Consider the following 57261-nt stretch of genomic DNA (forward strand, 5'->3'; position numbering starts at 1 on the left):
CGGCTGACAAAGTCGAAACTGGTCTCGCGATACTGCACGCAGTATTCCCACTCGCGATAGGTTTGGCTCAAGGCGTCTTCGAAATCGGAAAAGCCCAGGTCGCGGAATACCTGCTTGATGATCTGCGGGATGGTCAGGTTCTGGAAAATCCGGCAATCGGAAGTGCGGGTCAGCAGCCACAACCACGGCCGCAACGTCGCCTGGTAACTGGCGAACTGGCCCTGGTCGACGTTCTGGCTGCAACGGGCGACGATGCCATGGAAATAGCGCTCACCACCGCCATCGAGCTGCAGGCTGACGCACATGGGCTTGCCAAGCAGCTGGTTGAGATCGATGGCATTGTCCAGCGAATGCAGCTGCAACTCGTAGTTGAACAGCCGCCCCAATTCTTCACCGCCGCCCATGTCCTTGAGCAACAGCACCTCAGGTCCGAGGGGGCTGGTGACCTTGGCCAGGCGTGAGGCTTGGTTGAATAACATCGGTTATCTCATCGTTGTAATGGCTGCGGCGCTGATTGGAACAACTGTGGGAGCGAGCTTGCTCGCGATGGCGGTATGTCAGTCAACATGGATGTTGAATGTGACTGCGCTATCGCGAGCAAGCTCGCTCCCACAGGGTTTTGCAGTGTTCCTTACCGTCAGGCCGCGTCGCTGAAATCGTACTGCAATTCGTTATCCACGGCGCTGATCCGCACGCCGGCCAAGGCCTTGCCTTCGAGCATGCGGGTCAGGAACTCGCGGCTCATGTCCGGCAGCAGGCTGTTGGTCAGGATGGTGTCGATCATGCGCCCGCCGCTTTCGGTTTCGGTGCAGCGCGAGACGATCAAATCGATCACCGCGTCGTCGTAGTCGAAGGCGACTTTGTGGGTGCTCTCCACGCGCTTCTTGATGCGGTTGAGTTGCAGGCGGGTGATGGCCTTGAGCATTTCGTCGCTGAGCGGGTAGTACGGGATCGTCACCAGGCGGCCCAGCAAGGCTGGCGGGAAAATCTCCAGCAGCGGTTGGCGCAGGGCCTTGGCGATTTCTTCCGGCTCCGGCACGTTCTGCGGGTCTTTGCAGACGTCGGCAATCAGCTCGGTGCCGGCGTTGGTGGTCAGCAGGATCAAGGTGTTCTTGAAGTCGATCACCCGGCCTTCGCCGTCCTCCATCACGCCTTTGTCGAACACCTGGAAGAAGATTTCATGCACGTCGGGGTGGGCTTTTTCCACCTCGTCCAGCAGCACCACGCTGTACGGTTTGCGCCGCACGGCTTCGGTCAACACGCCGCCTTCGCCGTAGCCGATGTAACCCGGTGGCGCACCCTTGAGGGTGGACACGGTGTGGGCTTCCTGGAACTCGCTCATGTTGATGGTGATGACGTTCTGCTCGCCGCCATACATGGCTTCGGCCAGGGCCAGGGCGGTTTCGGTCTTGCCCACGCCGGAGGTGCCGGCGAGCATGAACACGCCAATCGGCTTGCTCGGGTTGTCGAGGCCGGCACGTGAGGTCTGGATGCGCTTGGCGATCATCTGCAGGGCATGGTCCTGGCCGATGATGCGTTTCTTCAGGTGCTGGTCGAGGTTGAGCACGGTTTCCAATTCGTTGCGGGCCATGCGGCCCACCGGGATACCGGTCCAGTCGGCGACCACCGAAGCCACGGCCTGGTAATCCACGGTCGGCAGGATCAGCGGGGTTTCGCCTTGCAGGGCGGTCAGGCGCTGTTGCAGGTCCACCAGTTTCTCGCGCAGGGCGTGGCTTTCGTTGTCGGCAGCTTCGCTGGCGTCTTCGCTGTCTACCACGCCGACGCGCTCGCGTAAGGTGGCGCGGGTGGCGAGCAGTTCGTCCACCAGGGTTTTCTCTTCGGCCCAGCGGCTTTCCAGCTCGGCCAGGCGTTCGCGCTCGGCGCTCAGCAGGCTTTCGGTCTGGGTCTGGCGAGTGCCGATGACCACGCCGATGGCGTGTTCACGGGCGATGATTTGCAGCTCGGTTTCCAGTGCTTCGATGCGCCGGCGGCTGTCGTCCACCTCGGCCGGCACGGCGTGCAGGCTGATGGCGACGCGGGCGCAAGCGGTGTCCAGCAGGCTCACGGATTTGTCCGGCAGCTGGCGCGCGGGAATGTAGCGGTGGGAGAGCTTGACCGAGGCTTCCAGGGCTTCGTCGAGAATCTGCACCTGGTGGTGTTTTTCCATGGTCGAGGCCACGCCGCGCATCATCAGCAGGGCCTTGTCTTCCGACGGCTCGGCCACTTGCACCACTTGGAAACGACGGGTCAGGGCCGGGTCTTTCTCGATGTGCTTCTTGTACTCGGCCCAGGTCGTGGCCGCCACGGTACGCAAGGTGCCACGGGCCAACGCCGGCTTGAGCAGGTTGGCTGCGTCGCCCGTGCCGGCGGCGCCACCGGCACCCACCAGGGTGTGGGCTTCGTCGATGAACAGGATGATCGGCTTGGGCGAGGCCTGGACGTCTTCGATGACCTGGCGCAGGCGCTGTTCGAATTCGCCTTTCATGCTCGCGCCGGCCTGCAACAGGCCGACGTCGAGGCTGCGCAGTTCCACGTCCTTGAGGGCCGGCGGTACGTCGCCGGCGACGATGCGCAGGGCAAAGCCTTCGACCACGGCGGTCTTGCCCACGCCGGCTTCACCGGTGAGGATCGGGTTGTTCTGCCGGCGGCGCATGAGGATGTCCACCAGTTGGCGGATCTCTTCGTCACGGCCGACGATCGGGTCGAGCTTGCCGCTGCGGGCCTGCTCGGTGAGGTCGACGGTGAAGCGCTTGAGGGCTTCCTGTTTGCCCATGGCGCTTGGGGCCATGGCGCCGCTGGCTTCGCCCGGCACGGCACCGGCATTGAAACCGTCGCTGGCGGTCAGGGCGTTTTCCGGCGAGTCGCCGACGTATTCGTCAAAGCGTTCGCTCAGGGCTTCGACCTTGACCTTGTCGAACTCCGACGACAAACCCAGCAGCGCGTGGCGCAGGCTCGGGGTCTTGAGGATGCCCAGCACCAGGTAACCGGTGCGCACCTGGCTTTCGCCGAACATCAGGCTGCCGTAGACCCAGCCGCGTTCCACGGCTTCTTCCACGTGGGACGACAGGTCGGTGATGGACGTCGACCCCCGTGGCAGACGGTCGAGGGCTTCGGTGAGGTCACGGGCCAGGCGCGCCGGCTCGATGTTGAACTGGCGGATGATGCGGTGCAGGTCCGAGTCCTGCAGTTGCAACAACTGGTGAAACCAGTGGGCCAATTCCACATAAGGGTTACCGCGCAACTTGCAGAACACGGTGGCGGCTTCGATGGCTTTGTAGGCCACGCTGTTGAGTTTGCCGAACAACGCGGCGCGACTGATTTCACCCATGCTCATGGCTCCTTGAGGTCTGTGAGGTGTTGGCCTGTTCGGCGTAATGCCGGGCCAGTATTAGATCGTTGGCATCGGTTTCGGGGCGACCCAGCCAGGTATTGAAGCCCAGGCGGAAGCGACCATTGAGTTGCAGTGCCGGGACTTCGGGTTGTGCCAGGACCAGGTTCAGGTCCCAGTCCAATTCATGCCCCAGGTATTCGGCGACCCAGGCCACCAGCTCGTTGAACGGTTGGCTGCCGGGCAGCATGCCCATGTAGTCAACGAGCTTGAGTGGCCCCAGGCGAATGCGGAATTTGTGTTGGCGATCCCACACGAAGCGGCCCAGGCAGAAGTCCACGCCCAATTGATGAGCGCTGACCCCGACGCGGCTGCGTTCGGGCAATTCCAGCCATTGGCCGACGTATTCTTCGATCTCCACCGGCAGGCCGAAGTACTCGCTGAGGATTGCCTTCAAGCCGTCCGGGTAGCGGGTTTGCGCCGACAGGTGGCCGCTGTAGTGCAGCTTCGCCGTGTCGGGGATCAGCCCTTGTTTGAGCAGGCTCGGCATGCCCCGACCGCTGAGGGCGGCCAGGCGCGCCGACCAGTAGTCATCGTCCGGGCGGTCGTGGCTGACGGTCGGCCGCGCTTCGGCCCAGGCCCGATAAAACAGGCTGAGCAGGCGATGGTGGAACACATCGAGAAAGCGCTTGCTGGTGCTGTCGCCATTGTTGCGCTGGCGTTCGCGCACGTATTCGGTGATGTGCAGCGGCATCGGGCCGTTGGGGCCGCCGAGGCCGAAGAAGAACTGCTCCAGGCGTGCCGGGGTGCCGTCGCTGCCCGGTTGCACCGAGGCCAGGGTCGCCGGGGCGAAGGTGCAGTCGGCCTGCTGGCCGAGGCGCAGCGGGTCATCGGCCAGGCGCAGAGAATGGCCCAGGCGCGGCAGCTCGGGGGATTCGCACTCGATGCGCCGTAGCGCCTGGAAGAAGTCGTATTCCCAGGGCTCCTGGTGCATCGCCTCCAGGGTACTCACAGGGTCGGACGACGTCCGGGCTTGGCTTTCCATCGCATGATCTCGCCGCGTTCGGTGGTACGGATCACCGTCTCGGTAAAACTGTTGATCGACACGTAGCGTGCCAGGAAGCGCTCGAACACGGCGCCGAGCAGGAACACCCCGGTGCCGCGAAACGCGTTTTCATCGAATTCCAGGGTGATCTCCAGGCCCCGACCAAACACGATCGGGCCGGGCATCGGCAAGCGCCGGGTGCAAGCCTTGCTGCTGACTTCGCGCAGGCCTTCGATCTGCAATTGCAGCGCCGCGTCGTTGCTGTCGCCGTACAGGCGCAGCAGTTCGCGCAGGGCGGCGGCGCCTTGACCTTGTTCGCTCAACGACAAGTAGTTCAGCGACAACTGGCTGATCAGCCGCCAGGCCTTGGCGTCGTGGGCATGGCTGGCGCGAGGACGGCTCGGCCCAGCGACGCAGCGCACGGCGCCAACCGGCGCACTGTCGGCGAGGGTGAAGTCGGTCTTGCCGTTGCCCACGCTCATGAACAGCGGCAGGTCGCGGTTGGTGCACAGCGCGGTCACGCCCAGTTGGCGCAGGTCGTGGCGATAAGGCGCTTGCTGGCTGTCCACCAGGCTGACGAAGGTTTCGCTGCCGATGTAGGTCGAGCGTGGGCCGTTGCGCCGCTGGTCGCTGGACAGCACACGGGGTTCGCGCCGCACCGTGTAATAGGCCTGGTCGCGGCCATAACGGGACGGATCGCGTACGGCGTAGAACGGCAGGAACGGCTGCTCCGGCCCGGTGCCGTGGCCAGTGAGGCCGCTGAGCGAATGCACTTCGAAATCCATCGGCCGGGTACGGTCGGCGATCACGTGGTGTTCGTTGACCCGATCCGACAAGTGAATGCGATCCAGGCGCTTGGGGAACAGGTTGATGGCCGGGGTGCAGAACGGCAGGAACTGCGAAGCGCCGACGCTGCCTTCCAGGCTCGGATCGTGCCGGTCGAACAGCACGATCAGCTCCAGTTCCTGGCCGTCGCAACGCTTGACCGCGCGGCTCAACTGGGTGAAGTCGACAAACAGGAAACGGTGGGGCAGGGCGAAGTATTCCTGCAACAGGCGATAGCCCTGGAAGGCTCGCGGCACCACCGGCAGCGCGGCGTCGGCATCGTCGAAACCGCGCGAGCGCAACGCATCCTGGGGCAGGCGTTCCACCCAGTCGCCGCCGGGCTTGCGGGCGAACACCGCGCAGGCATTGCCCAGCAGTTGTTCGTAGAGGCGGAAAGGCTGTTCGTCGGCACCGCTCAAGTACAGCGGCAGGTTGTCCAGGGCCAGGCTGTTGAACGGCAGTTCGGCGCCGGTGCGCAGTGTGAGGCGCAGGCCGGCCTTGGCTTTCGGCTCGCTGGCGGCCAGGCGTCCGAGCACGGCGGAGGGGTTGCCGAAGTACTCGGCCTGGCTGACCTGCAACGGCCACAACGTCACCGCGTGGGCGGTGCGGTACTCGCAGCAGGTCTGGGTTTCACGCCCCAGGGCGGCACGCAGGACCGTATCGCGCGGCAGCGGGAAGCCACTGCTCAGCGAGCCTTCGTCCGGGTCGGCCTGCAATTGCACCACGGTCATCGACGGTGTCGGCGCCAGGTAATGCGGGTAGGCGATTTCCAGCAGGTTGTGGGTGAAGGTCGGGTACTCGGCGTCGAGCTTGAGCTGCACCCGCGCCGTCAGGTAGGCGAAGCCTTCCAGCAGGCGCTCGACATAGGGGTCGGCGCAGTCCATGCCGGACAAGGTCAGCCGACTGGCGATCTTCGGGTATTCCTTGGCGAACTCCGCCGCGCTTTCGCGCACGTGGTGCAGTTCCTGGTTGTACAGCTCCAGCAGGCGTGGGTTCATGAGCGTCTCCGCTGGTCGGCGTTGACCACGCGCACATGGCCGGTTTCCAGGTCCAGGTCGGTTTGCAGCATCAGGCGCAGCGGCACCGGCTGGGCCCAGAGATCGCCTTCGATCTCAAAACTCAAGGCGTTGTGGTTCATCTCGGCCGTCGCCCGGGCGCGCACGCGCAGGGTGTGGCGCAGGATTCGCGGCTCGAACGTGGCGATGGCCTGGTGGATCAGCGTTTCCAGGGCCGAGACATCGACGTTCGACGCGCTGTTGCCGGCCAGTGCCGGCAGGCCGAAATTCACCACCGAGGTGCCCGCCGGGGTGTGCAACGTGGCATCGGCGCTGAGCAATGAGGTGGTGTTGAGCAGCCACGCCAGGTCACGCAGCACGGAGGCTTTCAATTGGGTCAGGGACAGCACGCGTTTGTCGGCGCTTTCCTTTGGATTGGTCGGATCGTCGTCGGTCAACCGGTCCAATAGGGACGGTTGGAGGCGATCGCGGGCGGCGATTTCGGTTACCAAGTGAAAAGGCCTGTGTAATTCTTCTGGTCACCTGTGCCGCCCATGCAGCTGGCGCGGCGAGCGATTATCGAGGGTTCGAGTTGCCCATTGACCAGGCGTATGGCGCGGTACTCGGAGTGACATTGCGGACTGTTCTGAGCCGCGGTCGAGAAATGAAGAACAATGACAATAGGCACCTTGCCAAAGGTCTCGACATGAGATTTGCCTTGTCTGTCTACCGTGAACTGGCAGGGCCATGGCAGGTCGAGTGGCATTAGCGTCTGGTCTGGTTTGCGTAGCGCGCAGCGTTGTTGGTCATCGACCAGCGTCAACTGTTGCCCGCCCATCACGACGACTTGATTCACCGCTGCGGTTGAAGTTGCCGATGAGGCTTGCTGCCCGGCACAGGCTGTCAGGCTCGAAAACAGGCAGCCAATCAATACAGCGCAACGAGCCTTGTTCATAAAAGCTCCCAGAACCAGATCGCCCTGGATCGATAGGCCGGATCGTCATACCCGAGGGTCAGGCCACGGTTCCAGAGGTCGATATGGTCGCCGGTGCGACCGTCCGAAGACTCTCCCAATTGCTGGAAGCAATCCTTGAAGAAAATCAGGCCGGTCTTGTCTTGCAGCTTGCGTCGGTCCGCGGCAGTTCCGCCGAGGATCAACGGGCGGCCCAGGTGATGTTTCCACAACCAGTTCGCCAGCGATTCGGCCCCCCTGGCGTGCTCATGTGCACACTTGGGTTCGGTGTAGGTGGACTTGTTGACCTTGATGGTCAGCTCTGTATTGAGCGTGATGCTCATGCGGATAGCGCACTGGTTTGCCCACGGACCATCACAGGGTTTCGCGTCGGGGTAGGTCACCAGCAGATCGGAATAGGCTTTCCACAGATTGATAAACGAAGGCTTGGCCATGACTCACACCGCGCTGTAAAGGATTGGATTCGAGCAAGCACCAAACACCCCCGGCGCGTGGCACCGGGGGCGTGTTCGATTACACCTTGACGTTCTGACGGATGTTCCAGCCGAACTTGACCGGACCGCCTTCCTTGGTGCCGTCGGCTTTCTGTGGCTGGTAGTCCACCAGCACCTTGGCGAAGTTCAGGGTGACGTTTTCGGTCAGGCGATCATCGCCGCCCGAACCGCCGGTGCTCAGGGACGTAACCAGCACTTCTTCCAGGTTGATGATCATGTACTCGACCTGGCTTTCACCGCCGGCCTTGCGCACGGTCAGCTTGACCTTGTCGATGTGCTTGCCGCTGGCGCAGTGCATCATCAGGTTCGGCGACGCCTTGTCGACGTATTTGGTCAGGGACAGGTCCTGGACGTTGACCTTGCCCGCACCACCGCCGCTGCCCACGTGCATGTTGCCGGACTGGGACATGCCCCAGCTCCAGTTCAGGACATCGATCTCGTCCTTGTGGGCCTTGTCCATGGACTCGCCCTTGATGTCGCCGATCTTGATGAAAATATCAACAGCCATGTTTTCTCCCTGTGTGGTTTCTAACCACATTGTTTGGTTGACGCTGACCTTGCGAAATCTGTGAACTCAATGAAGATCTCTTGTGGACCACTCTGTGGCGAGGGAGCTTGCTCCCGCTTGGGTGCGTAGCGCCCACAAGAAGGGGCCGCTACGCGACCCAGCGGGAGCAAGCTCCCTCGCCACAAAGGGCCTCCACAGGAAAGCCCATTTCAACGGTTGTTTATGCGCCCTTGGCCGACGGCAGTTTCGATACCAGGCGCAGCGACACGGTCAGCCCTTCGAGCTGGTAGTGCGGACGCAGGTAGAACTTGGAGTTGTAGTACCCCGGGTTGCCTTCGACTTCTTCGACGATCACTTCGGCGGCAGCCAACGGGTGCTGGGCCTTGGTGGTCTCGGTGGAGTGCGCCGGGTCACCGTCGACGTAGTTGAGGATCCAGTCCTGCAACCAGCGCTGCATCTCGTCCTTCTCTTTGAAGGAACCGATTTTGTCGCGCACGATGCACTTGAGGTAATGGGCGAAACGGCAAGTGGCGAACAGGTACGGCAGGCGCGCCGCCAGGTTGGCGTTGGCGGTGGCGTCCGGGTCGTCGTATTCGGCCGGTTTCTGCAACGACTGGGCGCCGATGAACGCGGCGAAGTCGGTGTTTTTCTTGTGCAGCAGCGGCATGAAACCGTTCTTCGCCAGCTCCGCTTCACGGCGGTCCGAGATGGCGATTTCGGTCGGGCACTTCATGTCCACGCCACCGTCGTCGGTCGGGAACGTGTGGGCTGGCAGGTTTTCCACTTCACCGCCGGACTCCACGCCACGGATGCGCGAGCACCAGCCGAAATGTTTGAACGAACGGTTGATGTTCACCGCCATCGCGTAAGCGGCGTTGGCCCAGGTGTACTTGGAGCTGTCGGCACCGTCGGTGTTTTCTTCGAAGGCGAAGGCTTCCACCGGGTCGGTCTTGGCGCCGTACGGCAGGCGTGCCAGGAAGCGTGGCATGGTCAGGCCGATGTAGCGCGAGTCTTCCGATTCACGCAGCGAGCGCCAGCCGGCGTATTCCGGGGTGGTGAAGATCTTGGTCAGGTCGCGTGGGTTCGACAGTTCCTGCCACGAGCCCATGCCCATCACGGTCGGCGATGCCGCAGCGATGAACGGCGAGTGCATGGCCGCGCAGACTTTCGACAGTTCGCCCAGCAGCTCGACATCCGGTGGCGACTGGTCGAAGTAGTAGTCGCCTACCAGGCAACCGTAAGGCTCGCCGCCGAACTGGCCGTATTCTTCTTCGTACATCTTCTTGAAGATCGGGCTCTGGTCCCACGCGGTGCCCTTGAATTTCTTCAGGGTCTTGTGCAGGTCGGTCTTGGAGATGTTGAGCACGCGGATCTTGAGCTGCTCATCGGTCTCGGTGTTGTTGACCAGGTAGTGCAGGCCACGCCAGGCGCTTTCCAGTTGCTGGAAGTCGGGATGGTGGATGACCTGGTTGACCTGGGCGGTGAGCTTGGCGTCGATGGCGGCGATGATCGATTCGATCGACTTGATGGCGTCGTTGGACACCAGGTCGGTCTGCGCCAGGGCCTGTTCGGCCAGGGTACGCACGGCGGTCTCGACGGCTTCGCGGGCGCGCTCGGTCTTGGGTTTGAATTCTTGCAGCAGCAGGGACGCGAACTCGCTGGTTTCTTCGGTTGCGCCCAGGTTTTGCACGCCTTCGCGGGCTGTATTGTCAGTCATGATCATTGGTCCTGTGCTGGCTTCGGCGCGCTCGCCAGGGCCTGCAACAGCGCTGGGTCCTTGATCGCCTTCATGATGATTTCTTCGGCGCCGGTCTTGCCGTCCATGTAGGTCAGCAGGTTGGCCAACTGGGTACGCGCTTCGAGCAATTTGTTCAGCGAATCGACCTTGCGGGCCACGGCCGCCGGGCTGAAGTCGTCCATGCTTTCGAACGTCAGGTCCAGGCTCAGGTTGCCTTCGCCGGTCAGTTCGTTAGGCACATGAAACGCCACGCGCGGCTGCATGGCCTTGAGGCGCGAGTCGAAATTGTCGACGTCGATCTCGAGGAACTTGCGATCAGCCACAGGGGCCAGAGGCTCGGCGGGCTTGCCGGCGAGGTCGGCCATTACCCCCATGACGAAGGGCAACTGGACCTTTTTCTCGGCGCCGTAGAGCTCGACGTCGTACTCGATCTGCACTCGAGGCGCGCGGTTGCGCGCGATGAATTTCTGAGAACTTTGCTTCGCCACGTTGCTGCTCCTGGTCGCTTGAGCGACGGTGTTGGCGTCATCGGGGGTGCCGGTGACGTGACTGCGTGATCCGCTCGCTTTTTATTCGCTGTCTGGGCCGCGCAGGTTTTCAAATTGACTCATGCCGTCGGGAATCAGGTTGCGCACGATGGCCGCGAAGTCGGCGTGCACCAGATTCTTGGCCCGGTTCAACAGCACCGGCAGCGGGCTGGAGGGCTCATGACGGGTGTAGTAAGCGAGAATCCGGTCCAGGCTGCGCAGCACGTCGTCGCGGTTGTTGATGTCGCCGCTGACGGTGCTGGTGCTGTTATTGGTGTTGCGCGGTGAGCTTGTGACATTTGCATGCTCAGTGGGCGCTGGGCTGTTGTCGCTGACGGAATCGGCCTGGGCGCTGTCGCCACTCTGCGGGGCGAACTGGCCGAGAATCTGCAGGGCCATCTTCAACGGTTGCTTCAACGGGCCGAGGTCCACACCTTGGGCGGAACCGACCTGGTCGCTGACCTGCTGTTCGATGGTTTCGGCGGCGCTGCGGGCTTCCTGCAGGGCGGCACGGATGATTTCCAACTGTTCGGGGTCGCTGTCGAGCAAGGCCCCGGCGAGCTGTTCGGCACCGAGGTTCTCATCCGGGAAACTTTGCAGGCCGCTGGCGTTGGCGGCGGCGCGCAGGCTGACGGCGCCGAAGGTCCGCGAGCGGACCAGGATGCTTTCGCGCAGCAAGCGAATGGTGACATCGGACGTCAGGCCGGCGAGGGCATTGATGCGCACAGTGGGGTCGTTGTCGTCATCGGCGTCCAGGCGCGGATGTAACTCGGCCCAGTATTGCTTGAGCAGTTCGCTGATCAGCGTCAGCACACGGGCCATGCCCGGCAGGCCTTCGAGGGCCAGGGAGCTTTGCAACAGGAAATGGGTGATGCGCAGGTCTTTGCTGCGTTGCAGCAAGTCCAGGCTCTGCTGCTGGATGCTGCGCCATTCAGGAGGCTCGGCAGGCAAGATCGAATCGCCCATGCTGCGCTCGGGCTGGCCCCGGGAGTCGCGTTCCAGGCGCAAGAAATCCGCGTCATATTCCAGATCTTCACCGCACGGCGAAGTCGCGGAAACGGCGGCGAGCAACAAAGGCACATCCACTTGGATCGATCTCCCTATCACCCGCTGAAGAAGTCGGGCAGTTCACACGCAAGTTTCGGATGAAACTCACATGTTCCTTGACGGTAATGGCCTTTTAAATCTTAGGTGATTTTAAAGTGCCATCATCTATATTCAAGAAGTTGTGCATTTTTGGTGTAGTACTTATCGCTTGTCAAGGTAAGCTATTTCACCAGTGTAGCCCCTCTGTAACAGTTGTGATGCGCTTAACAGCCTGCTCGACCCATCGGTCGAAGCGGCAACTGACGTGGGGTTTTTGTCACGCAAGCCGGTTATGATCAGCAATCATGCTGGCAAAAAGCCGTTTCGCGGTGGTTGGCAAGGTTGTTGGTGGGTAGTCGGGGCTTCAATCCTCACTTCACCCGCCCGCGCGCGAAGTATTCAGCAAGGAGGCAAGATGCCGCTGTGTTTGACTATCACTAGTTATCACAAGATTACCCCGGGCCAGTGTTCTGAAAAGTCCATGGATCAGGGGGTGATGGCAATTGGCCGTAATTCCGATAATGACTGGGTATTGCCGGACCCTGAGCGTCTGGTTTCCGGCAAACATTGCGTTATTCAATACAAAGATGGGCGTTATTACTTAACCGATAACAGCACTAATGGTGTGGAATTGGTCAAGGCCGGTGTTCGCCTGCGCAAGGGCAACAGCGAACCCCTGCAAGACGGCGAAGTGATCCGCATCGGTGATTATGAAATCCAGGCGCGCGTCGATTTCAGCCTGCCAGTCACCGACAGCAACCCGTTCGCCGAATCGCCCAGCACTTTCGAGGCCTTGATGGGGCGCCAGGGCGCCGCGGTGCATGCGCCATCGCCGATTCCAGTGGCTGCGCCTGCGCATTTCCAGGGCGGGTCGGCCATGGACACCCTGCCGGACCTGTTCGATTTCTTGAGCCCGAGCAGTGTCCCGCCGGCCACCCAGCCTGACCATGTGCCGGCCGAGCAGCACAACTTCCGCCCGCCGACGCCGATTCCCCGGCCGAGCCCGCCGCCCGTGGTGGCGCCGGTGATACCGCCGTCTGCCTCGATGATTCCGGATGACTGGGACCCCTTTAGCGACAAGCCGGTGGCGGTGGCCCCGCAGCCCGTGGCCCCGCCGCCTGTGCCGCTGCCGCCCGTGGTTGAGCCGGTCGCGACGCCTGCCCCGCAGGCTCCGCTCGCCGACATCTTTGCTGAAATCAGCGCACCGCCGCCGGCCCCCGTGCCTGAAGCGTCGGTCACCCGCGTCGAGCCCCCGGTCGCACCTCCGGTTGCTCCGGTTGCTCCGGCTGTCCCGGCCGAGGCCGCCCAACCCGACTTGCTGCAAGCCTTCCTGCGCGGTGCCGGGCTGGACCAGTTGCGCCTGGACAAGGCCAACGCCGAAGCCCAGATGGAAAGCATCGGGCGCAGTTATCGGTTGATGGTCGAAGGCCTGATCGATGTCTTGCGCGCCCGCAGCAGCCTCAAGGGTGAGTTCCGCATCCAGCAGACGATGATCCAGCCGGTGGAAAACAACCCGCTGAAATTCGCTCCCAACGTCGATGAGGCCCTGTTGTTGCTGTTGCGCCACGGCAATCAGGCGTTCATGGCCCCGGACGTGGCGGTGCGTGACAGTTTCGATGATTTGCGGGCCCACCAACTGGCGGTGATGGCCGGTGTGGAAGCGGCCATCAAGCATTTGCTGGGGCGCTTCGAGCCGGCGCAACTGGAAGAACGCATGGCCAAGCCCGGTGGGCTCTCGGGTATTTTCAGTGGCTCGCGACAGGCCCAGTACTGGCAGCAGTTCACCGAGCTCTACAGCAACATTTCCCGGGAAGCCCAGGAAGATTTCCAGGACCTGTTCGGTCGCGAGTTCAGCCGCGCCTACGAAGAACACAGTACGCGACAGCGACGCCGCTAAGCGGCTCCGTCCCATAACAAGATTGATCGGCACACAACGGATAGCTCAAACGTCATTGAGGACGCAGGATGATTCCCAGGTTTTTACTCGCAGTCGCCACCGTGCTTCTGCTGACGGCGTGCGCCAAGGATGCGGCCAACCCCCAGCCCGAAGAAGCTGAGGCCGACACCGCCGCCATCGAGCTGCACTTTCACGCCATTGCCGGCCTCAACCCCGGCGCCACCGGCCAGCCGGCCCCGGTCCGGGTGCGCATTTTCGAACTGAAAAATGCCGCGACCTTCGGTCGTGCCGATTATTTCGCCCTCGCCGAACGGGCCCAGGCAACGCTGGGCGCCGACCTGATCGACCAGGACGAGGTGCTGATCCAGCCCGGCCAGCAATTGAGCCTGCAACGCGACCTCGACCCGGCCACGCGGCATATCGGAATACTGGTGGGCTATCGCGAACTGGACCAGTCGCTGTGGCGCACGGTGATGAATGTCCCGGCGCGCGAATACACCGAATACCAGATCAGCCTCGATGTGCGCGCCGTGCGCAGCGCCGTCGTCGTCCCCCCATCCAGCCCTGCCCAATAAGCAATCGGAGCCCCCATGTCCTGGAACAATCGCGTGGTCTGGTCGGAAGGCATGTTCATTGGAACGCAGCACTTCCAACAGCATGACCGTTACCTGGAAAACCTCATCGACGCACGCAGCCGCCCGTTGTCGGCCGGCGCCTGGGGTTTTTCCGAATTGCTGATCGACCAGGGCCTGCTGGCCCAGGGCAAGCTGGCGATCATCTCGGCGCGCGGCCTGTTGCCGGACGGTACGCCCTTCAACATTCCCCAGGATGACCTGGCGCCCACCCCGCTGAACGTCGATGACAACCTGCGCGATGGCCTGGTGTACCTGGCCCTGCCGCTCAAGCGCGCCGGCGCCCGGGACACCGTGGACGAAGGCGAAGACCTCGGCGCTGCGCGTTATGTGAGCCAGGTGTGCGAAGTGCGCGACGACAACGCACCGTTCGAAAACCGCGCACCGGTGGCCCTTGGCTCGCGGGCGCTGCGGCTGCTGACCGAACAGGATGGCATCGGCGACTACGCCGCCATCGGTGTGGTGCGCATCAAGGAAAAACGCGCCGACCGTGCCCTGGTGCTCGACGACACCTACATCCCGCCACTGCTGGATGTCATCGCCTCCAAGCCGCTGGCGGCGTTTCGCAGTGAACTGCTGGGCCTGCTGCATCAACGCGGCGAAGCCCTGGCCGGGCGGGTGGTGGCGTCCGGCGCCGGTGGCGCCTCGGAAATTGCCGATTTCATGCTGTTGCAACTGGTCAACCGCGCCCAACCGCTGATCCAGCACCTGAGCCAGTTGAGCCCACTGCATCCCGAGCGTTTCTACAGCGAGCTGGTAAGCCTGGCCGGGGAGTTCTCCACGTTCACCGCGTCCGGGCGACGACCGCAGCCATACCCGCCATACCAGCACGATGACCTGGCGCTCAGCTACGCGCCGGTGATGCAGGCCCTGCGTGAAGCCCTGTCGATGCTGATCGACAGCAAGGCGACGCCGATTCCGATTGTCGAGAAAGCCTACGGCATCCACGTGGCGATGCTGGCCGACAAGACCCTGCTCGACAGTGCCAGCTTCATCCTGGTGGTGCGCGCCGACGTGCCGGCCGAGACCCTGCGCGGCCGCTTCGGCCAGCAGAGCAAGGTCGGTTCGGTGGAGCACATCCGCGATCTGGTCAACCTGCAACTGCCGGGCATCGGCCTGCTGCCGTTGCCGGTGGCGCCAAGGCAGCTGCCGTACCACGCCGGCTCCACTTACTACGAGCTCGACCGCGGCAGCGATCACTGGCAGCAGCTGAGCAACTCTGGCGGCTTCGCATTCCACATCGCCGGCCAGTTCCCAGGGCTGAACCTGGCCTTCTGGGCGATTCGAGGATAAATCGCGATGAGTAACGACGATCGTACCCAGTTCATGCCGACGCCCGGTGGCCGTGGTGGAGATCCCTTCCGCCCGGACGCTGGCCGGCCACAGCCGACGCCTGCGCCTGCACCGCTGTCGATGCCAGCCGCGCCGGTGCTCACCGGCAAGGCCGAGGGCCTCAACCCGTTGGAAAGCGCCGCCGGCCCGCTGTTGGCGCTGCTGACGCGCCTGCGCAACACCATTGCTCACCCGGCGCCGGCCAGTTTGCGCGCACAACTGCTGGCTTACCTGCGCCAGTTCGAAGAGCGCGCCGAGGCCGCCGGTGTGGTGCGCAACGATGTGTTGCTGGCCCGCTACGCCTTGTGCACCGCGCTGGACGAAGCGGTGTTGAGCACGCCGTGGGGCGGCACCAGCGATTGGGGCAAGCAAAGCCTGTTGATCACCGTGCACAACGAAGCCTGGGGCGGCGAGAAGGTGTTCCAGTTGCTGGAGCATTGCCTGCAAAGCCCGCGCGAGCGCCTGTATCTGCTGGAGCTTTTGTACCTGTGCATGTGCCTGGGTTTCGAAGGGCGCTACCGGGTGATGAACGACGGCCGCAGTCAACTGGAAGCGTTGCGTGAGCGCACCGCCGCCGTCATCCGCAGTGCCCGTGGCGATTACGAGCGCGAGCTGTCGCCGCACTGGCGCGGTGTCACCGTGGCCCGTGATCGACTGGCGCAATTCATGCCGCCATGGATCGCCGTGGCCATCGGCGCGGCCTTGCTGCTGGCGCTGCTGTTCGGCCTGCGGATGAAACTGGCCTCCGATGCCGAGCCGGTGTTCAAGAACATTCACTTCCTGGGCGAAATCCCGGTACAGACCATCGACCGCCCCGTGGTGCAGCCGAAAGTGGTCGAGCGCCCACGCCTGGCAGGCTTTTTGGCTGATGAAATCCGCGCCAACCGGATTGCCGTGGAAGACGCCGTTGACCGCTCGGTGGTGACCATCCGCGGCGATGAACTGTTCGCCTCGGGCAGCGCCAGCATCAAGGACGACTTCCAGCCGCTGATGCTGCGCATCGCCGATGCGGTGCGCAAGGTCAAGGGCCAGGTCCTGGTTACCGGGCACAGCGACAATCGGCCGATCGCCACCCTCCGGTTCCCGTCCAACTGGGCGTTGTCCGAAGCGCGGGCCCAATCGGTGCTGCAAATTCTTTCGGCCAAGACCGGCCAGCCCGAGCGCTTCAGCGCCGAAGGCCGCAGCGACACCGAGCCGTTGGCATCCAACGCCACCCCAGAGGGGCGTGCGCGCAACCGTCGGGTTGAAATCACAGTATTGGCGGAGGGGGTCGAGTGAAGGCGTTTTTCAGTTTTATGACCCGCTGGGTCATCCCATTGCTGGGGCTGATCGCCCTGAGCCTGATCATCTGGTTCGTTGGCCCGCTGCTCGATTGGCTGGTGCCCGAAGGCCGCCGCTGGGCCTTGATCGTCCTGGTGTTCGCGGTATGGATCGCCTACCGGGTGTTCCGCATCATCCAGGCGCGCCGTCAGGCCGCCGAAGTGATGCGCAGCCTGGCCGCGCAAACCCCACCGGACCCGACCAGCATCGCCACTGCCGAAGAGCTCGAAACCCTGCGCCAGCGCATGGACGAAGCCTTGGCCCTGCTCAAGAAAGCCAAGCTGGGCGGTGACGAGCGTCGTAATCTCTACGAGCTACCGTGGTACGTGATCATCGGCCCGCCGGGGTCGGGCAAGACCACCGCGCTGGTCAACTCCGGATTGCATTTCCCATTGGCCGCGCAACTGGGCGCCGGTGCCGTGCGCGGTGTTGGCGGCACGCGCAATTGCGATTGGTGGTTCACCGACCAGGCGGTCCTGCTCGACACCGCCGGGCGCTACACTACCCAGGACAGCGACGCGACCATCGACAAGGCTGCCTGGCTGGGCTTCCTGGGCCTGTTGAAAAAGCAACGAGCCCGACGCCCGATCGACGGGGCGTTCATCGCCATCAGCCTGTCCGACCTGCTGTTGGGCAGCGACGCCGAGCGCGCCGCCCATGCCGCCGCAATCCGCCTGCGGATCCAGGAGCTCTACACCCAACTGGGCGTGCGCTTCCCGATCTACCTGATGCTGACCAAGCTCGACCTCGTGCCCGGGTTCATGGAGTATTTCGACACCCTGAGCAAGGAAGAGCGCGCCCAGGTCTGGGGCATGACCTTCGCCCTGGACGATGGCAAGAGCAGCGACAGCCCACTGGCGCACCTGCAAAGCGAATTCACCGGCCTTGAGCAGCGCCTCAACGACCGCTTGGTGGAACGCCTGCAACAAGAGCGCGACCCGGCGCGGCGCGACCTGATCTACGGCTTCCCGCAGCAGTTCGGCGCCCTGAAGGATTGCCTGCAAAGCTTCCTCGAAGGCGTGTTCAAACCCAACGCCTTCGAAGAGCGCGTGTTGCTGCGTGGCGTGTATTTCACCAGCGGCACCCAGGAAGGCAGCCCGATCGATCGCCTGATCGGCTCCATGGCCCAGAGCATGAACCTGGACCGTCAGCACCTGGCGCGCCAGACCGGCACCGGGCGCAGTTACTTCATCGAAAAACTCTTCACCGCCGTGGCTTTCGCCGAGCGCGGGCTGGTGGGCGTCGACCCGAAAGTCGAGCGTCGGCGCAAGTGGATCGCCCGCGGTGTTCTGGCCTCCACCGTGGTGTTGGTGCTGGTGGTCAGCACGTTGTGGTGGGTCAGCTACCGCGCCAACCAGGCCTACATTGCCCAGGTCGATCAGAAGGTCGCGCCGTTGGGTCAGACCGTGCAGAACCTCAGCCCGGCGCAACGGGATGTGCTCGCGGTGTTGCCATTGCTCAACGCCGTGAAGCATCTGGCCGACGACGCCCCGAGCTGGGCCGAAGGCTTGGGCCTGTACCAGGGCGACATGCTCGAAGCCGAGTCCGGCAGCGTCTACCGCAAGCTGCTGATCGCGGTGTTCGCGCCACGTCTGCTGACGCGCATCGAAGAGCAGCTGCACAGCGGCGGCAATTCGGATTTCCTCTACGAAGGCTTGAAGGCCTACCTGATGCTCGCCGACACCGAGCATTACGACGCTGACTTCATCAAGGCCTGGATCGCCCTGGATTGGGACCGCAGCCTGCCGCGTGATTTGCCGGCCGAGCAGCGCCAGGCCCTGACCGCGCATTTGCAGGCACTGTTCGAACGGCGTCCGCCCCTCGCGCGCCTGGACCAGCGCCTGGTCGAAGACCTGCGTCGCCAGTTGCAGCAATTGCCGGTGGCCCAGCGGGTCTATGACCGGATCAAGCGCCAGAAACTGCCCGAAGGCATCCCGGACTTCCGCATCAACGAAGCCGCCGGGCGTGACGCCGCGCTGGTTTTTAGCCGCAAGAGTGGCAAGCCGTTGGGCGAGCCACTGAGCGGGTTCTTCACCGTCAAGGGCTACCGCCAGGGCTTCTTGCTCACCAGCCTGAGCCAGACCGGCACCCTGGCTGAAGAGCAGTGGGTGCTGGGCCATGAACAGGCCGATCAGCAGAACGTCGCCAGCCTGGCCGCCGATGTGCGTCGCTTGTACTTCCAGGACTACCTGCGCCAATGGGACGCCTTGCTGGCCGACATCGACTTCGTGCCGATCACCAGCGTGGCCCAGGCCGCCGATGTGCTGCGGGTGATTTCCGGTCCGACCTCGCCGTTGAAAAAGCTGTTGGTGGCGGTGGCGAAGGAAACCGACCTGCAACAGGATGAACGCCTGCTGGCCGCCCAAGGTGCGCCGGTAGAAGGCGGCGTGGACAAACTCAAGGAGCGCCTGGGCAGCTTGCTCGGCCAGGAGCAGTCGACGCAAAACGCACCGGCGCAAAGCGATGACCCGATCACCGCGCACTTCGCCGAGCTCAACAGCATCGTCAGCAAAAGTGAAGGCGAGCCGGCGGCCATCGATGGCTTGCTGGCCGACATGAACGCTTTGTACGTGCAGGTCAGTGCCATGGTCGGTGCCAGCGGCGACGCCTTGCTCGGCGAAGCCAAGAACCAGGCCACGGCCGCTGCTACGCGCGTCAGCCTCAACGCTGAACGCCAGCCGCCGCTGGTGCAGGGTTTGGTCAAGTCGGTGGTCAACTCCACCACCAACAGCATGATGGGCGGGGTGCGCAACCAGCTGAACGCCGCCTGGACCAGCGAAGTGGTGAATATCTATCGCCAGTCCCTGGCCGGGCGCTATCCGATGTCGCCAGGCAGTGCGCGGGACGCGACCCTGGATGATTTCGGCCAGTTCTTCGGCGTCGGCGGGGTAATGGACAACTACTTCCGCAAGTACCTGCAACCCTACGTCGACACCTCGACGCCGACCTGGCGCTGGCAGCCGGGCGCGGCGCAGAAGCTCGGCATCGCCCCTGGCGTGCTGCAGACCTTCCAGCGCGCGGCGACCATCCGCGATGCGTTCTTCCGTTCCGGTGGCACGCAGCCGATGGTGCGTTTCGAGCTCAAACCGGTGGCGATGGACTCGACCATCACCCAGTTCCTGCTCGACCTCGACGGCCAACAGTTGAGCTACGACCACGGCCCAAGCCGCCCGACCGCCATGCAGTGGCCGAACCCGGGGAGCATCGGTGTGGTGCGGATCTCGATCATGCCGCCGTCGTCCAATGGTCGCTCCGGCATCACCCTGGACGGGCCGTGGGCCTGGTTCCGACTGCTGGAACAATCGGACCTGACCGCCGGTAACTCGCCGGATCGCTTCAACCTGCGGTTGCGGGTCGATGGCGCCAGCGCCTCTTATGAGCTGCGGGCCAACAGCGCCTTCAATCCATTCAAGAGCCGGGTGCTCAGCGGCTTCAGCCTGCCGGAGCGGCTATGAGCACACCGGGCTTCTATGGAAAGTTGGCCAGCCGCGGGGATTTCGTCAGCCGTGGCTTGCCCCAGAGTTTTATCGGCCCGTGGGATTCGTGGTTGGCGGCGGGTTTGCTCGCCAGCCAGACCAGCCTCGGCGAGCGCTGGCTGGATGCTTATCTGGTCAGCCCGCTGTGGCGCTTCATGGTCGCGCCGGGTGTGTGTGGCCCGGACGCCGCCGTCGGGGTAGTGATGCCGAGCATCGACCGGGTCGGCCGTTATTTCCCGCTGACCGTCGCGGTGCTGCTGGAGCCCGACGCGGACCCGGCGTCCGTGGTGGGCGGTGCGGACGAGTGGTTTGAGCGGGTCGAGAACCTGTTGCTGAGCACGTTGAGCGTGGAGGCCAGTTTCGAGGCGTTCAACGAACAGCTGGAAACCCTCGGTAGCCCGATGCACCTGCCGCGCACGCCGAGCAGCCGTTTCGCCAGCCTGCATCGCTTCGATGCCACCGACCCGCAGCGGCGCACGAGTGCCCTGGCCGAGGCGGCCTGCGAAGGCGCGAGCCTGTGGTGGGGCCAGGGATCGGAACGCATTGCCCCGGGTTTGATGCGCTGCCAGGGATTGCCGGCGGCGGCTGATTTTGCGCAATTTTTGCTCGGCCAAGAAGGTGTTGTGTAGATGCGTCCAAGTGCCGGAAAAGCAATCAAGTCTGCAAGCAAGAGCCATGTCGGGATGGTCCGCCAGGTCAACGAAGACGCCTGCCTGGACCTGCCGGAAAACGGCCTCTGGGTGGTGGCCGACGGCATGGGCGGGCACGCGGCGGGCGACTACGTCAGCAGCCTGATCGTCGACAGCCTGCGCGGCATTGCCGTGGGGCGTTCGCTGGACGAATACGTCGCGGCGCTGCAAAGCGACCTGCTGCGGGTCAACGCCGCCGTGCGGGAAGAAACCGCCAACCGTGGCGTGACGATGATGGGCAGCACCGTGGTGGTGTTGGTCGCCCGCGACCTACGCGGCATGTGCCTGTGGGCCGGTGACAGCCGTTTGTACCGCTTGCGCGACGGCGTGCTCGAAGGCATCTCCCGGGACCACAGCTACGTCCAGGATCTGCAGGACAGCGGCCTGCTCAGCGAAGCCGAGGCGCGGGTGCACCCGCGGGCCAACATCGTCACCCGGGCCATTGGTGTCGAGGCGCAACTGAACCTGGCGCTGACCGAGCTGCTGCTGGTGCCCGGCGACAGTTACCTGTTGTGCAGCGACGGGCTGACCAAGACCGTCGAGGACGAGGAAATCCGCGAAGTCTTGAGCCACGACGAGCCCGGCGAAATCGTCAGCAGCCTGGTGTCCCTAGGCCTGATGCGCGGCGCGCCGGACAACATCACCGTGGTGGTCGTGAAGGTGCCGTCATGAGCTTGACCCTGAACATTGTCATCCCCGGCTACGACATCGAAGGGCCGATCGGTGAAGGCGCGATGGCCAGCGTGTACCTGGCGACCCAGCGTTCGCTGGAACGCAAGGTGGCGTTGAAAGTGATGGCCGCCGCGCTGGCCGCCGACCCGACCTTCTGCGAGCGTTTCCTGCGCGAAGGCAAGACCCTGGCGCGCCTGTCGCACCCGCACACCGTCACCATCCATGACATCGGCAACGTCGGTGAGCTGTATTACATGGCGATGGAGTACCTGCCCAACGGCACGCTCAAGGAACGCATCGCCGCGGGCCTGACGCCGGAGCAGGGCCTGACCTACATCCGCCAGATCGCCTCGGCCCTGGGCTATGCCCACGGCTTGGGCCTGGTGCACCGTGACGTCAAGCCGGCCAACATCCTGTTCCGTGCCGATGGCACGGCGGTGCTTTCGGACTTCGGTATCGCCAAGTCCCTGGACGACCGCACCCAATTTACCCAGGCCGGTTTCGCGGTCGGCACGCCCAGCTACATGAGCCCGGAACAGGCCCGTGGGCAGGATATCGATGGCCGCGCCGACCTGTACGCCCTGGGCGTGGTGCTCTACGAAATCCTTGTCGGCAAACTGCCGTATACCGGCAACGACGCATTGTCCACGGCCCTGGCGCACCTGACCGAACCGCTGCCGGAACTGCCGGTGCACCACGGCCGTTACCAGGACGTGCTGCGCAAGCTGCTGGCGAAGGATCCGGCGGAGCGTTTCCCGGATGCGGCGGCGTTGCTGCGGGCGCTGGATAACCTGCCAGACGAGTCGGCGCAAGCGACGTTGATTCGGCCGTTGTCGTTGCAACTGCCGACCACGTCGCCTGCGGTGGACGACTTGGCGGGTTTGACGCCCATGTCCATCGACATTCCCAGCGGCCCGGCTTATTCACCACCGCCGCCACAATCGCAGCCCAAGCCCGTTGCGCCGCCGATAAAACCGACGGTTCAATCCTCGGTGTCGGAGCAACGCAAGGGCCCGGTGTTCGCCCTGGCCGCCGTTGCGGTCGCCGTGGCGCTGGCGCTGGGTGGCGCGGGTTATTGGTGGTTGTCCGGTGATGACGGCAAAGCAGTGAAGACGCCAGTGGCCACCACCACCTCGGTCAAGCCACCGGAAGTGAAGCCGCCGCAGGCCCCGGAAGTACCAGGGGTCAAACCACCTGTTGTCCCTGCGGCTCAGCCACCCGTGGCGACCGAGGCTGATGGCGGCCAGCGTCCGCTGTTGATGGCGGGCAAGAAAACCCTGTTCCAGCGCGTGCTCAGCAAACCGGGGGCGAAGCTCGCCGACGCGCCGGGCGCGGCACCGGGCAAGGCACTGCCAGCGTTTTCCGTGCTTTACGTGTATCAGCGCAAGGACGTCGACGGCGGTTCGTGGGTACGAGTCGGTGCGGCCACTGACGGGCGCAGCGACGGCTGGTTGCCCGCCGCCCAGGTCAGCGACTGGAAGCAGAGCCTGGTGCTCAAGTTCACCGAACGTTCTGGCCGTGCGCCCGTGATGTTCCTGCGTCAGCCAGGCGACGTGGAAAAGCTCCTGGCTAACCCATCGGCGGCCAAGAACGTGTTGCTCAAGGCACAGCAGAGCCCGCAGGACGACCAGCAAGTACTGGCCCTGGAGCCGGCCGCCAGCGCCGTGCCGCAAAGCCAGTTCTACCTGTTGCCGATCTTCGATTCCCGCGAGAGCCTCGATGAGAACGGCCAGCCGGTGCAGTTGCTGAATGTGGCGTCGATCGATCCGGGCAACACCCCCAAGGCGTCGAGCAACACGCCGATCACCACCGCCAACGCCGACGCGTTCCGCACCGCCGTGGTGCTGGTAGTGGACACTACGGTGTCGATGCAGCCCTACATCGACCAGGTGCGCGACGTGGTCCACGAGCTGCAAACCCGCATTGCCGAGCGCGGCGAGTTGGACAGCGTCAGCTTCGGCATGGTGAGTTTCCGCAGCAGCATCAAGAAAACCCCGGGCCTGGAATACGTCGCCAAGACTTTGATCACCCTGGAGCAGGGCCGCGACCCGCAACGCTTCATGGAGCTGGCGCGCCAGGTCAAGGCATCGACGGTGTCGAGCCATTCGTTCAACGAAGATGCGTTTGCCGGGGTCATGGAAGCCGTCGAAGGCATGGACTGGTCCGGTTATGGCGGGCGTTTGATCCTGTTGGTCACCGACGCCGGGGCCCTGCGCAAGAACGATCCATTTGCCGCCACGCAAATGAACGAGGCCGAAGTGCGCCAGGCCGCACTGGGCAAGCAGATCAAGATCTACGCCTTGCACCTGCTCAGCGACGCTGGCAAGAAAACCCACGCCGGCGCCCAGAGCCAGTACCGCACCCTGACCGCCGACGCCAACCCGCAGATCGGCGATCTGTACATTCCGGTGCCGGGCGCTGACGTGCGCAAGTTCGGCGAGCGTGTCGACGAAATCGGTTCGGTGTTCGCCGACCTGGTGCACCAGGTGCGCAGCAACAAACCGCAAACCGTGCCGCTGTTGAGCGCCGCGCCGAGCCTGGCGGATAAATCGGCGGCGGTCGGCTACGCGATGCACATGGACTTTTTGGGGCGTAAATCCGCCAGCCAGGCGCCGCAACTGGTCAGCGCCTGGACCGCCGACCGCGACCTGACCAACCCGGCGCTGCCGGCGTTCCAGGTGTGCGTGATGCTGACCAAGCTGCAACTCAACGACTTGCAGCAGTCGCTGAAGCTGATCGTCGATGCGGCCCGCAAGACCCAGAGTTCACCCAAGGATTTCTTCCAGGAAATCGCCAGCGCCAGTGCCTACATGAGCCGCGACCCGTCGGCCCTGCGCAAGGGCGGCAACCTGGCCGACGGCGGCATTCTGGGCGAGTACCTGGAAGGGCTGCCGTACCGCAGCAAGTCGCTGAACATGACCCAGGACCTGTGGTTGTCCTTGAGCGTGGCCGAGCAGGAAGACTTCATCGACGAGCTGGATTCGAAAATCCGCCTCTACGAAACCTTCCACAACGACCTCGCCAACTGGGTGCGTTTCGGCGATGCCGAGCCGGGTGACGCCTTGTACCGCGTTCCGTTGTCGACGCTGCCGTGATGCTGGACATGAGCGCAGTGCACAAAAGCCGGGGCGCCGGCAGCCAGCGCTACAGCCTGGTGATTCCACGGCTGCAATTGCGCGGCGGTGAGCAACTGGCGGTGGTCGGACCCAGTGGCTGTGGCAAGAGCACATTGCTGGATCTGTTGGCGCTGGTGCTGGCGCCGGATCAGGCCGGGCGGTTCGACTTCACGCCTGCCAATGCGCCGCTGGACATCGCCAAATTGTGGCGTGGGTCGCAACAAGGCACCTTGGCCGAGCTGCGCAGTCGTCACCTGGGTTATGTTCTGCAAACCGGCGGCCTGTTGGGCTTCCTGGACGTGCGCGGCAACATCGAGTTGTCGCGAAAACTGTTGGGCTTGAAGGATGACGGCAGCGTGACGCGCCTGGCTGGGCAGTTGGATATTGCCGATCAACTGGACAAAAAACCGGCGGACTTGTCCGTCGGCCAGCGCCAGCGGGTCAGTTGCGCCCGCGCCCTGGCCCATGGCCCGCGCCTGCTGCTGGCGGATGAACCGACCGCCGCCCTCGACCCGCTGAACGCCGAGCGCGTCATGCAGTTGCTGGTGGCCCAGGCGCGCGAGCACGGCGTGTGCTGTGTGGTCGCCACTCACGACGAGGCCCTGGCCCGTGCCAGCGGTTTGCAGGTGCGGCGCATCAGTTGCCGTCGCGATGTCGACGGCGGTGTCACCGCCACCCTCGGGGAGGCTTGCTGATGCGTGGCGCGCTGGTGGCCTCCCTGGCCTGGCAGGATTACCGCAACGATGCCTGGCTGTCGGCCTGCTCGGTGCTGGCGTTGGTGGCGGTGGTGGCGCCGTTGCTGGTGTTGTTCGGCCTGAAGTTCGGCTTGGTCAGCAGCCTCACCGAACGCCTGCAGAACGACCCGGCCACCCGGGAAATCATCCCCTTGGGCGGCGGTCGCTTCAGTGCCGAGTTCGTCGAGCAATTGAGCCAGCGCAGCGACGTGGCTTTTGCCTTGCCGCGCACTCGGCAGATCGCCGCCACGGCGGACTTGAGCGGCGATGCTTCGGTCGTCACGGTCGAGATGATTCCCACCGCGGCCAACGATCCCTTGTTCGAGCATTTGCCGGTGCCGCAAGGCCTGGATCAAGTGGTGCTCAGCCAGACCGCCGCCGAAAAGCTCGGCGCCAAGGCCGGCGATTGGGTGCAGGCCAGTTTCGGTCGGCAGGTGGCCGGTCGCAGCGAGGCGCAGCGCACTCGCGTGCAGGTATTGCACGTGCTGCCCCTGCAAGCCTTCGCCCGCGACGGTCTGTTTGCACCCCTGGCCTTGCTGGAGGCCGCCGAGGATTACCGCGATGGCCGCGCCGTGCCCGCGTTCGGCTGGCCGGGCGATGCGGTGAGTGTGGCCGGGCAACGGGTCTACCCGGCGTTTCGTTTGTATGCCCGCAGCCTCGGCGACGTCGAGCCGCTGCGTCAGTATTTCGCCGGGCAGAACCTATTGGTCTCGACCCAGGCCCAGACCATCGCACAAGTGCAATCGCTGAGCCGCAATCTGTCGATCGTGTTCTGGATCATCGCCGGGTTGGCCTTGGCCGGCGCGTTCGCGGCGATTTTTGCCGGCGCCCTGGCAGCGGTCGAGCGCAAGCGCCGGGAGCTGTCGGTGTTGCGCCTGCTGGGGGTTTCCACGGCGGCCCTGTTGTTGTTCGTGGTGTTGCAGGCGCTCTACAGCGCCACGTTTGCGGCCTTGCTCAGTGCCGGGCTGTATGGCTTGGCGCAGTCGGGCCTGAATCATTTATTTGCGCAGATGCCGGGCGAGTACGCCAGCCATCTGCTCGTGCGTCACTACACCTTGGCCCTGCTGGCCGTGCTCGGCGTCAGCGCCGTGGCGGCGGCGTGCGGCGGCTGGCGCGTGGCGCGCATCCAGGCGTGTGAAGGAATTCGCGATGTATAAGTTATTGGGCGCCGCCGTGGCGTTGAGCCTGGCCAGTTTGGCCTGGGCCGATGAAGGCACCGACAAGTTGGACAACCCCAAGCCGTTGCCCGATGACGTCAGCCTGCCGCTGCCGTGCGAAGGGCAGATGGTGTTTCGTTACGTCTACATTCTCGCCCAGGGCACCCTGGACGACCGCGAGATCAGCCTCGGTTACCCGTTCAGCGAAGGCGAGGCGGGTTATCAGCAGTCGTTCATTTCCGGCTACCGGCGGGACTTCATCAACGGTCAGTTCACCCTCAAGGACCTGCCCAAGGACTGGAACACCACCATCACGCCGTTGATGCCCAAGACCGACGCCAAGACGCCGCTCAAGCCGATGTTGTACTTCATCGGCAAGTACGAGGTCACCGCGCGCCAGTACGCCCAGGTCATGGCCCAGGCGCAATCGCTGGCCAGCGGCGAACCGGCCCCGGCCTGCGAAACCTTGCAAGCCGATTTGCCCCAAGGCGTGGCCGGGCGTTTGCCCAAGGTGAAACTGTCGAAATTCGAGGCCGAGCGTTTCTCGGCGGTGTACAGCGCTTGGCTGATGAAGTACCACAAGGACCTGCTGCCGGTGAGCGGTCGCGGCACCTCCGCCGAAGACGGCGGGCTGGGTTTCGTGCGCTTGCCGACGGAAGTCGAATGGGAATTCGCCGCCCGCGGCGGGCAAGCCGTGAGTCGTCAGGACTTGGAAGGACGCCTGTTCCCACGGCGCCTGGAAGGCAGTGAAAGCGACGGGCCGCTGGCCGATTGGGCGGTGTTCAACCAGGTCGCCGGTGGCACCGGGCAGGCGGCGCGGCTGATGCCCATTGGCACCAAGTTGCCGAACCCTATCGGTTTGTTTGACGTGGTGGGCAACGCCGCCGAGATGGTCCAGGAATCCTTCCAATTGGTGCACGCCGGTCGCCGCCAGGGCGCCTATGGCGGCTTCGTGGTCAAGGGCGGCAACTACCTGGAAGGCGAGGGCACGCTGTTTACCGGGATGCGCCGCGAGTACCCGTTGTTCGCCGCCGACGGGACCGAGCAAAGCAACGAAACCACCGGCTTCCGCGTGGCCGTCGGGGCGTTGTCGGCGCCGCGTTCGCGCTACAAGGAATTGTTTGCCCAATGGCAGAAAGAAGGGCGGCTCGCGTCGCTGACCGATGCCATCGACGACGCCGACGACCCGACCAAGCGCCTGGACAGCATCATCGCCGCCAGCGTCGATCCGCGCCTGCAAGCCGAACTGGGCCTGGTCAACGAAGAGCTCAAGCGCAACGTCTCGCTCATCGCCCAGCAGCGCGAGGAAGCGGCGGGCAACCTGATCCAGTCGTCAGCCTTGGTGGCCGAGACCGTCAACAACTACAACATTCGCCTGACCAATCTGCAGAACAGCCGGCAAGCCGCCCTGGACGCCAAGGACGAGGCCAGCGCCCAGCTGTTTGCCACAGCCATCGACAATGGCCGCAGCGCCTTGGACGGCGCGGTGGCGATTTACATCGACAACCTGGCCACCGGCACGCGTTACACCGATGCGGTGATCCAGGCGCAGTTCCAGCGCATCAAGGAAGAATTGGAGCGCAAGCCGGTCCTAGGCAAGAGCCTGGTGGCGCGTGCAACGTTATTCGTTCGTCATGTCGGGGATTATCGTCAGCAAAAACGAGCCGACCCGGCGGCGATATTGAAGGAATTGCTCGCATCGAACGCTCAGCGGTCTTGAGTGTTCGTTGTCAGCGAGCTTGGAAGGGACTCAGGCGGCAATGGGGCTGTGCTGAGCTGGTCAAAACTTAAAACGAGAACACAACTATGCTTTTCTCCCGTAAACCTTTTGCTTCGGTTTCCAAGCGTCACTTGCTGATGGTCGCTGTCGGCTTCAGCACCGTACTGACCGGCTGCGCCACGTCGCCGACTTCCAAAGTCGCCTCGAGCACCAAGGTCGAGTACTACCCTAACTGCTACGAGCCGGTGCAGCACTTGCGCTCCACCGAAGGCAACATGACCAAGTCGGTGGTTACCGGCGCGGCCGTTGGTGCAGTGGGTGGTGCGCTGCTGGGCGCCCTGACCGCCGACAAGGAAGACCGTGGTCGCAACGCGGCCATCGGTGCTGCTGGCGGCGCCCTGGCCGGTGGTGCAGCCGGTTACTACACCGAGCGCCAGAAGCAGATCGCCGATGACAACCAGCGCATCGCCTCCTACGCCGCCGACGTCAACAAAAGCGTCTCCGACATCGACCGCAGCACCGCTTACGCCAAGACGTCGCAGCAGTGCTACCAGAACGCGTTCAGCAAACTGGTTGCCGACCGCAAGGCCAAGACCGTCAACGACACCGAAGGCCGCAAGCGCCTGGCGGAAATCGTCGCTGGCCTGAAAGAGTCGAACGACCTGATTGTCGCGGTCAACGGCAAGGCCTCGGAAGATCTGAACAACTACACCCAGGCCTATGAGAAAGACCTGCAGCAGGTGGGTGTGCAGCGTACTGACGTGGTGACTGTGGCCACTGCTGATACCACGCCGGTCGTGGCTCAGACCACCAGCAAGACCAAGAAGATTGTGAAGCCGGCGAAAAAACCACCGGTGTTGCCAACCGTGCCGAAAGAAGCGGTGACCACCGAGAAAACCCTGCAGACCGCCAAGGCCAAGCAGGATGAGAGCAAGCAGGTCGCCAGCGCGGGTACCACTCAGGTCAATAGCATGTGCAAGAACCCGGACCTGGGTGACTGGGCACCGGTTCCTTGCCCGAATGTTTGATTGAGGTTGTTTTGTGGGGGGGTACATATCCGTTGCTGCGGTAACGGCTGCTTAGGGTTCCGCTCTTACAGCGGGTCACTTTCGAAAAGCGCGAAAGTAACCAAAGCGCTTGTGCCCCACCACTCGGTGCCTCGCTAGGGCTCGGCATGCCCGAACGTAGGCATTGCTCCGTGGGCCGCCGCGAAGGGCCATCCATGGCCCAGCGCGGCTATCCCGGCATCCATGCCGGGATGCCCACTGCGCAATACCTACGTTCGGCCATCGTGGTTAACGGGGCGCCGAGATCAACGTCCACCGCGAGGCGGCCTGATAGCCGGCCTGGCTCTCTCTGTCGTACTCCGATCCAATTGTGGGAGCGAGCTTGCTCGCGATGGCGTCGGTTCAGCTTGCATCAATGCCAGCGCTACCCCTTGGCGTCAGGCGCCGCCATCCCCTTGTTTTCCAGATCATCCAACGCCCGCTCGACCAACAACTGCACCCCATCGGCCATGCGGCTTATCGCCAGGGCTATGCAGCGGCGTGAGTCGTCGACGTCGTCGGCCAAGTCGGCGGCGATGGTGCTGATGGAGAGCAGGTCTTCGGAGGCGTTGGCCAGCAGGGTTTCGGTGTCGATGCGGGGGGAGACGATGAAGAGTTGGTTTTTGTCGGGTTCGGGCGGGGAGGGTTGGGGGTTGAGGTAGTAGTCGAGGGCGCGGGTGGCGGCGTCTTCGAGCCTTTTTTCTTCTTGAGCTTCGACGCGGGATTTGTGACCGTTTTGCGGCGGATTAGGAGTGACCTTGAACATAGATGTATCCCGATATGTATTTGAAGAAAACAGCCACCGTTCGTTGCACCGAATTAAGGTGGCAGCCGTGCGTAGGTGTGCAAGACCGGGCATATCGGACCCCGGCAGACTCGAAAGTCTCCCACGCACAGCCGCCATAGCAGTTGCGCGCCGATATGTACCGGACTTGCACGTCCGTGTCACCGTTTTTTGCGATGACGAACAAAGGTTAGCGGTGCCCCAGGGCCCTGCCTAGTTCACGAACAGCTCGGCGTTTTGAAGGAAATATCCGAGGAGCAAGAGAGCAAAAAGGTCAAAAGATCGCAGCCTTCGGCAACTCCTACGGAAATGGGTGTAGGAGCTGCCGAAGGCTGCGATCTTTTGACTTTTGGTTTTGTGACTTGGCAGTCATCTTTCGCGAAAACAAGCTTATCTTCCGACAAAGCGATCCGATGATGGCGTTCCGCTGAAGAATCGCTAAACTGCCCGCCATTCATCTTTCTTCACGAGGCGGTGCCCATGAAATTTCGTTTTCTGCTGTGGATGCTGGGGTGGTTGATGGGCAAGGCCAGCCGGACCAATCCGGCGTTCCAACAGCAGTTGGGCGATAAGGAATTGGTGTTCCAATTGCAAACCCTGGACGGCAAGGTCGCCCGGCATTTCACCGTGAAGAACCAGCGCATCACCAGCCAGTCCGGCGTTTATCCGACCCCGGCCTTCGCCATCGCCTTCAAGGACGCCGCCTATGGCTTCGCCACGATGCAGGCCAAGAACAAGCAACTGGCATTCATGACGGGGATTCAGGACAAGTCGATCCAGATCAAAGGCAACCCGGCGCTGGTGATCTGGTTCCAGGGGCTGACCAAGTATTTGAAGCCGAGGAAGGCCAAGCCAAAGCCTTAATGAGGAATTACGCTCATTAAATGAATTTTTATTCCGATTAAAGAAATCGAACTGTTAACTCTGACAGGTGTGTAAGTGCTTGGTTTAGGTTTTCATTTGGTTTGATGTCAATGTGGGCATCATTTTTAGTGGAAGCAATGCCATGATTACTCCAAGTAAAAATTTAAAGCCAGGCACCCTTGATCCATCTTTTGGCACCGATGGAGTACTCCTCGTTCCGATACCGGAAATCAGCGCAAACAACGTGTCGGCGCTTTGCGCTCTTCCGGACAATAAGCTGCTTGCTATCATGCCGTTATTAGGAGTAAGGGCGCCGGTGGTGGTTGTGCGTTTAAATGAAGACGGGACACTCGATACCAATTTCGGTGATTCGGGAGCCGGTTACACTGAGCTGCCTTTTATGTCAGGTGAGGCTTTGAGTGGTATTAATGCCCTTGCGGATGGAGGCGCGCTGGTTCGCTTTAGATACCCGGAAAATGGGAATATATATAGCATAATAATAAAGTTGCGCTCGGACGGTACTTTCAATACCACCTTCGGAAATAACGGTGTGGTCAGGATTTTAGGCTCGAATCGTTCGCAACAAAGCGAAGGGGCTGGAAGCCTGCAAGTAAATGATGAACCATTAGGAAGAGCGCAGGGAGGAAGGCGGTACTCTGCGTTAGAAGATCCAGTCGGCAACATAGTTTTAATCGACGAGATTGATTTCTTTGGGCGAGCCAGGGTTGTGGTGAATCGCCTGAAGTCCGATGGTTCTTTTGATGAAAATTTTAATGGGGGCAGAGCAATTGTCGAACTTCCTGGCGTCGAATATCAGTGGCTTTTGCGCGGAGGATTCGCCGTTCAGTCGGATGGACGCGTGGTGGCAACTGGCGTATATGGCGATGATACGTATCGGGGGGCGTTTATAGTACGTTTTGATAATTCAGGTCGTCCGGATGCGGCATTCAACAATGGTGCGCCAGTAGTAATTCCCACAAATGCCGACTCCAGGCTCGGCTCTGTTGCAGTGAATATGAGGCAAGATGGGACTGAAAGAATAGTACTGGCAGGCTATGTTGCTGGTGGCGGGAATTACAGCGGCTTTATGGTGGTGCTCGACGGTGATGGGTATTACGATCCGCTATTTAACGAAGGACAACCGCTGTATTCTAAGTTTTCTTACGGGAGTTTTTGGTGGTCCAACTGCAATGCGCGTAATGATGGTTCAATAATCGCTGTCGGATTTGGGAGCAATGAGTTGCATGACGGTGGTACGCTGACCGCTTGTTATCGTGATGATGGCACTTTAGATTCGGAATTCAACGACGGGCAAGGCTTTGTTGTTTATGCTGGGCCTGACCGGGCTAGACCCCCGTCAGATATGGCAGACATGGATGATAGACGGATCGTTGTAAGCGGTTCGGGCTTTGACAGAAATAACAATTGGGTCCTTCGCTATCTGGGTTAGTTATACGCGACGCGGGCTATGCCCCGTCAGAAAGACGGGTTTGAATGACATCCTTATCGCTCCTGTTCCCCTGCATGCCGCTAGGGGAACAGGAGCGTTCCGCTTCTGAAACGTGACGCGGAGCGTGGGAACGATCAAAAACAGATATCTCGTGGACGTCGTTCTAGTTCCCTGCGCGACAGCGCAGCGTCGAAGACGTGGCGGTGGCTCCCTCACCACAAGCTCATCGATCAGCCGGTGGTCAGTGGCTGAACTGCGAAGCCAGTTCGCGCAGCAGCACTTCGGCTTCAAGCACCTTGCTGACCACGTCATTGACCTTGTCTCGAGACAGTCCTACACGCTCGAGCAAAGCATCGGGAATTTCCTCGTCCGGGCCGGAGCCGATCCCTCGCGAGCGCAGCAGGCGTACGGCCAGGCACACCAGGTTCGGGTAGGCGGCGTATTCGCCGTCGTAGTGCGGGTCGTGCTGGAAGCGCAGGGCGGTGGCCAGTTCGTCGGGCATGTCCCAGTAGCGCATCAGCCAGGCGCCGATCTGCTCGCGACTGATGCCCAGCAGGTGCTGTTCCACGTAGCTGTGGCACAGGTGCGGGTTGACCTCCAGGTGCCGGCAGATCAGCGAGAAGTGCGGCGGGAACACGTGGGCCAGCAGCAGGTAGCCGAAGTTATGCAGCAGGCCGGACAGGTAGGTCAGGCCGCCTTCGGGGCGCTGGGCCCGGGGCATGGCGCGGGTCAGGCCTTCGATGACGGCGGCGGTGTAGATCGACTGGTGCCAGTACGGCGTGGTGTGTTGCGGGTGGTCTTTAGGCAGGCTCAGGGTCTTGCCCAGGGCCAGGCCCAGCGCCAGGTTGATCACCAGGTCGAAGCCCAGCACCCGGACGATGGCGTCTTCCACTGAACGAATCTTGCCAGGCGAGGCGTAGTAGGGCGATGCGGCCCAGCTCACCACTTGCGCGGCCAGGGCCGGGTCGGTTTCGACGACGCCGGTGATGTCATCGATGGTCGCGTCTGGGTCGACCCGCAGCTTGATGATTTTCTGAGCGGTTTCGGCCAGCGGCGGGATCTCGATGGTTTCTTCCAGCCGTTGCTGGATACGCCGGGCGGTGAACGCCTGTACGGCCTGGGTGATTTCCGCGCGGTCGTCGTGTGGGCGGTCCAGGTTTGGGGTGATGTTGCTCACGGCTTCGCCGAACGTTGCGGCGCTGGCCTTGGTGAGCATGGTCTTGAACGCTTCGCTGGTGACTTCCAGCAGCAGTCCCGGCTCGCCCGAGTTGATCAGCAGCTTTGGCTCACGCAGCAGGCTTTCTTCGTACAGGCAGGGTGAACTGGTCAGCGCCGGCAGACCGGGCAGCAGGCTCAGGCTGTGTTTACCGAGCATGCGCTCCAGGCGGTCGGTAGGCACTGCCGTGAGTTTGCGGCCGGTGAGTTCGGCCAGGCGGTTGAGGTCCAGCAGTTGGCTTTGCGGAAACAGCACCATCAGCGCGCCAACGGCATCGTGCAGCAACACTGCCTGTACTTTGCGGGCTGGGTTCAGGCCGGGGCGTTCGAGCACTTCGTCAAAGCCGATGCCCAATTTCTCGAGCAACAGCCGAATAACAGACGGAGCGTGCGGGGATTCGGGAACGAGGGCAGCTTCTGTCATGGTCTGTATCCGTTTTCCTACAAGTTGGTCAGTATAACCAGCTTGTCCGGTACGCGCGTCCGGAAAACTGAGCGCGTGCTCACACTTGGCCGTATTGCTGCCCGTGGCGCAGCCAGCGATCCAGCAGCGGGCTGACGTGGTCGGGCCAGCGTTCCAGCAGCGCCTGGGCGGCATCGCGTACGGCGGGGAGCAGGTCGGCGTCGCGCATCAGGTCGGCTACCTTGAATTGAAGCAGACCGGTCTGGCGCGTGCCGAGCATTTCACCGGGGCCGCGCAATTCGAGGTCTTTTTCGGCGATGACGAAACCGTCGTTGGTTTCGCGCATGATCCCCAGCCGCTGGCGACCGATCTGCGACAGTGGCGGGTGATACAGCAGGACGCAATGGCTGGCGGCGCTGCCTCGACCCACGCGTCCGCGCAACTGGTGCAACTGTGCCAGGCCCAGGCGCTCGGGGTTTTCGATGATCATCAAGCTGGCGTTGGGCACGTCGACGCCCACCTCGATCACCGTGGTGGCAACCAAAAGTTGCAGGGCGCCGGCCTTGAACTCAGCCATGACGGCGGCTTTCTCGGCGGGCTTCATGCGTCCGTGGATCAGCCCGACCTTCAACTCGCCGAGGGCGGCGGTGAGGTCCTCAAAGGTGGTCTCGGCCGCCTGGCAGGTCAGTTCTTCCGACTCTTCGATCAGCGTGCACACCCAATAAGCCTGCCGCCCTTCTGCGCAGGCGCTGCGCACGCGCTCGATCACCTCCACTCGTCGGGTATCGGTCACCAGCACGGTGTTGACCGGCGTACGGCCGGGCGGCAGTTCGTCGAGGATCGAGGTGTCGAGGTCGGCGTAGGCGCTCATCGCCAGGGTTCGCGGGATCGGCGTCGCGGTCATGATCAGTTGATGAGGGCACATCCGCCCGCCCACGCCTTTCTGCCGCAAGGCCAGGCGCTGCTGCACGCCGAAGCGGTGCTGTTCATCGATGATCACCAGGGCCAGGTTCTTGAATTGCACTTCGTCCTGGAACAACGCGTGGGTGCCGACCACCATCGGTGCCCCTTCGGCGATCTGCGCCAGGGCGGCGGCGCGGTTCTTGCCCTTGAGCTTGCCGGCCAGCCAGGCGACTTCGATGCCCAACGGTTCGAGCCAGCGCTGGAAGGTGATGAAGTGTTGTTCGGCGAGGATCTCGGTGGGCGCCATCAGCGCCACTTGATACCCCGCTTCCAGGGCCTGGAGCGCGGCGAGGGCGGCGACCACGGTCTTGCCGGCGCCGACATCGCCCTGGATCAACCGCAGCATCGGCTCGGGCTGGCTCAGGTCGTAGGCGATTTCGTTGCCGACCCGTTGCTGGGCGCCTGTGGGGGTGAACCCGAGGTTGGCCAGGTAGCGGGCCGGCAGATCCCTGGCCTTGGGCATGGCTGGGGCGCGCAGGGAACGCAGGCTTTCGCGCAGGCGTTGTTGGGACAGTTGATGGGTCAGCAGCTCTTCGAACGCCAGACGATGCTGGGCCCAGTGATGGCCGACGGCGAGTTCGTCCACGTCGGCATCGGCGGGCGGATGGTGCAAGTAGCGGATCGCATCGGCCAGGGGGGCCAAGTGGTAATCCCGGGCCAGTTCCGTGGGCAGCCAGTCGGGCAGGCTGCTGGGGCCGAGCAGGGTCAGGGTTTGCTGGCAGAGCTGGCGCAGGCGTTGTTGGGTCAGGCCTTCGGTGAGGGGGTAGACCGGGGTCAGGGTTTCGTCCACCGGCGGCGGTTCGTCACCGGTGATGGCGCGGTATTCCGGGTGATAGATCTCCAGCCCCGAAGCCCCGGGCCGCGCCTCGCCGTAGCAGCGCACACGGGTGCCGCGCTTGAGGCCCTCCTTTTGCGCATTGCTGAAATGATAGAAGCGCAGGCTGAGCCCGCCGGTGCCATCCTGCAAGCGCACCACCAGGCTGCGACGGCGACCCATGACCACGTCGGCGCCGCTGACGGTGCCTTCGATCACCGCATCCTGTCCCGGGCGTAGATGGCCGATGGGCACCACGCGGGTGCGGTCCTGATAGCGCAACGGCAGGTGAAACAGCAGGTCCTGGAGGTTTTCCAGGCCGACCTTGGCCAGTTTTTCGGCCATGGCTTCACCGACACCCTTGAGTGTGGTGACCGGCACTTTCGACAGCTCAGTCATGAGAGCGGCTTACTTGCCAGCGGGCGGCTTGGCCACGGAGCACAGGCGGATCGAGTCGGCTAGGATTTCGATGGCCTTGGGCCGCGGGAAACTGGCGCGCCAGGCGATGGCCACGGTGCGGAACGGCACGGGCGGCGTCAGCGGGCGGACTTCGATCACGCCCGGGGAGTAATGATGGCTGTCCACCGCCGACAGCGGCAGGATCGAAATACCCAGGCCCGACGCGACCATGTGACGGATGGTTTCCAGGGAGCTGGACTCCACCGTGGTGTGCTTGGCGCCTTCGTTGCCCTTGGTTAGGGTCGGGCAGGCTTCGAGCACCTGGTCGCGGAAGCAGTGGCCTTCGCCAAGCAACAGCAGGCTCTTGTCGTTGAGCTGGGCGGCATCGATGGTCTTTTTCTGGGTCCAGGGGTGCTGGGCCGGCATCAGGACGTAGAACGGTTCGTCGTAGAGCGGCAGGGTCAGGACGTCGGCTTCGTTGAATGGCAGGGCGATGATGATCGCGTCCAGCTCGCCGTTGCGCAGCTTGTCGCGCAGCACATGGGTGAAGTTTTCTTCGATGTACAACGGCATCTGCGGGGCGACCCGGTGCAGTTGCGGAATCAGGTGCGGGAACAGGTACGGGCCGACGGTGTAGATCGCGCCGACTTTCAGCGGGGCGGTCAGTTGGTTCTTGCCGGCCTGGGCCAGTTCGCGAATACCCTGGGCCTGCTCCAGGACCTTTTGCGCCTGGGCCACGATGCCTTCGCCCACTGGAGTCAGGCGCACGGCGCTTTTGCTGCGCTCGAAAATCAGCACACCGAGTTCGTCTTCAAGCTTTTTCACGCCCACCGACAGCGTCGGCTGGCTGACGTGGCAACGCTCGGCCGCATGGCCGAAATGCTGCTCTTGGGCGAGGGTCACGATGTAGCGTAATTCTGTGAGGGTCATGGCGAGCGTCCGTGAAGTTGCGAGCCAAGCATACCGGCTGCAATCGATAGACGCACGTTATCAGACTGGGGGGGCGGTGTGACACTGTCCAATGTCTGTTGGGGCGTTGCCGAATATGAAAAAGGCATCTTTCGATGCCTTCCTGCCGGTTGTACTTATTGTGGCGAGGGAGCTTGCTCCCGCTGGGCCGCGAAGCGGCCCCAAAACCAGCGAATGCGCCGTATCAGGCAGATCGTGTTGATCGGGCCACGGCCTGCTGCGCAGTCCAGCGGGAGCAAGCTCCCTCGCCACAGGATTCACCTGCTACCGGGTTGCCAGGTTCAGTCAGCGCCGGCGCTTGTCGATGGAGTACACAAACGGTGCCGTCAGTTCGATGGTGCCGTTGGTCAGCAGCTCCGCCGGCGGCTTGGGCAGCGGTTGGGCGCGGCGGATCATTTCCAGGGTGGCCCGGTCCAGGGAGTCCGTGCCGGAGCTGCCCACCAGTTCGAATGACAGCACGTTACCTTCGGCATCCACCACGAAGCGCAGGCGGTTCATGCCTTCCTTGTTCATCTGCTGGGCCCTGGGCGGGTACTTCTTGTACTTGCCCAGGTGCGCCAGCAGCGTGCCCTGCCAGTTGGCCTTGGCAGCCGATTGTGCAGGTGACGGGCCAGGAGCCGGTTGCGCGGACTTCTCGGCCACTGACTGGGTTGGCGGGGTGTCGCTGGGCTTCTGCTCCGACGGCTGTTCCTTCGGCGGCTCGGGCTTTTTCTCCACCGGTTTGGGTTTGGGCGGTTGCGGCTTTGGCTTGGGCTTGACCGGCTTGGGCACGGAAATCTCCGGCTTCGGCGCTTCGGCAAGCTTGGGCAGAGGCAATTCTTCGACCGGCTCGGGAGGTTGCGGCGGTGTGACGACTTTTGGCGGTGCCGGCGGCGGCGGGGCTGGTACCGGCGCCAGCTCGACCATCATCGCCTGGGGAGGCAATTCGATGGGCGGGCGCGATGTCCAGTTCAACGCCAGGGCGATGGCGAGCGCATGCACGCCCAGCACCACTGCCAGGCTACCGCTGTAACGCGTCAGCTTTTGGCGCGTCGTGATCATTTCTGCCGCGCCGTCTCGAGTCCGACCAGGCCGACCTTCAGGTAGCCAGCGCCCCGCAGCGCGTCCATCACGCTCATCAGGTCGCCGTAGTCCACGCCTTTGTCGGCCTGGAAGAAGATCGTCGTGTCTTTCTTGCCTTGGGTCTTGGCGTCGAGGGTCGCGCCAAGGGTTTCGGCCTTGACCTCTTCTTCGCCCAGGAACAGGCGCTGGTCGGCCTTGACGCTGAGGAACACCGGTTTCTCCGGCCGTGGCGAAGGCTTGGCCGTCGACGCCGGCAGGTCAACCTTGATGTCCACGGTGGCAAGCGGGGCGGCCACCATGAAGATGATCAACAGCACCAGCATCACGTCGATGAACGGCGTGACGTTGATTTCGTGGTTCTCGGCCAGATCGTCGTCTGCGCCTTCTTTCAAATGCAGGCCCATGGCCGATTACCCCACTTTCACCATGTGCGGTTGCGAGCTGCGCTCGGGCGGCAGGTGGTCGAGGTCGCGGCTGACCAGCAACAGGACTTCAGCCGAGGCGTCGGAGACCTGGGCCTTGTAGCCGGCAATGGAGCGGGCGAAGACGTTGTAGATCACGACGGCCGGGATCGCTGCGACCAGGCCCAAGGCCGTTGCCAGCAAGGCTTCGGCGATGCCGGGTGCGACGACGGCGAGGTTGGTGGTCTGGGTCTTGGCGATGCCGATGAAGCTGTTCATGATGCCCCACACGGTGCCGAACAGACCGACGAATGGCGCGGTAGAGCCGATGGTGGCAAGCACGCCGGTGCCGCTGCTCATGTTGCGACCGCAGGCGGCGACCAGGCGTTCGAGGCGGAAGCTCACGCGTTCCTTGATGCCTTCTTTCTCGCGGCTGTTGGCCGACAGGCGCATCTCTTCGAGTGCGTCATGCACGAGCAGGTTGGCAAGAGTGCCTGCCTTCGCGGCGGTGGCGCTGGCTTCCTTGAGGGTGGTGGCTTTTTTCAGGGCGGCGATTTCACCACGCAAGCGACGCTTGGCACCCAGCAGCTCGAAGCCTTTGGCAATCCAGATAGTCCAGGTGATGATCGAGGCGATGGCCAGGCCGATCATCACGATTTTCACGATGATGTCGGCGTTCTTGTACATGCCCCATGGCGACAGGTCGTGGGCCATGCCCAGGGAGTTGTCGGCTTCGAGCACTTGAGGTGCGTCGGCTTCGACGGCTTGGGCCGGGTCGGTGGCGACCGGCGTTGCAACGGGAGCGGCCGGGTCGGCCGGTGCCTGGGCAGCAGCCGGTGCGGTGGCCGGGGTCGTGGCGGGCGCCTGTGCATCGGCGAACGCGGCGGCAGGTGCCAGCAGCAGGCTGAATAGCAGGGCGGCTACCGTGCCCCAGGCACGAGGTCGATTGGTTGGCGAAGCGGGGGATAGAGAGCGTTTCATGCTGGCCGGACCTGAGAGAAAAAAGAAGGTTGATGTTCTTCCAGGCCTCGGGGGCCGAGAACAAAACTGGCGGGCATTATTGCAAGTAATTCTTGTTAACAAAAGTAATACAGTTACTTTTTTTGTGCGATGGCTAGCCGCCCGTCCCCCTCGGAGGCTAGTCTGCGGCTTTGCCAGAGGAATTCTTGATGTCCGCGCCTTCTGTTTTGATCGCCGGCTGCGGTGATATCGGTGGCCGCCTGGCCCGTCAGTTATTGGCCGCACATTGGCAAGTCCATGGCCTGCGGCGTACGGTTTCGAGCCTGCCGGCCGGCGTCATCGGCGTGGCGGGGGATTTGTTCAGCGAGCAATGCCCGGCCGATTGGCCCACCGGTTCGTTGGATTACCTGGTGTACAGCGCCGCGGCCACCGACCATGACGAAGCGGGCTATCGCTCGGCTTATGTCGAAGGGTTGCAGCATGTGTTGGGCTGGTTGAAGCAGCATGGGCAGCAGCCCAAGCGTCTGCTGTTTGTGTCCAGCAGCAGTGTTTATGGGCAACAGCTGGGCGAATGGGTGGATGAAACCTCGCCAACCGTGGCCAGCGGCTATTCCGGTCGCCTGATGCTCGAAGCCGAGCAAGTGGCCTTGGGCAGTGGCATCCCGGCCAGCCGCGTGCGCCTGACCGGCATCTATGGGCCGGGTCGGGAATGGTTGCTGAGCCAGGTGCGCCAAGGGTATCGCGTCGTGATCGACCCGCCGCTGTACGCCAATCGCATCCACGCCGACGATGCGGCCGGCTTGCTGGCGTTCCTGCTGGAGGCCGATCGCCAGGGCCAGATGCTGGACGATTGCTACATCGGCGTCGACGACGCCCCTGCGCCGCTGGCCGAGGTGGTGGGCTGGTTGCGTGAATACATGGGCGTCACCCAGTGGGCCGAAGACGCCAGCGTGCGTCGTGCCGGCAGCAAGCGCTGCAGCAATGCCCGGGCGAAGGCCTTGGGCTGGACGCCGCGGTATCCGAGTTTTCGCCAGGGGTATGCGGCGATTCTGGAAGGGCGCAGCTGACACGGGCCTGCTCGGCATGTGCTCGATGATAGTGTTCGGCGCCAAGGGCTAGATCTCTATGGGCTCTTACCGTCCTGAGTACCTTCCACGTCTTGACTTGGTTCATCAAGCTCGCCGAGCATTATCCGTTGCTTGCCGAAACCAGGAGTGATCCGAAGGCCACTCGCAACCGTTTCAATCATCTTTTGCGTCGTCGATGTGGGCCAACATCCGATCGAACGACCTAACCGCGACAAGGACCGTCATCAATGCAAGCCAGTTTCAGCAAAGGCGTTATCTTTGCACTCTCCGCCGCCGCACTTAACGCCACGATAGGCGTGCTCAGCAAAGTGCTCATGAGCAATGGCTTCACCGCCAGCAGTGTCGCCGTCATAAAGACCGTCCTGGGTTGTCTGCTGCTCTCGGCCTTGCTGCTGTTTATCAAGCGTCCGGCGACGACGGCCAAATGGACCCAGGCGGCGATCTGCGCGTTTCTCGGTATCTTTGTGCTGTTCCACTTCGAAACGGCTGCCTATCGGCATTACGCTGCGGCGGGTGTAGTCGTGATGCTGATGGCCAGTGCTTCCATTTCCTCGATTGTGCTCGGACGCATAATCCTCAAGGATGCGATCACCGCGAACGCCACTGTGGGCGCCGCCTTGGCGATCGCCGGAATCGCGGTGATCTTTGGCGCCGATCTGCGGCAGGGCTTCACGCTCCAAGGCGTTGCGCTCGCGTCCATGGCGGGCTGCGGCTATGGGGCGTTTTCGGTAGCCATGAAACGGATGGGCGTGTCCGGTGGGCTGCACTTCACTCGTCAGTTGCTGTTCTTCGGCAGCCTGTACTTGCTGATGCCGGCTTCGGCCGACGGCTTCGTGATCGGTGAGCTGTCGCCCTGGGCGATTGCCGCACTGCTGGCGCTGGCCGCGCTGCCGACCATCCTCGGCTTTTTTTGCACCACCAAGGCAATCGAGTACCTCAAGCCATCCCAGGTGCAAGCCTTGGAGCTGACCGAGCCGCTGTTCGCCGCACTGCTGGCATTTGTTGTGCTCAATGAGGTGCCACGCGAAAGCCTGTACCCGGGCGCACTGCTGATCATCATTGGGCTGTGTTTCTCCAATGAGCTGATCCGCCTGGGCAGAAGAAAGCCTGTCCCCTCTCGCGTGTGAACCTTTACCGGCGTGGGGCGCCCGTACATTTATTTCGAGGCGCCCTATCCCTTACTGCTTTTCCAGCACCCATTGCCGAGTCCCCGGCGTGAACGACGGCATTTCATCGGCCAGCGCGGCGTTGACGGTCTGGAAAATCTCCAGCCGCTTGCCGTCGCGGGCAAAGATCCAGGTGTTGCCCTGGCCGTTCTGCTGCAACCAGATGTTGTCGTTGCCACCGCTCATGGAGGCGCAATCGCCGGCCAGGCACAAGGCGTAACGATCGGCGCCCGGCAGCCCGCTGACCTGGCCGTCGGGCTGGAATTGCACGCTGGCGCCCTGGCCGGGGCCGTTGACGATGCTCCAGGTGCCACCCAGGTAGGCGGTATACAGCGCTCGCTCGAAACTGGCGCCGATCGGCGCACCTGCGGGTGCCTGGACTGACGCCCGGTCGAACACCTGCTGCGGTTCGTTCTCGGTGGCGGCCTGGCTTAACTGGTCGCCATCGCGCTTGAGTTCGCTGGCGGAGCTGCCGTAGAAATCGACTTTCCAGGCGCCGTCTTCTTCGCCCAGCAACTTGCCTTCGACGTTTTCAAAGCCGTTGGTGTAGCGCGCCTGACCGGCCCGGGTGTTGACGTCCCATTCCAGGTTCGGGCCGTAGCCCTGCAGCGCTTCGCGAAGCGGGCCGCCCTTGGCGGCAGCGTCGATGGCTGCCTGGTTGATCCAGGTGCCGCTGATGTCACGGTCGGCAGGGTCGCTGGCGCAACCGCCCAGAAGCAGGGCAGCCAGCGAGAGAGCAAGCGCTTTGCGCATGGTGGAATCCTTTCAGAACGAAAACGGCGCAGCAGGGGAGGCTGCGCCGGCCTTATTACTCGATGACCAGGATGGCATCCATCTCAACCTGAGCGCCCTTGGGCAGGGCGGCCACGCCGATGGCGGCGCGGGCAGGGTAAGGCTGGTCGAAGTACTTGCCCATCACCTCGTTGACCTTGGCGAAGTGGCTCAGGTCGGTGAGGAAGATGTTCAGCTTGACGATGTCCTTGAACGAACCACCGGCGGCCTCAGCCACGGCCTTGAGGTTTTCGAACACCTGCACGGTCTGGGCTTCGAAGCCTTCCACCAGCTCCATGGTCTTGGGGTCCAGTGGAATCTGGCCCGACATGTACACGGTGTTGCCGGCCTTGATCGCCTGGGAATAAGTACCGATGGCGGCCGGGGCCTTGTCGCTGGTGATAACAGTCTTGGTCATGAATGACTCCTGATAACGAATGGGCTACGCGCGCATCCGGGTGATGCGGATAACGCCGGTCAGGGCGCGCAGTTTCTTGATCACGCGGGCCAGGTGCACACGGTCGTGTACGCTGACTACCAATTGAACGACGCTGATGCGGCCATCGCGTTCGTCCATGCTGATTTTTTCGATATTGCCGTCGGCGGCATTGACGCTGCTGGCCAGCAGCGCGATCAGGCCACGCTGGTGTTCCAGCTCGACCCGCAGCTCGACGTTGAATTCGCCGGTGACATCCTTGGCCCAGGAGAGCTGGATGCATTTTTCCGGGTTATGACGGATTTCGCTGATGTTGCGGCAGTTGTCCAGGTGCACCACCATCCCTTTGCCGGCGGACAAATGGCCGACAATCGGGTCGCCCGGGATCGGCGTACAGCACTTGGCATAACTGAGCACCAGGCCCTCGGTGCCGCGAATCGCCAGCGGACCTTCGGGGCTTGGCAACTGTTCGCCTTCACCGAGCAGCCGACGGGCAACGACGTAGGCCATGCGATTGCCCAGGCCGATGTCTTCGAGCAGGTCTTCGATCAGTTCGAGGCGGTATTCATTGAGCATCAGTTGCACACGCTCGGCCGGGATCTTGTCCAGGGAGCTGTCGAAACCGTTCAATACCTTGTTCAGCAGGCGTTCACCGAGGCTGATGGATTCGGAGCGGCGTTGCAGTTTCAGGGCATGACGGATATGGGTGCGGGCCTTGCCGGTGACCACGAAATTGAGCCATGCCGGGTTGGGTCGTGCGCCCGGGGCGCTGACAATTTCCACCGTGGAGCCGCTTTGCAGCGGTTCGGACAACGGTGCCAGGCGGCGGTTGATCCGGCACGCGATGCAACTGTTGCCGACGTCGGTGTGTACCGCATAGGCAAAGTCCACGGCCGTGGAGCCTTTGGGCAGCTCCATGATCCGGCCCTTGGGCGTAAAGACGTAGACCTCGTCCGGGAACAGGTCGATCTTCACGCTCTCGATGAACTCCAGGGAGTTGCCGGCGCGCTGCTGCATTTCCAGCACACCCTTGACCCACTGCCGGGCGCGGGCATGGGTGCTCTTGGGTTGTTCGTCGCCGCTGGATTTGTACAGCCAATGGGCGGCGATGCCGTTGTTGGCCATCTCTTCCATTTCGCGGGTGCGGATCTGGATTTCGATGGGTACGCCGTGCATGCCGAACAGCGTGGTGTGCAGCGACTGATAGCCGTTGGCCTTGGGAATCGCGATGTAATCCTTGAAGCGCCCCGGCAGCGGTTTGTACAAATTATGTACAGCTCCCAGCACGCGATAGCAGGTGTCGACCTTGTCGACGATGATCCGGAACGCGTAGACGTCCATGATCTCGTTGAAGGCCCGACGCTTGCCGCGCATTTTCTTGTAGATGCCGTAGAGGTGTTTCTGCCGCCCGCTGACTTCGCCTTCGATGCCGTCGATGGCCAGGCAGTGGCTCAGGGATTCTTCGATCTTGTTGACGATTTCCTTGCGGTTGCCCCGGGCGCGCTTGACGGCCTGGTTGATCCGCGCCGAACGCATCGGGTGCATGGCCTTGAAGCCGAGGTCTTCGAACTCGATGCGGATCGCGTGCATGCCCAGGCGATTGGCGATGGGTGCGTAGATTTCCAGGGTTTCCTTGGCGATGCGCCGGCGTTTTTCGCCGGACAGCACTTCCAGGGTGCGCATGTTGTGCAGGCGGTCGGCGAGCTTGACCAGGATCACGCGAATGTCGCGTGCCATGGCCATGGCCATTTTCTGGAAGTTCTCGGCCTGGGCCTCGGCCTTGGTCTCGAAGTTCATCTGGGTCAGCTTGCTGACCCCGTCGACCAGTTCGGCCACGGTTTCGCCGAACTGCGCTTGCAGCGCTTCCTTGGCAATGCCGGTGTCTTCGATCACGTCATGCAGCATCGCCGCCATCAGGCTCTGATGGTCCATGTGCATGTCGGCAAGAATATTCGCCACCGCAAGAGGATGCGTGACGTACGCCTCGCCACTGCGGCGGCGTTGGCCGTCGTGGGCTTGTTCAGCGTAGAAATAGGCTCGGCGGACCAGGTTGACCTGGTCCGTGCCGAGATAGGCCGATAAGCGATCGGCGAGGGCGTCTATGCTCGGCATGATGATGACTCCTGCCGTCTGCTGTGACCCCGCGCCGTGCTACGTCGACCAGGCATAGGCTTAGACCGCCTCGTTGGACTCGTCCTCGAACGCTGCGAACAGCGGTTCGTCTTCGACGATTTCAGCGTTGGCGATGAACTCGTAGCTCATCAGGCCCTCGGCGATTTCACGCAGCGCTACTACTGTAGGCTTGTCGTTTTCCCACTGGACCAATGGCTCTTTGCCGCCGGTGGCCAGTTGACGGGCACGCTTGGTAGAGAGCATGACCAGCTCAAAGCGGTTTTCCACGTGTTCTAGGCAGTCTTCAACGGTTACGCGGGCCATGGTATTCCTCGGAGCGAATGCAATATGCGCGCTGCCCGGTTGGGCGAGCGGACTCGACAGTTTAAAAAAACACCAGCGTTTAGGGAAGCGCTGATTTTTTAACCAAACCCCTCGGCGCGCTGCGACTACCAATGTAAAGCCGTCGCAGCGGTTTTGGGAAGGGCTGTTCAGCCCAACAATTCGGCCAATAATTTGCCGAAACGTTGCTGTTGGCGTTTCTGCTGCAGCTGGCTGGCGCGGAAAATCGCCTTCAGGTCGTCCAGCGCGTGGGCGAAATCGTCGTTGATGATCAGGTAATCATAGTCGACGTAGTGACTCATCTCGCTGACCGCTTCGCGCATCCGGCCCTCGATGATGTCGTCGCTGTCCTGGCCACGGTTGGTCAGGCGCTGGCGCAAGGCTTGCTGGCTTGGCGGCAGGATAAAGATCGAACGAGCCTGGGGCATCAGCTTGCGCACCTGCTCGGCGCCTTGCCAGTCGATTTCCAGGATCAGGTCGTGACCTTCGTCCAGGGTCTGCTGCAAGTAACTTTGCGAAGTACCATAAAGGTTGCCGAAAACTTCGGCGCGCTCCAGGAAGTCGCCGTGTTCGGCCATCTTCACGAACTCTTCGCGGTCGACGAAGTGATAGTTCACACCATTCACTTCGCCCGGACGCATGGCGCGGGTAGTGTGCGAGACCGAGACGCGGATCTGCGGTTCGGCATCGATCAGTGCCTTGACCAGGCTGGTCTTGCCGGCGCCCGAGGGCGCGGAAATGATGTAGAGGGTGCCGGTGCTGTGGGTCATGTCGTTAGCCTTACTCAATGTTCTGCACTTGTTCGCGCATTTGTTCGATCAACACCTTGAGGTTGACCGCCGCCTGGGTGCTGCGCGGGTCGAAGGCTTTGGAGCCCAGTGTATTGGCTTCGCGGTTGAGTTCCTGCATCAAAAAGTCCAGGCGGCGACCGGCCGCACCGCCGGACTTGAGCACCCGGCGAACTTCGATGATGTGGGTGCTCAGGCGATCCAGTTCTTCGGCCACGTCGCTTTTTTGCGCGAGCATGACCATTTCCTGTTCCAGGCGTTGCGGGTCCAGTTCGGCCTTCATGTCGGTGAAGCGGTCGAGGACTTTCTGGCGCTGAGTGGCGAGCATCTGTGGGACCAGTTCGCGCAGGGTGCTGACGTCTTCTTCGATGGAGGTCAGGCGCTCGTTGATCAGTCGGGCCAGCTCCGCGCCTTCGCGCTCGCGGCCGGCCTTGAGTTCCTTGAGGCCTTCATTGAACAGCGTCATCGCCTCGGCGTTCAGCGCTTGGGGGTCGCTCGCATCGCCCACCAGCACGCCGGGCCAGGCCAGGACTTCCAGTGGGTTCAAGGCGGCAGGATGCTTGATCAGGCTGGCGACGGTTTCGGCCGCGGCGACCAGTTGCGCGGCGCGCTCACGGTCCACCTGCAAGGCTTTGCCAGTGCTTTCTTCGGTGAAGCGCAGGGTGCATTCCAGCTTGCCCCGGGACAGGCCCTGGCGCAGCGCCTCGCGCACGCCGCCTTCGAGGTCGCGGAAAGACTCGGGCAGGCGCAGGTGTGGCTCCAGGTAGCGGCTGTTGACCGAACGCAGTTCCCAGCTCAGCGTGCCTTGGGCCCCGGCTTTTTCGACGCGGGCGAAAGCGGTCATGCTGTGCACCATGGAGGGTCCTCGCAATGCAGGCGGCCACAACGGGTGGTGGTGGGGCCTGGAATCTGTGAATAAAAGCCGAAGGGCAGCAAAGGCGCAGGATTGTAGCGCAGTGAAGCGCATGCCCCAAACGCGCATGTGACAAAGCGCTGCAACCCGTCGGGCAGGCCTTTGCGCGGCTTCGCTCGCGCCGGCTTTTTGGAGCCGAGTGACGTTTGACTGCCCTATGACGATTCACGGCTCTATAATGCTCGGCAGTTTTCCGTCCTCCGTACAGGTATTCCCTATGAAACGTCCAAGTGGTCGCGCTGCCGATCAGCTTCGCTCGATCCGCATTACCCGCAACTACACCAAACACGCCGAGGGATCTGTACTGGTCGAATTCGGTGATACCAAAGTCATCTGCACTGTCAGTGTCGAAAACGGCGTGCCACGCTTCCTCAAGGGGCAGGGCCAGGGCTGGCTGACGGCCGAATACGGCATGCTGCCGCGCGCCACGGGTGAGCGGAACCAGCGTGAGGCCAGCCGTGGCAAGCAGGGCGGTCGTACCCTGGAAATCCAACGCTTGATCGGCCGTTCGCTGCGTGCCGCTCTGGACATGTCCAAGTTGGGTGACGTGACGCTGTATGTCGATTGCGACGTGATCCAGGCCGATGGCGGTACCCGTACTGCTTCCATCACCGGGGCCATGGTCGCCCTGGTCGATGCCTTGAAAGTGATCAAGAAGCGCGGCGGCCTCAAGGGCGGCGACCCGCTCAAGCAAATGATTGCCGCTGTGTCCGTGGGCATGTACCAGGGCGAGCCGGTGCTGGACCTGGATTACCTGGAAGACTCCGCTGCCGAGACTGACCTGAACGTGGTCATGACCAGTGCCGGCGGTTTCATCGAAGTCCAGGGCACTGCCGAGGGCGCGCCGTTCCAGCCAGAAGAATTGAACGCTATGCTGGAATTGGCGAAGAAAGGCATGAACGAGATCTTCGAACTGCAAAAGGCCGCCTTGGCTGACTGATCGATTCCCGCTTCAAGACAAGGAGAGTGTCATGAGTGATGAGCAAATCCTACTGCCCCAGCCGAGCAAAGAGGCGCGTCAATGGGCAATGTTTTGTCACCTGTCCGCCTTGTTGGGGATCTGGATTCCGTTCGGCACGCTGATCGGGCCGCTGGTGCTCTGGCAGCTCAAGCGTGAGTCCGACCCGTTCATCGATGCCCAGGGCAAGGAAGCGCTGAACTTCCAGATCACCGTGGCGATTGCCTCGGCGATCAGCCTGCTGCTGATGGTCGTGGTGATCGGCTTCTTCCTGTTCGGCCTGGTGGCCATCGGTGCGCTTGTGCTGACGATCATTGGTGGCGTGAAGGCCAATGAAGGGCAGCCGTATCGGTACCCGTTTACCTGGCGCCTGGTCAAATAACGATCAGCCCTGCGATCCAAGGACAATGCCCTGGCCTATCGGGGCATTGTCTTTTTTGAAGTCATAAATGTTTCTTTTTATGTGCAGTTTCCCACTGCGTAGCGAGTTATTGTGCGCATATTCCGCTCTTACACTTCTAGTCACAACTGCACGGTTTTAGTGCGGTCTCTATGCTTGGCAATAAGACGCTTCGATTGATAGAGTTGCGCCAAGTTATATTCCTTCAGAAATATTTCGATATATTCAGACCATTGAAGGTCCTTGAATTCAAAGCCAATCAGTGTTGAGGCAATCAACCTGTTCAAGAGGCGTGTCCAGGTAAAAAGTTCGCCCCTGAATATATGTTCAAAGAATAAACACTCATGTTTCAGCTCGATTTCTATGGAACACTTGTCGCCGCCTCTCTGGTGCTTTTGCTGGGGCGCGGACTTGTTACGCGTGTTGGTTTCCTTCGCGCCTACAATATCCCTGAGCCTGTAGCGGGCGGGCTGGTAGTTGCCCTGGTGCTCCTGGCTTTGCGGGGGCTTGAAGTTGAAGTTCGATTTGATACTTCATTGCAGACACCGTTGATGCTGGCATTTTTTGCCACGATTGGCCTGAGCGCGGACTTCGCGAGCCTGAAGAAAGGCGGGCGCGTGGTTGGGATTTTCCTGCTGGCGGTCGTCGGCCTGTTGGTGGTCCAGAACGCCATGGGCATCGGGCTCGCAACAGTGCTGGAGCTCGATCCGTTGATGGGGTTGCTGACTGGCTCGATCACCTTGGCGGGCGGTCACGGTACTGGCGCGGCGTGGGGGACGGTGTTCAGTGAGAAGTTCGGCCTGGCTTCTGCCTCCGAACTTGCGATGGCTTCCGCGACGTTTGGCTTGGTGTTAGGTGGCTTGATCGGTGGGCCGGTTGCGCGCCTGCTCATCAAGCGTGTTCAGTCACCCGGCGGTCTTGAATCAGAAAAGCCCCGGATACCCAAGGGTTTCGAACAGCCGAACAAAGAGCGCTCGATTACGCCGTTTTCGTTTATTGAGACGCTCGCCCTGATTGCAGTCAGCCTGCTGGCCGGTACGCTCTTGAATGGGCAGCTCCACGACACCGCATTCGAGTTGCCGACGTTCGTTTGTGTCTTGTTCGTGGGGGTGGTCTTGCGCAATGGACTTTCGGCACTTGGCTTGTATCAGGTCTTTGAGCGAGAAGTATCCGTACTTGGCAATGTCAGCCTGTCACTGTTTCTGGCTATCGCCTTGATGTCACTCAAGTTGTGGGACCTGGCGTCACTGGCATTGCCGATATTCATTATCCTGGCGGCCCAGACATTGGTCATGGCGCTGTTTGCGATTTTCGTGACGTTCAGAATCATGGGCAGTCATTACGATGCAGCCGTCTTGGCGGCAGGGCATTGCGGTTTTGGGTTGGGCGCCACGCCGACGGCCATCGCCAATATGCAGGCAGTGACTCAGCGCTACGGGCCTTCGCAGATAGCGTTTCTGGTGGTACCGATGGTGGGAGCGTTCTTCATCGATATCATTAACGTCATCGTCATCAAGTTGTACCTTGCCCTGCCGTTGTTTGCCGTGGCTTGAGGTTCTGCGCGGTAACGTTTGCCATAAAAAATGCCCGTATCTTGCGATACGGGCATTTTCTTTTTCGGTCGACCTGGGAATGTCGCCGGTACGCTAGATGGTCAGCGTCCAGTCGTAATCCACGATCAGCGGCGCATGCTGCGAGAACCGTGGCTGGCGCGGCAGGCGGGCGCTGCGTACAAAGCGGCGCAGGCCAGGCGTCAGCAACTGGTAGTCGAAGCGCCAGCCAAGGTTGAGCATCTCGGCCTGTTCGTTGTCCGGCCACCAGCTGTACTGGTCGCCTTCACGGCTGACTTCGCGCAGGGCGTCGACATAACCCATGTTGCCAATGATCTCGTCCATCCAGGCCCGTTCCGGCGCCAGGAAACCAGGAGATTGCTGGCTGTCGCGCCAGTTCTTGATATCCAGCTTCTGTTGCGCCACGTACAGCGAGCCACAATAGATGTACTCGCGACGTTTGCGCCGCTGTTTATCCAGATAACGGGCGAAGTCGTCCATCAACTTGAATTTCTGATTCAAATCTTCATCGCCGTTCTGCCCCGAAGGGAGCAGTAAGGTCGCGATGCTGACCTTGTCGAAATCGGCTTGCAGGTAGCGCCCGTAGCGGTCCGCCGTCTCGAAACCGAGACCGTTGATGACAGCCTTCGGTTGCAGCCGCGAGTACAAAGCCACGCCACCCTGGGCGGGGACTTCGGCATCGCAGGCATAAAGGAAGTAACCATCCAGTTGGAAGGCTGCATCGTCCAGTTCAAAGGCGGAGGCGCGGGTGTCCTGCAGGCAGATGACGTCGGCATTCTGTGCTTGCAGCCAACTGAGCAAACCACGCTCGACTGCAGCCTGAATACCATTGACGTTCACACTGATGATCCGCATAAATGGCCCCAAAAATCACGTGCGTGTATGATACACGCCGTGTACCTATTTAGCTAAATCCGCGGTATTTGAGGCTTTTTTTCATGCAGGCGTATCAGCGCGATTTCATTCGCTTTGCCATCGATCGCGGCGTTTTGCGCTTCGGTGAGTTCACCCTCAAGTCCGGGCGCACCAGCCCGTACTTCTTCAATGCCGGCCTGTTCAACAGCGGTTCTGCCTTGGCGCAACTGGGTCGTTTCTATGCGGCGGCCATCGTCGAGAGCGGCATCCCGTTCGACGTGCTGTTCGGCCCAGCCTACAAAGGCATCCCGCTGGCCGCCACCACTGCCGTCGCCCTGGCTGAACATCACGACCGCGACTTGCCTTGGTGCTTCAACCGCAAGGAAGCCAAGGCCCATGGCGAAGGCGGCAGCCTGGTGGGTGCCCCGCTGACCGGCGACGTGTTGATCATCGACGACGTCATCACTGCCGGCACTGCCATTCGCGAAGTGATGCAGATCATCGCTGCCCAGGAAGGCGCCAAGGCCGCTGGCGTGCTGATCGCCCTGAACCGCCAGGAGCGCGGCAACGGTGAGCTGTCGGCGATCCAGGAAGTGGAGCGTGACTTCGGCATTCCGGTGATCAGCATTGTGTCGCTGAACCAGGTGCTGGAGTTTTTGGCCGACGATCCGCAGCTCAAGCAGCATTTGCCGGCGGTTGAGGCTTATCGGGCGCAGTTTGGTGTCTGAAAAACCAAAGGCCCTGTGAGACAGGGCCTTTTATTCAGTGGCGCTCACTTGCGAAGGCAAAGGGCGCGCAGTAAAGCATCCACTTGTCCAAACGCGTCCTGTTGCCACTGGTCCGGGGTCCGATCCTCAAGGATTTGGCTGTCTTCGACGAAACGCCTTACAGAGGTCGGGCCATAGCCGTCGGCTACATCAAATTTTTGGCAGATGTGCAGGAAGCCTTGTTCGCCACTTCCGGTTTCAATGACGGGGCGGCATTCTTCAGCGAGTGCCGCTATGCCACCTGGATAATTACGGACGCAATAGTAGATGTCGTAGGCGTCTTTTTGCTTATGTCGCCCATTAAGGGCATAGCCCTTCATCGCGAGCAGTGCCGGGATAGAGCAAACGGCAACCTCGACGCGATTTTTGCCGCCAGTTGGCATGGGGCCTTCAATCGCGACCATCTGATAGAACCGCATTGCCAAATCGGCGCCATCGGCACGTTGAACCGCAAAGTCATTCAGGATAGGCGGTTTATTCTGGATGATCTCGGCATCGCGAGGCATCAAGAAATCCACGATCACATCTATCGGGGCGCCCCCATCGTTCACGGGAACCTGGCGAACGAGCTGGAAGCGTCGTAGCTCTCCTCTTTGCTCATACCCATTGCCCATCAGGGCCTCGACCAGTGTTGCGTACTCGCCATCGCCAAGTGCTTCTGCATCTAGGCTCAAGTCGACGTCGAGCGTACCCACATGCGGCATGTCATTATGGGCAAGGAGCAGCCATGGCACCGCTCCTCCGATCACTGCGAACTTGCCTTTGAAACTTCCCAGAATCTGGCCCATTTCGACGAGCACGGCCTTCACTGCGGCCGTAGTCCTATCCTCATAATCCGAGGCAGATTGAGGCTCTTGCGGCACTAACGGGGCCATGTCAATTTTTCCTGGCGTAAATACTCAGCAGCTTCTTTTGCGCGTTCTCCGGCCACCGTCAAATCCAGATAGGTCTGAACCGGGCTGGTGCACAGCACGCCGGGTGCTGCTTCGACGGTGTCCAGTAAAAGTCCTTCGTCCCTGGGAACGGTGATCACCACATTTTCGCCCTTGGCCGCAGGGACAAGCTGTAGAGCTTCGATCAGTTTATCCAACCCTTCACTGTCGGCATAAAAGTAATGCGTGCCCACACGGGCATAGGGCGCGAGCCATTGCGCGGCGGAAAACGAGGAGAAAAGCGTGCGCCCGCAGCTCTGTTCGCCAATAACGCTCCGCGCTGCATTTTCCAGGGCGCTGCCATGTAAGGTGGTATAGAACTTTTTACGCTCCCCCGATGGAGGTTCGTAGGCCTCGACCCATGCATCCAGCAGGGCCTGAGGATCGCATAGGAAGAATCCATTGCTTGTTACCTGCCCCCATTCCCGATCAAGCAGGGCGGTACGCACATTGCTGACTTGACCCAAGCTTGTGCTGGCCGCTTCGGAGAGCTCAATTACCCGCCATGCATGGGCCGGTTCGCGCAGCATTGCACGAAGGATCTGTGCTGACTTCGGCTTGAAGAGTGACTTCAGCTCTCTATGTTCTGCTGGCGGCTTATCCGCAACTTGACGGTCGATGAATACGCCATCGAATGAAATCCAGGCATTACCCTCAAGGTCCAAGTAGCCGACACCTTTTTCCCGACATGCCTGCCTGGCAGCGGGCGAGAGATAGGGGGCGATTACGATAGCTGTGACGTCAATGTCCCACGCAGTTACGTAGTCACGAAGCTGAAGGATGGCTGCGTTTACAAATCTGGGCTGCCCACTGGCTTTAACCTCGCAGACCAGAGAGCGAGATTTACCCGATGTGGCTATTTCAACGATGAAATCGGGGGCCCAGTATTTTGTCTGCGGCGCGGCTTCCAGGCTTTTTATTTCGATGATTGGCACTTTGCGCAGGAGATCGCACAACGCCTCTTTTGAGCTTTTTTCGAAATCTTTCATTGATGGAGCCCTTTTCAACGAATGTTGAAAATAGGTCAACTGGTGAAATTCTTCCAGTATTTTCAATAAATATGGCAGTTTCAGCGTTTGTTGAAATGCGCGTATTTGATGAAAATCCAGCTTCCCTCGACATTCTCGAGCGCAAAAAAAATCGCGAGCCTCGCCAGCCCTAACGGATTTTCGCAAACTCGAAAATCCAATTGGAGCTGTAAAGGTCGCGATCTGTTGCGTTTCCGGTATTAAGGCCGCTTGCGATTGCTGATCAACGTACCCACACCCGTATCGGTGAAGATCTCCAGCAGAATCGCATTCGGTACCCGGCCGTCGATGATCAGCGAGCTGCCGACGCCGCCCTGCACCGCTTCCAGCGCGCAACGAATCTTCGGCAGCATGCCGCCGTAGATGGTGCCGTCGGCGATCAGGTCATCGACCTGCTGGGTCGACAGTCCGGTCAGGACTTTGCCCGACTTGTCCATCAGGCCGGCGATGTTGGTCAGCAGCATCAGCTTTTCAGCTTTCAGTGCCTCGGCCACCTTGCCCGCCACCAGGTCGGCGTTGATGTTGTACGACTCGCCGTTGGCGCCCACGCCGATGGGTGCGATCACCGGGATGAAGTCGCCCTTGACCAGCAGGTTCAGCAGATCGGTGTTGATACCGACCACTTCGCCCACATGACCGATGTCGATGATTTCCGGCTGGGTCATCTCCGGTGTCTGGCGGGTCACGGTGAGTTTCTTCGCCCGGATCAGCTCGGCGTCCTTGCCTGTCAGGCCGATGGCGCTGCCGCCATGACGGTTGATCAGGTTGACGATGTCCTTGTTGACCTGGCCGCCCAGGACCATTTCCACCACATCCATGGTCTGCGCGTCGGTCACGCGCATGCCATCGATGAAGTGGCTTTCGATCGACAGGCGCTTGAGCAGGTCGCCGATTTGCGGGCCGCCGCCGTGGACCACCACCGGGTTGATGCCCACGGCCTTCATCAGCACGATGTCGCGGGCGAAGCCGGTCTTGAGCTCCTCGCTTTCCATCGCGTTGCCGCCGTATTTGATCACCAGGGTCTTGCCGACGTAGCGTCGGATATAAGGCAACGCTTCGGACAGGACCTTGGCGGTGTTGGCGGCGGCTTCGCGTTCGAGGGTCATTCAGGGCTCCGGTAGTGCTTCAAAAAATCAAAACGGTAGTTGGAGATCAGGTGCAACACGTTTGAGTTGGGTGTGGAACACATCCTTGATGCGCTGCAGTTCGGCCTCGTTGTCGGCCTCGAAACGCAGTACCAGCACCGGTGTGGTGTTGGATGCGCGAACCAGGCCCCAGCCGTGGGGATAGTCGACCCGCACACCATCGATGGTGGTCAGTTCGGCGCCTTCGCCCCATTGAGCGTCGTGCAGTGCATCAATGATGCTGAATTTGCTCTCTTCGGTCACATGGATATTGATTTCTGGCGTAGAAATATCGTTCGGGAAGGTTGCGAACAGCTCTTCGGCGCTGGATTTCTCCTTGCTGAGGATTTCCAGCAGGCGCGCGGCGCTGTAGATGCCGTCGTCAAAACCGAACCAGCGCTCCTTGAAGAAGATGTGGCCGCTCATTTCGCCGGCCAGCAGGGCGCCGCTTTGTTTCATTTTCTTCTTGATCAGCGAATGGCCGGTTTTCCACATCAGTGGACGACCGCCGTATTCCTTGATCAACGGCACCAGGCGACGGGTGCATTTAACGTCGAAGATGATTTCGGCGTTCGGATTGCGCGCTACCACGTCCTTGGCAAACAGCATCAGCAGGCGGTCGGGGAACACCACGCTGCCGGTATTGGTCACCACGCCCACGCGGTCGCCGTCGCCGTCGAAGGCCAGGCCCAGGTCGGCGTTCGTTTCCTTGACCTTGGCGATCAGGTCTTCAAGGTTTTCCAGCTTGCCCGGATCCGGGTGGTGGTTAGGGAAGTTGCCATCCACGTCGCAGAACAGCGGGATGACTTCGCAGTTCAGGGCTTCGATCAGTTGCGGGGCGATCACGCCAGCCGCGCCGTTGCCGCAGTCGACCACCACTTTCAGGCGACGAGCGAGCTTCACGTCCTTGACGATTTCGTCGTTGTAGCGTTCGAGGATATCGACCTTGGTGATGCTGCCCTGGCCGCTGCTCAGGTCGTTGGTCTTGAGGCGGGTGTGCAGGGCCTGGATCTGCTCGTTGGCAAGGGTGTCGCCAGCGATGACGATCTTGAAACCGTTGTAGTTCGATGGGTTGTGGCTGCCGGTGAGCATCACTCCGGATTTGCCGGCCAGCACGTTGGCGGCGTAGTACAGCGCCGGGGTCGGCACCAGGCCCACGTCGCTGACGTGGCAGCCACTGTCGGCGACGCCTTTTATCAGTTGTTCGACCAGCTCAGGCCCCGACAAGCGGCCATCACGGCCGACACACACGTTCGGTTCGCCCTGGGCCAGGCTCTGGGAGCCAATGGCCCGGCCGATCCAGTAGGCGGTTTCGGCGGTAAGGGTGTCCGGTACCACGCCACGGATGTCGTAGGCGCGGAAGATGCTGTCAGGGAAGATCGGGGCGATTGCGGCTGGGGTGTTCATGGGCGGGGCGCTCTATCAGGAAAGTGACTGGACAGGCCGACGGGTCGCGTCGGCAGGCTCAAGCTGAAGGGTATGACGGCGTTTTTGACAGAGAGTTCGTGGTGGGAAAATGCCATGAGACAGCGTTATCCCGGCCTCGCTCGCCTAATACGTTGATTCCGGATGGGAAACCTAGCAGAAAGCCACTGCGCATTTTTTGTCCTGAAACACAAGCTTCACAAACGGGCCGGGCAGGACGCCCGGCTTGAAAACACCGGTCAATGGCTGCCGGAATGCCCAAAACCACCCGCGCCACGCTGGCTTTCGTCGAATTCTTCGACCAGTTCGAAGTGGGCCTGGACCACCGGCACCAGCACCAGCTGCGCGATGCGTTCGCCCACGGCAATGTTGAAGGCTGTTTGGCCGCGGTTCCAGCACGACACCATCAGTTCGCCTTGATAGTCGGAGTCGATCAGGCCCACCAGGTTGCCCAGCACGATGCCGTGCTTATGGCCCAGGCCCGAGCGCGGCAGGATCAGCGCGGCCAGGCCAGGATCGCCGATGTACACCGACAGGCCGGTAGGAATCAGCAGGGTCTGGCCCGGCTCCAGGATCGTGTCCTGCTTGAGCATCGCCCGCAGGTCGAGGCCGGCGGAGCCCGGTGTGGCGTATTGCGGCAGCGGGAATTCGTTGCCGATGCGTGGGTCGAGGATCTTGGCTTGTAGGGCGTGCATGACATTTAAACCTGGTTCAGACGTTCGGCGATGAAAGTGATCAGCTGGCGGGCAATCTTGCTCTTGCTGGTCTGGGCGAAAAGTGTGGCGTGCAACTGGCGGTCGATCACGCTGCAGGCGTTTTCTTCGCTGTTGAAGCCGATGCTCGGGTTGGCCACGTCGTTGGCGACGATCAAGTCGAGATTCTTGTCCTTGAGCTTGCGTGCGGCGTAATCGAGCAGGTGTTCGGTCTCGGCGGCAAAGCCGACACTGAACGGGCGGTCGGGGCGGGTGGCGATGCTGGCCAGGATGTCCGG

The 57261-nt window shown here is 62.0% G+C and carries 50 protein-coding genes and 1 pseudogene (1 of these 51 only partly in view); 20 read left to right on the plus strand and 31 right to left on the minus strand.

The annotated features are described in order from the left end of the window. The 11 genes from vgrG to tssA form a co-directional block, all read right to left on the minus strand. Nucleotides 1-479: type VI secretion system tip protein VgrG (gene vgrG, locus BLO97_RS04140; RefSeq protein ID WP_139197648.1), on the minus strand; the 479-nt coding region annotated here is incomplete at its 3' end. Nucleotides 480-637: 158 nt separating this feature from the next. After that, nucleotides 638-3328: a type VI secretion system ATPase TssH gene (gene tssH, locus BLO97_RS04145; protein WP_092148352.1), complete on the minus strand. Its 2691-nt coding sequence runs from the start codon at nt 3326-3328 to the stop codon at nt 638-640. Then, the gene (tssG, locus tag BLO97_RS04150) at nt 3321-4373 is read right to left on the minus strand and encodes a type VI secretion system baseplate subunit TssG (protein WP_092148349.1); all 1053 of its coding nucleotides are present in this window, start codon (nt 4371-4373) and stop codon (nt 3321-3323) included. Before tssG ends, tssH begins: the two co-directional genes overlap by 8 nt. Continuing rightward, a complete protein-coding gene (gene tssF, locus BLO97_RS04155) occupies nt 4337-6196 on the minus strand; it encodes a type VI secretion system baseplate subunit TssF (protein ID WP_063323770.1) in 1860 nt (619 codons plus the stop codon). Before tssF ends, tssG begins: the two co-directional genes overlap by 37 nt. Beyond that, nucleotides 6193-6705: a type VI secretion system baseplate subunit TssE gene (tssE, locus tag BLO97_RS04160; protein ID WP_092345120.1), complete on the minus strand. Its 513-nt coding sequence runs from the start codon at nt 6703-6705 to the stop codon at nt 6193-6195. The genes tssF and tssE overlap by 4 nt, the downstream gene beginning before the upstream one ends. After that, nucleotides 6699-7148, minus strand: a complete 450-nt coding sequence (locus BLO97_RS04165; RefSeq protein ID WP_092148343.1) for a hypothetical protein — start codon at nt 7146-7148, stop codon at nt 6699-6701. Before BLO97_RS04165 ends, tssE begins: the two co-directional genes overlap by 7 nt. Then, nucleotides 7145-7600, minus strand: a complete 456-nt coding sequence (locus BLO97_RS04170) for a T6SS effector amidase Tae4 family protein (RefSeq protein WP_063323772.1) — start codon at nt 7598-7600, stop codon at nt 7145-7147. The genes BLO97_RS04165 and BLO97_RS04170 overlap by 4 nt, the downstream gene beginning before the upstream one ends. 79 nt (nt 7601-7679) lie before the next feature. After that, the gene (locus BLO97_RS04175) at nt 7680-8168 is read right to left on the minus strand and encodes an Hcp family type VI secretion system effector (protein ID WP_003206927.1); all 489 of its coding nucleotides are present in this window, start codon (nt 8166-8168) and stop codon (nt 7680-7682) included. Between the two features lie 220 nt (nt 8169-8388). Next, nucleotides 8389-9885, minus strand: a complete 1497-nt coding sequence (gene tssC, locus BLO97_RS04180) for a type VI secretion system contractile sheath large subunit (protein WP_063323773.1) — start codon at nt 9883-9885, stop codon at nt 8389-8391. Between the two features lie 2 nt (nt 9886-9887). Beyond that, complete coding sequence (gene tssB / locus BLO97_RS04185; protein ID WP_003177230.1) at nt 9888-10394, minus strand: type VI secretion system contractile sheath small subunit; 507 nt, start codon at nt 10392-10394, stop codon at nt 9888-9890. Nucleotides 10395-10475: 81 nt separating this feature from the next. Further along, nucleotides 10476-11519: a type VI secretion system protein TssA gene (gene tssA, locus BLO97_RS04190; RefSeq protein WP_092148340.1), complete on the minus strand. Its 1044-nt coding sequence runs from the start codon at nt 11517-11519 to the stop codon at nt 10476-10478. Nucleotides 11520-11934: 415 nt separating this feature from the next. Here tssA and tagH point away from each other — a divergent pair, with 415 nt between their 5' ends. The 12 genes from tagH to tagQ all read left to right on the plus strand — a co-directional run bounded on the left by tagH (nt 11935) and on the right by tagQ (nt 29292). Beyond that, the gene (gene tagH, locus BLO97_RS04195; RefSeq protein WP_092345122.1) at nt 11935-13416 is read left to right on the plus strand and encodes a type VI secretion system-associated FHA domain protein TagH; all 1482 of its coding nucleotides are present in this window, start codon (nt 11935-11937) and stop codon (nt 13414-13416) included. Nucleotides 13417-13484: 68 nt separating this feature from the next. Next, nucleotides 13485-13991: a type VI secretion system lipoprotein TssJ gene (tssJ, locus tag BLO97_RS04200; protein ID WP_003206918.1), complete on the plus strand. Its 507-nt coding sequence runs from the start codon at nt 13485-13487 to the stop codon at nt 13989-13991. Between the two features lie 15 nt (nt 13992-14006). Then, nucleotides 14007-15341 carry a type VI secretion system baseplate subunit TssK gene (gene tssK, locus BLO97_RS04205; protein ID WP_063323776.1) on the plus strand — a complete coding sequence of 445 codons (1335 nt, stop codon included), beginning with the start codon at nt 14007-14009 and terminating at the stop codon, nt 15339-15341. 6 nt (nt 15342-15347) lie between these two features. Continuing rightward, nucleotides 15348-16658 carry a DotU family type VI secretion system protein gene (locus tag BLO97_RS04210; protein ID WP_063323777.1) on the plus strand — a complete coding sequence of 437 codons (1311 nt, stop codon included), beginning with the start codon at nt 15348-15350 and terminating at the stop codon, nt 16656-16658. Further along, nucleotides 16655-20155 (plus strand): type VI secretion system membrane subunit TssM, encoded by a 3501-nt coding sequence (gene tssM, locus BLO97_RS04215; protein ID WP_092345124.1) that lies wholly within the window; start codon nt 16655-16657, stop codon nt 20153-20155. The genes BLO97_RS04210 and tssM overlap by 4 nt, the downstream gene beginning before the upstream one ends. Next, a complete protein-coding gene (gene tagF / locus BLO97_RS04220) occupies nt 20152-20805 on the plus strand; it encodes a type VI secretion system-associated protein TagF (RefSeq protein WP_092221242.1) in 654 nt (217 codons plus the stop codon). The genes tssM and tagF overlap by 4 nt, the downstream gene beginning before the upstream one ends. After that, on the plus strand, nt 20806-21537 hold the full coding sequence (locus tag BLO97_RS04225) for a PP2C family protein-serine/threonine phosphatase (RefSeq protein ID WP_092221243.1): 732 nt from the start codon (nt 20806-20808) through the stop codon (nt 21535-21537). It begins immediately after the preceding gene. After that, the gene (locus BLO97_RS04230) at nt 21534-24632 is read left to right on the plus strand and encodes a serine/threonine-protein kinase (protein ID WP_092345126.1); all 3099 of its coding nucleotides are present in this window, start codon (nt 21534-21536) and stop codon (nt 24630-24632) included. The genes BLO97_RS04225 and BLO97_RS04230 overlap by 4 nt, the downstream gene beginning before the upstream one ends. After that, entirely contained in the window at nt 24632-25348 is a 717-nt protein-coding gene (locus BLO97_RS04235) for an ABC transporter ATP-binding protein (protein ID WP_092345128.1), read from the plus strand. The genes BLO97_RS04230 and BLO97_RS04235 overlap by 1 nt, the downstream gene beginning before the upstream one ends. Beyond that, entirely contained in the window at nt 25348-26544 is a 1197-nt protein-coding gene (locus BLO97_RS04240; RefSeq protein WP_092345130.1) for an ABC transporter permease, read from the plus strand. The genes BLO97_RS04235 and BLO97_RS04240 overlap by 1 nt, the downstream gene beginning before the upstream one ends. Then, nucleotides 26537-28264 carry a formylglycine-generating enzyme family protein gene (locus tag BLO97_RS04245; RefSeq protein WP_092148322.1) on the plus strand — a complete coding sequence of 576 codons (1728 nt, stop codon included), beginning with the start codon at nt 26537-26539 and terminating at the stop codon, nt 28262-28264. The genes BLO97_RS04240 and BLO97_RS04245 overlap by 8 nt, the downstream gene beginning before the upstream one ends. 86 nt (nt 28265-28350) lie before the next feature. Further along, nucleotides 28351-29292, plus strand: a complete 942-nt coding sequence (tagQ, locus tag BLO97_RS04250) for a type VI secretion system-associated lipoprotein TagQ (protein WP_092345132.1) — start codon at nt 28351-28353, stop codon at nt 29290-29292. Nucleotides 29293-29695: 403 nt separating this feature from the next. Here the strand turns inward: tagQ and BLO97_RS04255 are convergent, their stop codons facing one another. Further along, nucleotides 29696-30076 (minus strand): DUF6124 family protein, encoded by a 381-nt coding sequence (locus tag BLO97_RS04255; protein ID WP_092345134.1) that lies wholly within the window; start codon nt 30074-30076, stop codon nt 29696-29698. 498 nt (nt 30077-30574) lie between these two features. On the opposite strand from BLO97_RS04255, the gene BLO97_RS04260 reads away from it, so the two are divergent. Both BLO97_RS04260 and BLO97_RS04265 read left to right on the plus strand, forming a co-directional pair. Continuing rightward, entirely contained in the window at nt 30575-30958 is a 384-nt protein-coding gene (locus BLO97_RS04260) for a helicase (RefSeq protein WP_092345136.1), read from the plus strand. Nucleotides 30959-31100: 142 nt separating this feature from the next. Beyond that, a complete protein-coding gene (locus tag BLO97_RS04265; protein WP_092345138.1) occupies nt 31101-32408 on the plus strand; it encodes an NHL repeat-containing protein in 1308 nt (435 codons plus the stop codon). A gap of 241 nt (nt 32409-32649) precedes the next feature. On the opposite strand, the gene BLO97_RS04270 is transcribed toward BLO97_RS04265, so the two are convergent. The 6 genes from BLO97_RS04270 to exbB form a co-directional block, all read right to left on the minus strand. Then, complete coding sequence (locus BLO97_RS04270; RefSeq protein WP_092345140.1) at nt 32650-34047, minus strand: aminoacyl-tRNA deacylase and HDOD domain-containing protein; 1398 nt, start codon at nt 34045-34047, stop codon at nt 32650-32652. A 79-nt stretch (nt 34048-34126) separates the two neighbouring features. Continuing rightward, complete coding sequence (recG, locus tag BLO97_RS04275) at nt 34127-36202, minus strand: ATP-dependent DNA helicase RecG (protein ID WP_092345142.1); 2076 nt, start codon at nt 36200-36202, stop codon at nt 34127-34129. 9 nt (nt 36203-36211) lie between these two features. Beyond that, nucleotides 36212-37132 carry a hydrogen peroxide-inducible genes activator gene (locus tag BLO97_RS04280; protein WP_063323790.1) on the minus strand — a complete coding sequence of 307 codons (921 nt, stop codon included), beginning with the start codon at nt 37130-37132 and terminating at the stop codon, nt 36212-36214. 324 nt (nt 37133-37456) lie between these two features. Next, entirely contained in the window at nt 37457-38212 is a 756-nt protein-coding gene (locus BLO97_RS04285; protein WP_063323791.1) for an energy transducer TonB, read from the minus strand. Continuing rightward, nucleotides 38209-38637: a TonB system transport protein ExbD gene (gene exbD / locus BLO97_RS04290; protein WP_063323792.1), complete on the minus strand. Its 429-nt coding sequence runs from the start codon at nt 38635-38637 to the stop codon at nt 38209-38211. Before exbD ends, BLO97_RS04285 begins: the two co-directional genes overlap by 4 nt. Before the next feature lie 6 nt (nt 38638-38643). Continuing rightward, nucleotides 38644-39615, minus strand: coding sequence for a tonB-system energizer ExbB (gene exbB / locus BLO97_RS04295; protein ID WP_092148307.1), 972 nt, complete (start codon nt 39613-39615; stop codon nt 38644-38646). Nucleotides 39616-39803: 188 nt separating this feature from the next. Here exbB and BLO97_RS04300 point away from each other — a divergent pair, with 188 nt between their 5' ends. After that, on the plus strand, nt 39804-40661 hold the full coding sequence (locus tag BLO97_RS04300; RefSeq protein WP_092221252.1) for an SDR family oxidoreductase: 858 nt from the start codon (nt 39804-39806) through the stop codon (nt 40659-40661). A 248-nt stretch (nt 40662-40909) separates the two neighbouring features. Further along, nucleotides 40910-41809 carry a DMT family transporter gene (locus BLO97_RS04305; protein WP_063323795.1) on the plus strand — a complete coding sequence of 300 codons (900 nt, stop codon included), beginning with the start codon at nt 40910-40912 and terminating at the stop codon, nt 41807-41809. 51 nt (nt 41810-41860) lie between these two features. On the opposite strand, the gene BLO97_RS04310 is transcribed toward BLO97_RS04305, so the two are convergent. The 6 genes from BLO97_RS04310 to BLO97_RS04335 all read right to left on the minus strand — a co-directional run bounded on the left by BLO97_RS04310 (nt 41861) and on the right by BLO97_RS04335 (nt 47153). Beyond that, nucleotides 41861-42601 carry a hypothetical protein gene (locus BLO97_RS04310; RefSeq protein ID WP_092345144.1) on the minus strand — a complete coding sequence of 247 codons (741 nt, stop codon included), beginning with the start codon at nt 42599-42601 and terminating at the stop codon, nt 41861-41863. 55 nt (nt 42602-42656) lie between these two features. Further along, complete coding sequence (locus BLO97_RS04315; protein ID WP_003206880.1) at nt 42657-43037, minus strand: RidA family protein; 381 nt, start codon at nt 43035-43037, stop codon at nt 42657-42659. Nucleotides 43038-43061: 24 nt separating this feature from the next. After that, a complete protein-coding gene (gene spoT / locus BLO97_RS04320; RefSeq protein WP_063323797.1) occupies nt 43062-45167 on the minus strand; it encodes a bifunctional GTP diphosphokinase/guanosine-3',5'-bis pyrophosphate 3'-pyrophosphohydrolase in 2106 nt (701 codons plus the stop codon). Between the two features lie 60 nt (nt 45168-45227). Continuing rightward, on the minus strand, nt 45228-45491 hold the full coding sequence (gene rpoZ / locus BLO97_RS04325) for a DNA-directed RNA polymerase subunit omega (RefSeq protein ID WP_003177259.1): 264 nt from the start codon (nt 45489-45491) through the stop codon (nt 45228-45230). 167 nt (nt 45492-45658) lie between these two features. Then, entirely contained in the window at nt 45659-46279 is a 621-nt protein-coding gene (gene gmk, locus BLO97_RS04330; protein WP_003206877.1) for a guanylate kinase, read from the minus strand. A 10-nt stretch (nt 46280-46289) separates the two neighbouring features. Then, nucleotides 46290-47153, minus strand: a complete 864-nt coding sequence (locus BLO97_RS04335; protein ID WP_063323798.1) for a YicC/YloC family endoribonuclease — start codon at nt 47151-47153, stop codon at nt 46290-46292. A gap of 274 nt (nt 47154-47427) precedes the next feature. Between BLO97_RS04335 and rph the strand changes: the two genes are divergently transcribed. The 3 genes from rph (at nt 47428) to gltS (ending at nt 50121) form a co-directional block, all read left to right on the plus strand. Further along, nucleotides 47428-48150 carry a ribonuclease PH gene (gene rph, locus BLO97_RS04340; protein ID WP_003177262.1) on the plus strand — a complete coding sequence of 241 codons (723 nt, stop codon included), beginning with the start codon at nt 47428-47430 and terminating at the stop codon, nt 48148-48150. Nucleotides 48151-48181: 31 nt separating this feature from the next. Beyond that, the gene (locus BLO97_RS04345) at nt 48182-48550 is read left to right on the plus strand and encodes a DUF4870 domain-containing protein (protein ID WP_013694558.1); all 369 of its coding nucleotides are present in this window, start codon (nt 48182-48184) and stop codon (nt 48548-48550) included. Between the two features lie 362 nt (nt 48551-48912). After that, nucleotides 48913-50121, plus strand: coding sequence for a sodium/glutamate symporter (gltS, locus tag BLO97_RS04350; protein ID WP_092148300.1), 1209 nt, complete (start codon nt 48913-48915; stop codon nt 50119-50121). A gap of 93 nt (nt 50122-50214) precedes the next feature. On the opposite strand, the gene BLO97_RS04355 is transcribed toward gltS, so the two are convergent. Continuing rightward, nucleotides 50215-50994, minus strand: coding sequence for an exodeoxyribonuclease III (locus BLO97_RS04355; protein ID WP_013694557.1), 780 nt, complete (start codon nt 50992-50994; stop codon nt 50215-50217). 83 nt (nt 50995-51077) lie between these two features. On the opposite strand from BLO97_RS04355, the gene pyrE reads away from it, so the two are divergent. Continuing rightward, complete coding sequence (gene pyrE, locus BLO97_RS04360) at nt 51078-51722, plus strand: orotate phosphoribosyltransferase (protein ID WP_092148297.1); 645 nt, start codon at nt 51078-51080, stop codon at nt 51720-51722. 44 nt (nt 51723-51766) lie between these two features. On the opposite strand, the gene BLO97_RS04365 is transcribed toward pyrE, so the two are convergent. From BLO97_RS04365 to coaBC, 6 genes and pseudogenes are all read right to left on the minus strand, one after another. Continuing rightward, a complete protein-coding gene (locus BLO97_RS04365; protein WP_092221256.1) occupies nt 51767-52636 on the minus strand; it encodes a hypothetical protein in 870 nt (289 codons plus the stop codon). After that, entirely contained in the window at nt 52624-53682 is a 1059-nt protein-coding gene (locus tag BLO97_RS04370) for a type IV toxin-antitoxin system AbiEi family antitoxin (protein ID WP_092221258.1), read from the minus strand. The genes BLO97_RS04365 and BLO97_RS04370 overlap by 13 nt, the downstream gene beginning before the upstream one ends. A gap of 239 nt (nt 53683-53921) precedes the next feature. Beyond that, a complete protein-coding gene (argB, locus tag BLO97_RS04375; protein WP_003206871.1) occupies nt 53922-54827 on the minus strand; it encodes an acetylglutamate kinase in 906 nt (301 codons plus the stop codon). 27 nt (nt 54828-54854) lie between these two features. Beyond that, nucleotides 54855-56258: pseudogene (locus tag BLO97_RS04380) on the minus strand (phosphomannomutase/phosphoglucomutase); the annotation flags it as partial. 251 nt (nt 56259-56509) lie between these two features. After that, entirely contained in the window at nt 56510-56965 is a 456-nt protein-coding gene (gene dut / locus BLO97_RS04385; RefSeq protein WP_003206867.1) for a dUTP diphosphatase, read from the minus strand. Nucleotides 56966-56970: 5 nt separating this feature from the next. Then, nucleotides 56971-57261: the 3' portion of a bifunctional phosphopantothenoylcysteine decarboxylase/phosphopantothenate--cysteine ligase CoaBC gene (gene coaBC / locus BLO97_RS04390; RefSeq protein ID WP_003206865.1), read on the minus strand. Its footprint extends 918 nt past the window's final position; only the last 291 of its 1209 coding nucleotides appear in the window; the start codon falls outside the window, past its right edge; the stop codon is at nt 56971-56973.

Origin of the sequence: Pseudomonas sp. NFACC05-1 (assembly GCF_900100135.1) — a bacterium.
Taxonomy (GTDB): Bacteria; Pseudomonadota; Gammaproteobacteria; order Pseudomonadales; family Pseudomonadaceae; genus Aquipseudomonas; species Aquipseudomonas fluorescens_Q.

What these genes read in the sequence shown, in the direction of transcription:
- tssH (WP_092148352.1), bottom strand. Translation starts at nt 3,328, where the DNA reads ATGGGTGAAATCAGTCGCGCCGCGTTGTTCGGCAAACTCAACAGCGTG.
- tssG (WP_092148349.1), bottom strand. Translation starts at nt 4,373, where the DNA reads ATGGAAAGCCAAGCCCGGACGTCGTCCGACCCTGTGAGTACCCTGGAG.
- tssF (WP_063323770.1), bottom strand. Translation starts at nt 6,196, where the DNA reads ATGAACCCACGCCTGCTGGAGCTGTACAACCAGGAACTGCACCACGTG.
- BLO97_RS04165 (WP_092148343.1), bottom strand. Translation starts at nt 7,148, where the DNA reads ATGAACAAGGCTCGTTGCGCTGTATTGATTGGCTGCCTGTTTTCGAGC.
- BLO97_RS04170 (WP_063323772.1), bottom strand. Translation starts at nt 7,600, where the DNA reads ATGGCCAAGCCTTCGTTTATCAATCTGTGGAAAGCCTATTCCGATCTG.
- BLO97_RS04175 (WP_003206927.1), bottom strand. Translation starts at nt 8,168, where the DNA reads ATGGCTGTTGATATTTTCATCAAGATCGGCGACATCAAGGGCGAGTCC.
- tssC (WP_063323773.1), bottom strand. Translation starts at nt 9,885, where the DNA reads ATGACTGACAATACAGCCCGCGAAGGCGTGCAAAACCTGGGCGCAACC.
- tagH (WP_092345122.1), top strand. Translation starts at nt 11,935, where the DNA reads ATGCCGCTGTGTTTGACTATCACTAGTTATCACAAGATTACCCCGGGC.
- tssJ (WP_003206918.1), top strand. Translation starts at nt 13,485, where the DNA reads ATGATTCCCAGGTTTTTACTCGCAGTCGCCACCGTGCTTCTGCTGACG.
- tssK (WP_063323776.1), top strand. Translation starts at nt 14,007, where the DNA reads ATGTCCTGGAACAATCGCGTGGTCTGGTCGGAAGGCATGTTCATTGGA.
- BLO97_RS04210 (WP_063323777.1), top strand. Translation starts at nt 15,348, where the DNA reads ATGAGTAACGACGATCGTACCCAGTTCATGCCGACGCCCGGTGGCCGT.
- tagF (WP_092221242.1), top strand. Translation starts at nt 20,152, where the DNA reads ATGAGCACACCGGGCTTCTATGGAAAGTTGGCCAGCCGCGGGGATTTC.
- BLO97_RS04225 (WP_092221243.1), top strand. Translation starts at nt 20,806, where the DNA reads ATGCGTCCAAGTGCCGGAAAAGCAATCAAGTCTGCAAGCAAGAGCCAT.
- BLO97_RS04230 (WP_092345126.1), top strand. Translation starts at nt 21,534, where the DNA reads ATGAGCTTGACCCTGAACATTGTCATCCCCGGCTACGACATCGAAGGG.
- BLO97_RS04235 (WP_092345128.1), top strand. Translation starts at nt 24,632, where the DNA reads ATGCTGGACATGAGCGCAGTGCACAAAAGCCGGGGCGCCGGCAGCCAG.
- BLO97_RS04240 (WP_092345130.1), top strand. Translation starts at nt 25,348, where the DNA reads ATGCGTGGCGCGCTGGTGGCCTCCCTGGCCTGGCAGGATTACCGCAAC.
- BLO97_RS04245 (WP_092148322.1), top strand. Translation starts at nt 26,537, where the DNA reads ATGTATAAGTTATTGGGCGCCGCCGTGGCGTTGAGCCTGGCCAGTTTG.
- tagQ (WP_092345132.1), top strand. Translation starts at nt 28,351, where the DNA reads ATGCTTTTCTCCCGTAAACCTTTTGCTTCGGTTTCCAAGCGTCACTTG.
- BLO97_RS04255 (WP_092345134.1), bottom strand. Translation starts at nt 30,076, where the DNA reads ATGTTCAAGGTCACTCCTAATCCGCCGCAAAACGGTCACAAATCCCGC.
- BLO97_RS04260 (WP_092345136.1), top strand. Translation starts at nt 30,575, where the DNA reads ATGAAATTTCGTTTTCTGCTGTGGATGCTGGGGTGGTTGATGGGCAAG.
- BLO97_RS04265 (WP_092345138.1), top strand. Translation starts at nt 31,101, where the DNA reads ATGATTACTCCAAGTAAAAATTTAAAGCCAGGCACCCTTGATCCATCT.
- BLO97_RS04270 (WP_092345140.1), bottom strand. Translation starts at nt 34,047, where the DNA reads ATGACAGAAGCTGCCCTCGTTCCCGAATCCCCGCACGCTCCGTCTGTT.
- recG (WP_092345142.1), bottom strand. Translation starts at nt 36,202, where the DNA reads ATGACTGAGCTGTCGAAAGTGCCGGTCACCACACTCAAGGGTGTCGGT.
- BLO97_RS04280 (WP_063323790.1), bottom strand. Translation starts at nt 37,132, where the DNA reads ATGACCCTCACAGAATTACGCTACATCGTGACCCTCGCCCAAGAGCAG.
- BLO97_RS04285 (WP_063323791.1), bottom strand. Translation starts at nt 38,212, where the DNA reads ATGATCACGACGCGCCAAAAGCTGACGCGTTACAGCGGTAGCCTGGCA.
- exbD (WP_063323792.1), bottom strand. Translation starts at nt 38,637, where the DNA reads ATGGGCCTGCATTTGAAAGAAGGCGCAGACGACGATCTGGCCGAGAAC.
- exbB (WP_092148307.1), bottom strand. Translation starts at nt 39,615, where the DNA reads ATGAAACGCTCTCTATCCCCCGCTTCGCCAACCAATCGACCTCGTGCC.
- BLO97_RS04300 (WP_092221252.1), top strand. Translation starts at nt 39,804, where the DNA reads ATGTCCGCGCCTTCTGTTTTGATCGCCGGCTGCGGTGATATCGGTGGC.
- BLO97_RS04305 (WP_063323795.1), top strand. Translation starts at nt 40,910, where the DNA reads ATGCAAGCCAGTTTCAGCAAAGGCGTTATCTTTGCACTCTCCGCCGCC.
- BLO97_RS04310 (WP_092345144.1), bottom strand. Translation starts at nt 42,601, where the DNA reads ATGCGCAAAGCGCTTGCTCTCTCGCTGGCTGCCCTGCTTCTGGGCGGT.
- BLO97_RS04315 (WP_003206880.1), bottom strand. Translation starts at nt 43,037, where the DNA reads ATGACCAAGACTGTTATCACCAGCGACAAGGCCCCGGCCGCCATCGGT.
- spoT (WP_063323797.1), bottom strand. Translation starts at nt 45,167, where the DNA reads ATGCCGAGCATAGACGCCCTCGCCGATCGCTTATCGGCCTATCTCGGC.
- rpoZ (WP_003177259.1), bottom strand. Translation starts at nt 45,491, where the DNA reads ATGGCCCGCGTAACCGTTGAAGACTGCCTAGAACACGTGGAAAACCGC.
- gmk (WP_003206877.1), bottom strand. Translation starts at nt 46,279, where the DNA reads ATGACCCACAGCACCGGCACCCTCTACATCATTTCCGCGCCCTCGGGC.
- BLO97_RS04335 (WP_063323798.1), bottom strand. Translation starts at nt 47,153, where the DNA reads ATGGTGCACAGCATGACCGCTTTCGCCCGCGTCGAAAAAGCCGGGGCC.
- rph (WP_003177262.1), top strand. Translation starts at nt 47,428, where the DNA reads ATGAAACGTCCAAGTGGTCGCGCTGCCGATCAGCTTCGCTCGATCCGC.
- BLO97_RS04345 (WP_013694558.1), top strand. Translation starts at nt 48,182, where the DNA reads ATGAGTGATGAGCAAATCCTACTGCCCCAGCCGAGCAAAGAGGCGCGT.
- gltS (WP_092148300.1), top strand. Translation starts at nt 48,913, where the DNA reads ATGTTTCAGCTCGATTTCTATGGAACACTTGTCGCCGCCTCTCTGGTG.
- BLO97_RS04355 (WP_013694557.1), bottom strand. Translation starts at nt 50,994, where the DNA reads ATGCGGATCATCAGTGTGAACGTCAATGGTATTCAGGCTGCAGTCGAG.
- pyrE (WP_092148297.1), top strand. Translation starts at nt 51,078, where the DNA reads ATGCAGGCGTATCAGCGCGATTTCATTCGCTTTGCCATCGATCGCGGC.
- BLO97_RS04365 (WP_092221256.1), bottom strand. Translation starts at nt 52,636, where the DNA reads ATGGCCCCGTTAGTGCCGCAAGAGCCTCAATCTGCCTCGGATTATGAG.
- BLO97_RS04370 (WP_092221258.1), bottom strand. Translation starts at nt 53,682, where the DNA reads ATGAAAGATTTCGAAAAAAGCTCAAAAGAGGCGTTGTGCGATCTCCTG.
- argB (WP_003206871.1), bottom strand. Translation starts at nt 54,827, where the DNA reads ATGACCCTCGAACGCGAAGCCGCCGCCAACACCGCCAAGGTCCTGTCC.
- dut (WP_003206867.1), bottom strand. Translation starts at nt 56,965, where the DNA reads ATGCACGCCCTACAAGCCAAGATCCTCGACCCACGCATCGGCAACGAA.